At 45.4% G+C, this 57,434-nt stretch carries 59 protein-coding genes and 1 pseudogene (2 of these 60 cut by a window edge); 39 read left to right on the top strand and 21 right to left on the bottom strand.

Translation table 11 applies throughout. The features are described from left to right. Positions 1-264 carry the final stretch of an ATP-dependent nuclease gene (locus AUL54_RS09620; protein ID WP_060963720.1) on the top strand. Its footprint begins 1,503 nt before the window's first position, so the window shows 264 of its 1,767 coding nt (coding positions 1,504-1,767); its start codon lies beyond the left edge, outside the window; the stop codon is at positions 262-264. Continuing rightward, a complete protein-coding gene (locus tag AUL54_RS09615; RefSeq protein ID WP_060963719.1) occupies positions 261-1,601 on the top strand; it encodes a UvrD-helicase domain-containing protein in 1,341 nt (446 codons plus the stop codon). Before AUL54_RS09620 ends, AUL54_RS09615 begins: the two co-directional genes overlap by 4 nt. A gap of 126 nt (positions 1,602-1,727) precedes the next feature. Here the strand turns inward: AUL54_RS09615 and AUL54_RS09610 are convergent, their stop codons facing one another. Continuing rightward, positions 1,728-2,594, bottom strand: a complete 867-nt coding sequence (locus tag AUL54_RS09610; protein WP_060963718.1) for a hypothetical protein — start codon at positions 2,592-2,594, stop codon at positions 1,728-1,730. A gap of 133 nt (positions 2,595-2,727) precedes the next feature. Here AUL54_RS09610 and AUL54_RS09605 point away from each other — a divergent pair, with 133 nt between their 5' ends. Continuing rightward, positions 2,728-3,894, top strand: a complete 1,167-nt coding sequence (locus tag AUL54_RS09605; protein ID WP_060963717.1) for a DUF4885 family protein — start codon at positions 2,728-2,730, stop codon at positions 3,892-3,894. A 51-nt stretch (positions 3,895-3,945) separates the two neighbouring features. Here AUL54_RS09605 and AUL54_RS09600 read toward each other — a convergent pair whose 3' ends face one another. The 3 genes from AUL54_RS09600 to AUL54_RS09590 all read right to left on the bottom strand — a co-directional run bounded on the left by AUL54_RS09600 (position 3,946) and on the right by AUL54_RS09590 (position 5,967). Further along, positions 3,946-4,788: an aldo/keto reductase gene (locus AUL54_RS09600; RefSeq protein ID WP_060963716.1), complete on the bottom strand. Its 843-nt coding sequence runs from the start codon at positions 4,786-4,788 to the stop codon at positions 3,946-3,948. A gap of 112 nt (positions 4,789-4,900) precedes the next feature. Continuing rightward, positions 4,901-5,593, bottom strand: a complete 693-nt coding sequence (locus AUL54_RS09595) for an LrgB family protein (RefSeq protein ID WP_016936909.1) — start codon at positions 5,591-5,593, stop codon at positions 4,901-4,903. Then, positions 5,563-5,967 carry a CidA/LrgA family holin-like protein gene (locus tag AUL54_RS09590; protein ID WP_060963715.1) on the bottom strand — a complete coding sequence of 135 codons (405 nt, stop codon included), beginning with the start codon at positions 5,965-5,967 and terminating at the stop codon, positions 5,563-5,565. The genes AUL54_RS09595 and AUL54_RS09590 overlap by 31 nt, the downstream gene beginning before the upstream one ends. A gap of 194 nt (positions 5,968-6,161) precedes the next feature. On the opposite strand from AUL54_RS09590, the gene AUL54_RS09585 reads away from it, so the two are divergent. The 12 genes from AUL54_RS09585 (at position 6,162) to AUL54_RS09530 (ending at position 16,310) form a co-directional block, all read left to right on the top strand. Beyond that, positions 6,162-6,593: a MarR family winged helix-turn-helix transcriptional regulator gene (locus AUL54_RS09585; protein ID WP_016936907.1), complete on the top strand. Its 432-nt coding sequence runs from the start codon at positions 6,162-6,164 to the stop codon at positions 6,591-6,593. Between the two features lie 422 nt (positions 6,594-7,015). Further along, positions 7,016-8,401, top strand: a complete 1,386-nt coding sequence (locus AUL54_RS09580; RefSeq protein ID WP_016936906.1) for an amino acid permease — start codon at positions 7,016-7,018, stop codon at positions 8,399-8,401. A gap of 92 nt (positions 8,402-8,493) precedes the next feature. Beyond that, complete coding sequence (locus AUL54_RS09575; protein ID WP_060963714.1) at positions 8,494-9,207, top strand: YjjG family noncanonical pyrimidine nucleotidase; 714 nt, start codon at positions 8,494-8,496, stop codon at positions 9,205-9,207. 10 nt (positions 9,208-9,217) lie between these two features. Continuing rightward, a complete protein-coding gene (locus AUL54_RS09570; RefSeq protein WP_060963713.1) occupies positions 9,218-10,348 on the top strand; it encodes a sensor histidine kinase in 1,131 nt (376 codons plus the stop codon). Between the two features lie 4 nt (positions 10,349-10,352). Further along, positions 10,353-10,997 carry a response regulator transcription factor gene (locus AUL54_RS09565; protein ID WP_060963712.1) on the top strand — a complete coding sequence of 215 codons (645 nt, stop codon included), beginning with the start codon at positions 10,353-10,355 and terminating at the stop codon, positions 10,995-10,997. 138 nt (positions 10,998-11,135) lie between these two features. Continuing rightward, the gene (locus tag AUL54_RS09560) at positions 11,136-12,083 is read left to right on the top strand and encodes an ABC transporter ATP-binding protein (RefSeq protein ID WP_060963711.1); all 948 of its coding nucleotides are present in this window, start codon (positions 11,136-11,138) and stop codon (positions 12,081-12,083) included. After that, positions 12,080-13,267 carry an ABC transporter permease gene (locus tag AUL54_RS09555; RefSeq protein WP_060963710.1) on the top strand — a complete coding sequence of 396 codons (1,188 nt, stop codon included), beginning with the start codon at positions 12,080-12,082 and terminating at the stop codon, positions 13,265-13,267. The genes AUL54_RS09560 and AUL54_RS09555 overlap by 4 nt, the downstream gene beginning before the upstream one ends. Beyond that, on the top strand, positions 13,264-14,406 hold the full coding sequence (locus AUL54_RS09550) for an ABC transporter permease (RefSeq protein ID WP_060963709.1): 1,143 nt from the start codon (positions 13,264-13,266) through the stop codon (positions 14,404-14,406). Before AUL54_RS09555 ends, AUL54_RS09550 begins: the two co-directional genes overlap by 4 nt. 13 nt (positions 14,407-14,419) lie before the next feature. Then, positions 14,420-14,599: a hypothetical protein gene (locus AUL54_RS09545; protein ID WP_060963708.1), complete on the top strand. Its 180-nt coding sequence runs from the start codon at positions 14,420-14,422 to the stop codon at positions 14,597-14,599. A 105-nt stretch (positions 14,600-14,704) separates the two neighbouring features. Continuing rightward, positions 14,705-15,181 carry a DUF4879 domain-containing protein gene (locus AUL54_RS09540; protein ID WP_060963707.1) on the top strand — a complete coding sequence of 159 codons (477 nt, stop codon included), beginning with the start codon at positions 14,705-14,707 and terminating at the stop codon, positions 15,179-15,181. 75 nt (positions 15,182-15,256) lie between these two features. Next, positions 15,257-15,505 (top strand): sigma-G-dependent sporulation-specific acid-soluble spore protein CsgA, encoded by a 249-nt coding sequence (locus AUL54_RS09535; protein WP_029575245.1) that lies wholly within the window; start codon positions 15,257-15,259, stop codon positions 15,503-15,505. A gap of 106 nt (positions 15,506-15,611) precedes the next feature. Further along, positions 15,612-16,310, top strand: a complete 699-nt coding sequence (locus AUL54_RS09530) for a YqeB family protein (protein WP_060963706.1) — start codon at positions 15,612-15,614, stop codon at positions 16,308-16,310. 43 nt (positions 16,311-16,353) lie between these two features. On the opposite strand, the gene AUL54_RS09525 is transcribed toward AUL54_RS09530, so the two are convergent. Beyond that, positions 16,354-16,614, bottom strand: a complete 261-nt coding sequence (locus AUL54_RS09525) for a hypothetical protein (RefSeq protein WP_016936895.1) — start codon at positions 16,612-16,614, stop codon at positions 16,354-16,356. Between the two features lie 185 nt (positions 16,615-16,799). On the opposite strand from AUL54_RS09525, the gene AUL54_RS09520 reads away from it, so the two are divergent. From AUL54_RS09520 to AUL54_RS09505, 4 genes are all read left to right on the top strand, one after another. Next, positions 16,800-18,419 (top strand): glutamate/serine transporter AimA, encoded by a 1,620-nt coding sequence (locus AUL54_RS09520; RefSeq protein WP_045926328.1) that lies wholly within the window; start codon positions 16,800-16,802, stop codon positions 18,417-18,419. A 424-nt stretch (positions 18,420-18,843) separates the two neighbouring features. Next, on the top strand, positions 18,844-19,584 hold the full coding sequence (locus AUL54_RS09515; protein WP_060963705.1) for a hypothetical protein: 741 nt from the start codon (positions 18,844-18,846) through the stop codon (positions 19,582-19,584). Between the two features lie 64 nt (positions 19,585-19,648). Continuing rightward, the gene (locus tag AUL54_RS09510) at positions 19,649-20,851 is read left to right on the top strand and encodes a hypothetical protein (RefSeq protein WP_060963704.1); all 1,203 of its coding nucleotides are present in this window, start codon (positions 19,649-19,651) and stop codon (positions 20,849-20,851) included. A 71-nt stretch (positions 20,852-20,922) separates the two neighbouring features. Then, positions 20,923-21,171, top strand: a complete 249-nt coding sequence (locus tag AUL54_RS09505) for a DUF2651 family protein (protein WP_060963703.1) — start codon at positions 20,923-20,925, stop codon at positions 21,169-21,171. 179 nt (positions 21,172-21,350) lie between these two features. On the opposite strand, the gene AUL54_RS09500 is transcribed toward AUL54_RS09505, so the two are convergent. Both AUL54_RS09500 and glpT read right to left on the bottom strand, forming a co-directional pair. Then, positions 21,351-22,238, bottom strand: a complete 888-nt coding sequence (locus AUL54_RS09500) for a glycerophosphodiester phosphodiesterase (protein ID WP_060963702.1) — start codon at positions 22,236-22,238, stop codon at positions 21,351-21,353. A 96-nt stretch (positions 22,239-22,334) separates the two neighbouring features. Then, positions 22,335-23,669 (bottom strand): glycerol-3-phosphate transporter, encoded by a 1,335-nt coding sequence (glpT, locus tag AUL54_RS09495; protein ID WP_016936892.1) that lies wholly within the window; start codon positions 23,667-23,669, stop codon positions 22,335-22,337. Positions 23,670-24,004: 335 nt separating this feature from the next. Between glpT and AUL54_RS09490 the strand changes: the two genes are divergently transcribed. Next, positions 24,005-24,247, top strand: coding sequence for a DUF2651 family protein (locus AUL54_RS09490; RefSeq protein ID WP_060963701.1), 243 nt, complete (start codon positions 24,005-24,007; stop codon positions 24,245-24,247). Positions 24,248-24,301: 54 nt separating this feature from the next. Here the strand turns inward: AUL54_RS09490 and hpaB are convergent, their stop codons facing one another. From hpaB to AUL54_RS09465, 6 genes and pseudogenes are all read right to left on the bottom strand, one after another. Then, positions 24,302-25,747, bottom strand: a complete 1,446-nt coding sequence (gene hpaB / locus AUL54_RS09485; RefSeq protein WP_060963700.1) for a 4-hydroxyphenylacetate 3-monooxygenase, oxygenase component — start codon at positions 25,745-25,747, stop codon at positions 24,302-24,304. Between the two features lie 149 nt (positions 25,748-25,896). Continuing rightward, positions 25,897-26,322, bottom strand: a complete 426-nt coding sequence (locus tag AUL54_RS09480) for a hypothetical protein (RefSeq protein WP_045926326.1) — start codon at positions 26,320-26,322, stop codon at positions 25,897-25,899. Positions 26,323-26,394: 72 nt separating this feature from the next. Next, positions 26,395-28,569: a glycoside hydrolase domain-containing protein gene (locus AUL54_RS09475; protein ID WP_060963699.1), complete on the bottom strand. Its 2,175-nt coding sequence runs from the start codon at positions 28,567-28,569 to the stop codon at positions 26,395-26,397. Between the two features lie 260 nt (positions 28,570-28,829). Continuing rightward, a pseudogene (locus AUL54_RS21715) lies at positions 28,830-29,105 on the bottom strand (AraC family ligand binding domain-containing protein); the annotation flags it as partial. 57 nt (positions 29,106-29,162) lie between these two features. Then, on the bottom strand, positions 29,163-29,546 hold the full coding sequence (locus AUL54_RS09470) for a hypothetical protein (protein ID WP_060963698.1): 384 nt from the start codon (positions 29,544-29,546) through the stop codon (positions 29,163-29,165). A gap of 13 nt (positions 29,547-29,559) precedes the next feature. After that, positions 29,560-31,596 carry a T7SS effector LXG polymorphic toxin gene (locus AUL54_RS09465; protein WP_060963697.1) on the bottom strand — a complete coding sequence of 679 codons (2,037 nt, stop codon included), beginning with the start codon at positions 31,594-31,596 and terminating at the stop codon, positions 29,560-29,562. A 191-nt stretch (positions 31,597-31,787) separates the two neighbouring features. Here AUL54_RS09465 and AUL54_RS09460 point away from each other — a divergent pair, with 191 nt between their 5' ends. From AUL54_RS09460 to trhO, 8 genes are all read left to right on the top strand, one after another. Continuing rightward, positions 31,788-32,258, top strand: a complete 471-nt coding sequence (locus AUL54_RS09460; protein WP_016936884.1) for a helix-turn-helix transcriptional regulator — start codon at positions 31,788-31,790, stop codon at positions 32,256-32,258. Between the two features lie 72 nt (positions 32,259-32,330). Further along, positions 32,331-33,398: an iron-containing alcohol dehydrogenase family protein gene (locus tag AUL54_RS09455; RefSeq protein WP_060963696.1), complete on the top strand. Its 1,068-nt coding sequence runs from the start codon at positions 32,331-32,333 to the stop codon at positions 33,396-33,398. A gap of 82 nt (positions 33,399-33,480) precedes the next feature. After that, entirely contained in the window at positions 33,481-34,635 is a 1,155-nt protein-coding gene (gene purT, locus AUL54_RS09450) for a phosphoribosylglycinamide formyltransferase 2 (RefSeq protein ID WP_060963695.1), read from the top strand. Between the two features lie 478 nt (positions 34,636-35,113). Then, on the top strand, positions 35,114-35,647 hold the full coding sequence (pssA, locus tag AUL54_RS09445) for a CDP-diacylglycerol--serine O-phosphatidyltransferase (RefSeq protein WP_060963694.1): 534 nt from the start codon (positions 35,114-35,116) through the stop codon (positions 35,645-35,647). Beyond that, entirely contained in the window at positions 35,638-36,126 is a 489-nt protein-coding gene (locus AUL54_RS09440) for a DedA family protein (protein WP_060963693.1), read from the top strand. Before pssA ends, AUL54_RS09440 begins: the two co-directional genes overlap by 10 nt. Continuing rightward, on the top strand, positions 36,119-36,934 hold the full coding sequence (locus tag AUL54_RS09435; RefSeq protein ID WP_060963692.1) for a phosphatidylserine decarboxylase: 816 nt from the start codon (positions 36,119-36,121) through the stop codon (positions 36,932-36,934). The genes AUL54_RS09440 and AUL54_RS09435 overlap by 8 nt, the downstream gene beginning before the upstream one ends. Positions 36,935-36,976: 42 nt before the next feature. After that, complete coding sequence (locus tag AUL54_RS09430) at positions 36,977-37,252, top strand: hypothetical protein (protein ID WP_060963691.1); 276 nt, start codon at positions 36,977-36,979, stop codon at positions 37,250-37,252. Between the two features lie 106 nt (positions 37,253-37,358). Beyond that, positions 37,359-38,327 (top strand): oxygen-dependent tRNA uridine(34) hydroxylase TrhO, encoded by a 969-nt coding sequence (gene trhO, locus AUL54_RS09425; RefSeq protein ID WP_060963690.1) that lies wholly within the window; start codon positions 37,359-37,361, stop codon positions 38,325-38,327. Between the two features lie 36 nt (positions 38,328-38,363). On the opposite strand, the gene gltP is transcribed toward trhO, so the two are convergent. Then, complete coding sequence (gene gltP / locus AUL54_RS09420; RefSeq protein ID WP_049627826.1) at positions 38,364-39,614, bottom strand: glutamate-aspartate/proton symporter GltP; 1,251 nt, start codon at positions 39,612-39,614, stop codon at positions 38,364-38,366. Between the two features lie 369 nt (positions 39,615-39,983). Here gltP and AUL54_RS09415 point away from each other — a divergent pair, with 369 nt between their 5' ends. Further along, positions 39,984-41,051 (top strand): branched-chain amino acid aminotransferase, encoded by a 1,068-nt coding sequence (locus AUL54_RS09415; RefSeq protein ID WP_016936875.1) that lies wholly within the window; start codon positions 39,984-39,986, stop codon positions 41,049-41,051. A 40-nt stretch (positions 41,052-41,091) separates the two neighbouring features. On the opposite strand, the gene AUL54_RS09410 is transcribed toward AUL54_RS09415, so the two are convergent. The 4 genes from AUL54_RS09410 to AUL54_RS09395 form a co-directional block, all read right to left on the bottom strand. Beyond that, a complete protein-coding gene (locus AUL54_RS09410) occupies positions 41,092-42,495 on the bottom strand; it encodes an amino acid permease (protein ID WP_162492440.1) in 1,404 nt (467 codons plus the stop codon). Positions 42,496-42,608: 113 nt separating this feature from the next. Beyond that, on the bottom strand, positions 42,609-43,556 hold the full coding sequence (gene mmuM, locus AUL54_RS09405; protein ID WP_060963688.1) for a homocysteine S-methyltransferase: 948 nt from the start codon (positions 43,554-43,556) through the stop codon (positions 42,609-42,611). 116 nt (positions 43,557-43,672) lie between these two features. Then, positions 43,673-45,109 (bottom strand): alanine/glycine:cation symporter family protein, encoded by a 1,437-nt coding sequence (locus AUL54_RS09400; protein ID WP_060963687.1) that lies wholly within the window; start codon positions 45,107-45,109, stop codon positions 43,673-43,675. 24 nt (positions 45,110-45,133) lie between these two features. Continuing rightward, positions 45,134-46,117, bottom strand: a complete 984-nt coding sequence (locus AUL54_RS09395) for a glutaminase (protein WP_060963686.1) — start codon at positions 46,115-46,117, stop codon at positions 45,134-45,136. Between the two features lie 244 nt (positions 46,118-46,361). Between AUL54_RS09395 and AUL54_RS09390 the strand changes: the two genes are divergently transcribed. Both AUL54_RS09390 and AUL54_RS09385 read left to right on the top strand, forming a co-directional pair. Next, positions 46,362-47,654, top strand: coding sequence for a two-component system sensor histidine kinase GlnK (locus AUL54_RS09390; RefSeq protein ID WP_060963685.1), 1,293 nt, complete (start codon positions 46,362-46,364; stop codon positions 47,652-47,654). Next, positions 47,654-48,601, top strand: coding sequence for a glutamine utilization two-component system response regulator GlnL (locus tag AUL54_RS09385; protein ID WP_060963684.1), 948 nt, complete (start codon positions 47,654-47,656; stop codon positions 48,599-48,601). Before AUL54_RS09390 ends, AUL54_RS09385 begins: the two co-directional genes overlap by 1 nt. 458 nt (positions 48,602-49,059) lie before the next feature. On the opposite strand, the gene AUL54_RS09380 is transcribed toward AUL54_RS09385, so the two are convergent. Continuing rightward, entirely contained in the window at positions 49,060-49,953 is an 894-nt protein-coding gene (locus tag AUL54_RS09380; protein WP_060963683.1) for a cation diffusion facilitator family transporter, read from the bottom strand. Positions 49,954-50,382: 429 nt separating this feature from the next. Between AUL54_RS09380 and AUL54_RS09375 the strand changes: the two genes are divergently transcribed. The 4 genes from AUL54_RS09375 (at position 50,383) to AUL54_RS09360 (ending at position 53,000) form a co-directional block, all read left to right on the top strand. After that, positions 50,383-51,003, top strand: a complete 621-nt coding sequence (locus AUL54_RS09375; RefSeq protein ID WP_060963682.1) for a nitroreductase family protein — start codon at positions 50,383-50,385, stop codon at positions 51,001-51,003. 24 nt (positions 51,004-51,027) lie between these two features. Further along, on the top strand, positions 51,028-51,966 hold the full coding sequence (locus AUL54_RS09370) for a ring-cleaving dioxygenase (RefSeq protein ID WP_060963681.1): 939 nt from the start codon (positions 51,028-51,030) through the stop codon (positions 51,964-51,966). Positions 51,967-52,098: 132 nt separating this feature from the next. Then, positions 52,099-52,488 carry a DoxX family protein gene (locus AUL54_RS09365; protein ID WP_007609195.1) on the top strand — a complete coding sequence of 130 codons (390 nt, stop codon included), beginning with the start codon at positions 52,099-52,101 and terminating at the stop codon, positions 52,486-52,488. 173 nt (positions 52,489-52,661) lie between these two features. After that, a complete protein-coding gene (locus tag AUL54_RS09360) occupies positions 52,662-53,000 on the top strand; it encodes a thioredoxin family protein (protein WP_060963680.1) in 339 nt (112 codons plus the stop codon). A 64-nt stretch (positions 53,001-53,064) separates the two neighbouring features. Here AUL54_RS09360 and AUL54_RS09355 read toward each other — a convergent pair whose 3' ends face one another. Then, complete coding sequence (locus AUL54_RS09355) at positions 53,065-53,448, bottom strand: DUF2512 family protein (RefSeq protein ID WP_016936861.1); 384 nt, start codon at positions 53,446-53,448, stop codon at positions 53,065-53,067. A gap of 151 nt (positions 53,449-53,599) precedes the next feature. Between AUL54_RS09355 and AUL54_RS09350 the strand changes: the two genes are divergently transcribed. The 4 genes from AUL54_RS09350 (at position 53,600) to tatC (ending at position 57,041) form a co-directional block, all read left to right on the top strand. After that, the gene (locus AUL54_RS09350; RefSeq protein WP_060965079.1) at positions 53,600-54,028 is read left to right on the top strand and encodes a cell wall hydrolase; all 429 of its coding nucleotides are present in this window, start codon (positions 53,600-53,602) and stop codon (positions 54,026-54,028) included. Positions 54,029-54,289: 261 nt separating this feature from the next. Further along, on the top strand, positions 54,290-56,041 hold the full coding sequence (locus tag AUL54_RS09345; protein WP_060963679.1) for an alkaline phosphatase D family protein: 1,752 nt from the start codon (positions 54,290-54,292) through the stop codon (positions 56,039-56,041). A 12-nt stretch (positions 56,042-56,053) separates the two neighbouring features. Further along, the gene (locus AUL54_RS09340) at positions 56,054-56,251 is read left to right on the top strand and encodes a twin-arginine translocase TatA/TatE family subunit (protein ID WP_003156681.1); all 198 of its coding nucleotides are present in this window, start codon (positions 56,054-56,056) and stop codon (positions 56,249-56,251) included. A gap of 61 nt (positions 56,252-56,312) precedes the next feature. Continuing rightward, positions 56,313-57,041, top strand: coding sequence for a twin-arginine translocase subunit TatC (gene tatC / locus AUL54_RS09335; RefSeq protein ID WP_060963678.1), 729 nt, complete (start codon positions 56,313-56,315; stop codon positions 57,039-57,041). Here the strand turns inward: tatC and pcp are convergent. After that, positions 57,038-57,434 carry the 3' portion of a pyroglutamyl-peptidase I gene (gene pcp, locus AUL54_RS09330; RefSeq protein ID WP_060963677.1) on the bottom strand. It continues 251 nt past the right edge of the window, so the window shows 397 of its 648 coding nt (coding positions 252-648); its start codon lies off the right edge, out of view; its stop codon occupies positions 57,038-57,040. The genes tatC and pcp overlap by 4 nt on opposite strands.

Here is a 57,434-nt window from a genome sequence, read left to right as displayed (position 1 = left end):
ACTACTGAGTATACTTTGGAGCCAGAATTTGTTAAAACTAATAAAAATTTCGAGAAATTAAAGAAGTACTTTTCTGAAGAATATGGTTGGAAAGATGATGAAATAAAATCTCCGGATGCTTTATCTGATAAATGGAGAACAGCTAAAACAGATATTATGTTAAATTTCTGCCAAGATTTTGGTATGGGACATCTCAAAGATATATCGTTGCCGAAGCATATTGAAAAAGTATTAAAATTTTTACAGAGTGGTGTAAAGGAATGAAGATAGTAGTTGCTGGTGCAGGGGCAGGAAAAACCACTACAATGGCTGAAGAAGTTCTAACAAGGTATGGAGAATTAAAAGACGGAAAAATAATATATGTCATTACCTATACTAACGCTGCTAGAGATCATATAAGAAATAAAATTACTGAGCAGCATGGTAGCATTCCTACTCAAATTAAAGTTAAAACAGCGCATGCTTTTCTGCTACAAGAAATTATTTTTCCTTTTCATCATTTGTTGTATGGACAATTGTATTCAGGGGTTTCAGCAATAAATTTGCCAGATAACCATACTTATAAAACGAAAAAGTTAAAAGAATTAAGGGAGAAAAATATTATACATGTTGAAGAAGTAACAAAAATAGCTCGATATGTTGTAAATGGTAAAAGTACTGATAGAAAAGTAGTGAAGGACAGGCGACTAAAAGTTATATCTATAATAAAAAAATATCTAGATTCAATTTTTATAGATGAAGCTCAAGATATGGACGCCGATTTATCTAGGATTATTAAGACATTTTATATTAATGAATTCTATTTATATATTGTTGGGGATCCTAAACAAGATTTAAGGGGGAGAAGCGAATTAAGACAATTAATTAGCAGTTATCCTCATTTTGTGAAGTACAAAAAAGAAAATTATAGATGCCCTAGATCACTTGTAAAACTTTCAAATAAGTATGTTCCAAAAGAAGAGAGCCAAGAATATCAAAAGGAGGAAGAAGGAAGTATCCATTATTTATTCGAAAAAGATATAAACATTTCCAACTTTTTTGATAATGAAACGTTTGAATATATTTATATATATCAAAAAAATGAAAGATTTATTACTAGTGATAAAGATAGAGACACACATAAGAATTTATTAGAATATGAATTGAAATGTTTATTTAAAAAAATAGATTGTGCAGAAAATCATGTAGAAAAAAGAGCTTTTGTTTTACTTAGATGGGTTCAAAAAAATATAATTGTCAAAAATAATTGGGGAATTGTAAATGGTATAAGTGATCTGTTGTCTCTAGAGTTATCTAGTCAAGATAAAGCACGAATGATTGCAGCTCTTGATTTAAATCGAGAAATACTTTTTAAAGAAGGGATAATTGTTGATTCAATTGATAAGGTAAAAGGTTTGGAAGGGGATCGTTGTTTATTTATATTAACAACTGAGTTAGCTGAATACTTTTTTCAAAATAAAACTAAACAAAATAAAATGGCTAATTATTTATATGTTGCCTTAACAAGGGCTAAGAAAGAATTGTTTATTTTAATTACTATGGAAGTAGAAGAGCGTTATGGACGGCAATGGATTGAAAATAAATTAAAAGCTTTATTGTAAAATACACATTTTTTATACCAAATAAACTTCTATGATCATTTAAATTTTAGTTAGTGAGGAATAAAAAAAGAGTATTGTAAAAAAACTTTTGTAGCAACATTGCGAGAACTATATGCTTTCTTCTCATTAATATTGTGATGTCACATCGTACTCATAATCTATCTTCAATTTCACATTTTTCATAGTCGATTTTGCTGTTGCAAGTGTGTTGTATTTAAAATTCCAGATGCTTGAGACTGAGAGGTTATCATCCAGTGTGATACCGTAATTTCCTTGAGTGGAGCTGTTTGCGAGTGCACGGTGCCATACTTTATTTTCTTCAGACATTATGCTGTGTTTTGTGTTTCCTTGACTTGGTATTTGAGTCGCGGTGGTGCTGATTCTTTTCACTATGGCGTCTTTTGGAATGCTTGTCTGTTTGGTTAAGTCGAGCCTGAGAACGGTTGAATCCGATCCGTTCGGACTGAGGCTTGTATTTCCTTTATTTTCAGCTGTGCCGCTGAATGCGAAGGTTTCGCTTCCGGCTTTGATTCGATCGTAAATGGAGAGTGTAAAGTATATATCGTCAGTGTATGAGCCGCGGGACACTTTCACGTAGAACGTCTCGTTATTTTCTTTCGCATCTGTAATGGCATAGATAAAAGGAAGCAGCGTATCAGGGTTTATCACTTCTGTGCCTTTACTGACCAGCACTTTATTTTTATTGTAAATTTCAATGCTCATTCCCTTGTATTCACTCCTTGTTGAGCTCCTGACATAGAGTCTTTCTCCCTTATTGGCAGTGAAAGTGAAGTACGATTCTTTTTCCCTTTCCGGCAATACGGCTGTATCAATATTTTTATATTTCCAGTAGCCTACTGGATTGGCAGTTTCAAATGAGTGATTTCCTGTAATAGTGCTTACTTGAAACGCAGAGGCTGAAGCTGAAGGTGCAAACAATACGCCTGATAATACGATTGCAGTGACAAATAGAATAGATATATACTTTTTCATGGAAAAATCCCCCTTTTTACTTCATCATATATAAAAACGACCATTATGTAAACATTTGTTATTTAAGGTTAAAATCAACTGGGAAACAGCCGATAAAAACACTAGAACATCATCTCAAGCGGAGGTTAAAAACATGCGCCTAAACGCTCGTTATATAAAAAATCAAATAATGGCTCAGCAAATGCTTCAGCAAAATTCTTCTAAAACAAATGTGAAAGATGCGGCAAAAAGGCCGGACAGCTTATTGATTCAATCAGGCGGGACCCGCGATCTGAGCCAGGTGAATTATTCAAGGAGCGGTGTCACTGAGAAAGGGAGCAGCCTGTCCCGTTTATATCAATCCGCAAATCAGAAAACGATTACGGATAATGGGAATGAGACAGTAATAGCCGCTGATAATCCGTATGAGTCTGAGAGTGATATTGCAAGCAGGATTCTTGATGAGAAATACAGCCGTATCAATGAAATCAATAAACGAAAATCAGATCCTTTACGTTTTATTAAGGACAAATACCAGCGTCCCGATTCACCTTATTTCAGGAGTGATTTAACAGAATCAGAGCGTCAGGCCGCTTATCATAATGAAACGGAATGGCTGTTTAAGGGGAAAGCCCAAAGCTATGATTTCCGTGATGCTGCGTTTCGGGGTGAAACACTCAATGGAGAAATTCAAGGAGAAAACGAAAAGGTGTTTCAGAGAGGGCAGGTCAATCAGCAAATCGGCGTGCTTTTTCATCGGAATCATATTCAGATTCCGGAGGATGCGAATCTTACATTTACGATATCACCGATTGATTATCTGTTAAAAGTGAGCGGGACTGACGATCAAGAGCTCACTCAGCAGATCGAAGCCGTCTTAAACTCCGGGGAAAACAGCAAAGAGCTGTTTGCGCACATCATTCGCAGCCGGAGTGATGACTCCTCGCAGTTTACGCCGGAAGCGTATGAGAAATATCAAGTCGTTCGGGAAATGTATGAGGTGACCGGCTATCATCTGAAAGACTTGCAGACTGTGGGCGGGAAGTTCGTCACAGAAGACGGACGCGACCTTTTAGAGATTTATAAGGAAGCGCTGCAGCACGATCCTTTACTGAAACATACAGCGGCAGAAGCGGCTGCCCATTACGGACAGGCGCTTACGAAGCTGGCGAGAACGGGTTATGATGCCATTCCTGATTTGGTGCTGTCCATTGATTACAAAGACGGATCTCTGCGTGATGCCGGCCAAAGCAGGCAATACGGATCTGGGGATACGGAGTGGCTTTCTGAATGGAAACGGGAGCTGGGTGTGCGTATATAAAATGAGAAAAAAGCTGACGAATGATGCCGTCAGCTTTCTTTATGCGTTTGCTTAAAACTCCTCATACTCCGCCGGGTCTTGGCCGTTTATGCGTCCGTCCGGGCGGGTAAGCGAGTCGATAATGCTCATGTCGTTTTCATCAAGGGAGAAATCAAAAACAGAGATGTTTTCAAGCTGGCGCTCGGGCGATGCTGATTTTGGAATCGGGATGGCGCCCAGCTGGATATGCCAGCGTAAAATGACTTGAGAAATGGTTTTATCGTATTTGTCCGCAATCTGTCCGAGTTTTTGATCGTTCAATACTTCACCGGCGCGGGCTAACGGACTCCATGATTCTGTCACGATGCCCTGTTCTTCATGCCATTGCCGCTGTTGCTGCTGATTAAAGGCGGGATGCAGTTCAATTTGGTTGATGCCTGGCTTTACGCCGGTTTCACGTTCGAGCCGTTCGATATGCTCAGGCAGGAAATTGCAGACGCCGATGGAGCGGATCAGGCCCCATTTTTTCGCATCGATCAGTGCCTGCCATGCTTCTTTGTAGCGGTCTTGTTTCGGATTCGGCCAATGGACGAGATACAGGTCATAGTAATCCAGACCGGCGCGGTATAAAGATTCTTGAATGGTTTGTACAGCTTTGTCATATTCATGGTAGCGTCCCGGAAGCTTGGACGTCACGTATAGCTGCTCTCTCGGAACAGAGCTTCTCTTGATGGCTTCTCCGACCGCCCCTTCATTTTCATAGTTATAAGCGGTGTCAATCAGACGATAGCCGATATCAATGGCGCTGGTAACGGCATGAACGCCGTTGTTTCCATGAAGAGCGTATGTACCGAAGCCGATCGCGGGAATGCTTGTCCCATCCAGCAGTTTCTTTTGCGGAATTGCTGCAGTCATCTTAAATCCCTCCTTGTTTTCTACTTTACCATTCTTTTTACAAATGAAACATCAATATTGGAAGAAAATGAGATAATCTGCATATAAAAAAGCTGACGGAGAACCGCCAGCTTTAAATTTGAAACATCCATGCTACGACAGGTCCGAAGACCGACCCTAACACGGCGCAGAGCGTCATGGAGACAGAACTCATGGAGACCGTTAATTCTCCGTATTCCATTGCTTTTGAGGTGCCGAGCGCATGGGAGGCGCTCCCGAATGCAATTCCTTTCCCGAGTGAGCTGCGGATGCGGATCCACTTGAGAAGCAGCGGCCCTAAGATGACGCCGGAAAACCCTGCGATCATGACGAACACGACTGTCATGGAAGGAACACCGCCGATACCGGACGCGATCTGAATGGCGACGGGAGTCGTGATTGATTTTGGGATGATAGACAAAATCAAACTCCGGCTGATGCCGAACAGCTCTGCAAATAACAGGCCGCTGACCATTCCGGAGAATAAACCGGCCAATACGCCGCCGATAATCGGAAACATATACTTGATCAACATCCGGCGCTGCTTATAAAGCGGGTATGCCAAAGCCACCACGGCGGGGCCGAGCAGTGAATTGATCCATTGTCCGCCGACCATATACTCTTTATACGGAATATGAAAAACAAGCAGCACGGCAATAATGAAAATCGTAGTCGTCAACACAGGTATGAGAAAGGGATATGGAAAGCGTACATATAATTTCACCATGGCCAGATAGGCGGCGGCCGTGAACAAAATTATAAGGATTGCGATACATGCTTGCTGCACTTCTTTTTCTCCTTTCTCTGATTGGCTTTATGCTCTAACAGCTGGCTCGCGTACCCTGCGGCGATCATTGTGACGATGGTGCTCAGCACGACGATTAAAAACAGGGCCGCCCCGCTGGCGGAAAACAGTGACGGATAATTGATGACGCCCGTCATGGCCGGAATGAATAGCAGCGGAAGAAAAGACAGCAAAAATCCAGCTCCGTCTTCAATCATTTTGGCGGGAATGATCTTAACCGATAAACATATGATGAGCAGGATTAAACCGATGATACTGCCGGGAATGGGCAGGTGGAAGAGCTGCTGAACGGCTCCCCCGATAAAGGAAAATGCGAATAAAATAATGATTTGCAGTATGATGCGTATGATTTTCACAACGATGCTGTTCTTTGGAGAAGAGCAGCTTCCCCCTTTCTTGTTGCTTCGATAAGTTTCTTTACTTTCGGCACATATATTTGTACTATACAAATATATGTATGCAAAATCTTTCTATATGTTTTCTGAGTAAATGTGCATATGTTTGTATTATACAACTAATATTGCTGTTGTCAATGTAAGGAGTGAGGCGTTTGTCAAAACAAGATCCGATTGAATTAATTGAATATGAGCTCACCACTTTTATCAGGAGGGCTGTTTATCTTGATAACTCCGACCGCAAAATCGGACATCTGGAAAGAGCTGCGTATTTGTTATTACGGCAGCTTGATGAATTCGGGCCGGCGCGTGTGAAGGAATTGGCCGAATCCTTTAAACTGGATATATCTACGTTGTCTCGACAGGCCGCGGCCTTGGAAACGAAGGAGCTGATCCAGCGCTTCTCCGATCCTTCTGACGGGCGGGTCAGTCTGTTTGCGATTACGAAGCTTGGCAAACAGAGGCTAAAAGCTGATAAAAAGATGCGTCTTGAGCGGTATCATCGCATGCTTGACGATTGGTCCGGCGAGGAGAAAGAAATGTTCGGCAGGCTTTTGCTGCGGCTGAATGAGGCATTTATCGATTAGTGAATGATTTTTGCCGGGGTAAGCAGGATGATGGCGTATGAGAGGGAGAATGATAGAGAGTAAGGCTTTACGCCATTCTGCTTAGCAACATTTATAGAATAGGGGGTGGAACTTTTTCTCCCGGGAAATACTGTTTCTCGGAAGCTGTGGTAATTATTATCTCAATATTCTTAATTTAATAAAAATGAAAGCGCTTTATTTTGAGTCTCTCGGTCTAGGGTGCAGGGTGTTTACCTGAAAAAAACAATTGTGTTTTCCACGAAAATTTATTATGATGGAATAAGGAAATTGGAGACTATATAACAATAGGAAGATAGAATATTTCTAATATTGCGGGAAATGAAGATTGAGTTAGGTTCAACAGGTGCACCTTCTGCTTCATTATTTCACATATATCAGAGCTGTTAAGAGGAGGAAGCGAAGTGGCAAACAAGGAATTAAAGAGAGGCTTAGGCGCGCGTCATATCCAGATGATTGCGCTGGGCGGCACGATCGGTGTCGGTTTATTCATGGGGTCATCCAGCACGATTGGATGGACAGGGCCGTCTGTTCTGCTGGCTTATGCGATCTCGGGTATCTTTATCTTTTTTATCATGCGTGCGATGGGCGAAATGCTTTATGTAGAGCCGAGTACAGGGTCGTTTGCGACATTCGGCCATAAGTATATACATCCGTTAGCCGGCTATATGACGGCGTGGAGCAACTGGTTTCAATGGGTGATCGTCGGGATGTCTGAAATTATTGCCGTCGGTTCGTATATGAAATATTGGTTTCCTGATCTGCCGGCATGGATTCCCGGCCTTATCGCCATGGCCATTCTCGGTGCGGCGAATTTGATTTCGGTAAAATCTTTCGGTGAGTTTGAATTTTGGTTTGCCATGATCAAAATCGTCACCATTATTCTGATGATTGTTGCGGGTATCGGCATTATTTTCTTCGGTTTCGGCAACGGGGGTCATGCGATCGGATTATCTAATTTATGGTCGCACGGCGGTTTCTTTACAAATGGTTTTTCCGGATTTTTCTTTGCTTTGTCTTTGGTTGTTGCGGCCTATCAAGGGGTTGAGCTGATCGGAATTACGGCAGGAGAAGCGAAAGATCCGCAAAAAACGCTGCGAAGCGCGATTCAGAGCATTATCTGGCGGATTTTGATTTTCTACATCGGTGCGATTTTCGTAATCGTGACTGTGTATCCGTGGAATGAGCTTCACTCCCTCGGCAGTCCGTTTGTTTCGACATTTGCGAAAGTCGGGATTACGGCGGCGGCCGGTTTGATTAACTTTGTTGTGATTACCGCTGCGATGTCCGGCTGCAACAGCGGGATTTTCAGTGCGGGACGCATGCTTTATACATTGGGCGTGAACGGACAGGCGCCGAAATTCTTTAAGAAAGTTTCATCGAGCGGTGTGCCGATATTCGGTACGCTTGCGGTATTAATCGGCCTTGTGATCGGTGTCGTGCTGAACTACATCGCGCCTCCGAAAATATTTGTCTATGTCTACAGCGCGAGTGTGCTGCCGGGAATGATTCCGTGGTTTGTTATCTTAATCAGCCATCTCGGTTTCAGACGGGCGAAGGGCGCTGAGCTTGATCAGCACCCGTTTAAAATGCCTTTTGCGCCGTTTACCAACTATTTGACGATTGCTTTCTTAATCATGGTATTGGCCGGCATGTGGTTTAACAAAGAGACGCGGATATCTTTGGTCGTCGGGGTGATTTTTATGGCGATTGTGACGATCAGCTATTATGCGTTCGGCATCGGCAAGCGCATGTCTGATGAAGACTCGAAAATAGAAGACGCTGTATAATTCAAAAAGACACCTCTCTTAAAGGGGTGTCTTTTTCGGCTTGTCAACGAGTGGTATACTGGTTAAAAAAAGCAGAACCGGGGGAAACATCGATGAGTCACTACCGTACGTTATTATTTGATATAGACAATACGCTGCTGGATTTTACCGCTTCAGAAACCGATGCTCTTCAAAAATTGTTTCAAGGTTCAAAGCTGGAACTGACGGCAGAGGTGGAAGCCCGTTATAAAGCGTTAAATCAAGGGTTGTGGAAGGCGTTTGAAGAGGGGGACATGACCCGCGATGAAGTGGTGAATACACGGTTTGCCCTTTTGTTTAAAGAATACGGCCTCGAAGCGGACGGCGTGCTGATGAATAAGGCGTACCGCCGATACTTAGAAGAAGGACACCAGATGATAGACGGGGCTTATGAGCTGATTGAAAAGCTGAGTCCTTTATTTGATTTATACATCGTGACGAACGGTGTATCAAGATCACAATATAAGCGGCTGGGTGATTCCGGTCTTTATCCGTTTTTTAAAGATGTGTTTGTATCTGAGGATACGGGTTTTCAAAAGCCGATGAAGGAATACTTTGATTATGTATTTGCGAGAATTCCCGGTTTTGCTGCCGAGCGCGGGCTTATTATCGGCGATTCACTGAGCGCGGACATAAAAGGCGGTCAGATGGCGGGAATTGATACATGCTGGTTTAATCCCGGAAAGAAAATAAATGAGTCCGGGGTCATTCCGACGCATGAAATTCATTCGCTTGAGGAGCTGTATGATCTGCTGAACGTGGAGCGAAAAGCCGCCGCCCATCTGTAAGGAGAATACGATGAAGATTGCACATACGAAGTTACTGATCAGGGGCTTTGCGTTACTATCAATTTTTCATGCGATTCTTCAGCTTCCTCCCGGCCGGGGGGAGCTGAAGGTTTTTTTGTCTGTACTCGTGATGCTGCTGACGGCGAATGACTGTCTGCGGCCGATATATATGAAGAGACGGTCCGCCATCTATCACGGATCTTTTCTCCTGAGCAGCGTCATGGCGGGAGTTCTGCTGTACAATGTCTATTGTACGGGGACACAGGCAATAATGGTGCTTTTATTGGTGGAGGTGCTTATTACTGATAAGCAGATTTCGGCTGTTTTGTTAACGATGAACGCCGCCGCATTTGCCGCCGCTTTATACGCCTCCGGAGCGGGTGTCAGTGATATCGTGCTCCCTTACTTCATCATGTTTGCGGTGATTTATTTATACCGGAAGAATCTGCAGGAGAAGTCAAAGGTTGAATCGCTGAATCGAGAGCTGAAGACGGCCAACGCCACACTGAAGGAATACTCAGAACGCATTGAAGAACTGGCGGTTACGAAAGAAAGAACAAGAATTGCGCAGGAGCTGCATGATTCTTTAGGTCATTATCTCGCTGCTCTGAAAATGAATTTAGAATTTGCCGGGAAGACAGCCGGGCATCAGCCGGAAAAAGTAAAGCAGATCATTCATAAGGCGCATGATCTTACGAAAGAATCGATTTTAAAGCTTCGCCAGGCCGTGATGCTGCTGCAGGGCTCTTTGCCGGGGCAGGGATTTGAACAAGCGCTCCGTGACATTTTCAGCCATTTTCAAGAGGCGGGAGGGATACGCTTCGAGCTGGAGATGGACGGGGCCATAGAAGCGGCGCAGCCTGATGTGAAGCACTGTCTTTATCAAACCGTCCAGGAAACGATTACGAACGCGGTGAAGCACGGACATGCGTCATATGTTTCTGTCCGGATGAAAAAGGACCTGAACATGATATTGGCGCATATTCATAATAACGGCTCAGCGTGCAGAACGATCATAAAATCAAATGGTCTGAAAGGAATTGAAAAAAGAGCGGCCGCGCTTGGCGGAGAAGCTGTTTTCTCTTCCGGAAATGAAACGGGTTTTGACGTGAAAATAAGGATACCGTGCAAGGAGGAATGATCTAGTGAATGTCATGATCGCAGACGACCAGTCCATTGTCAGGGAGGGGCTCAAAATGATTCTGAGCCTTCACGAAGGAATTCAAGTATCGGGAGAAGCTTCTTCCGGCGAAGAAGTTCTGCAGCTGCTTCCGCAAACCGAAACCGATGTGATTTTGATGGATATCAGAATGCCCGGCATGGACGGAATCGAAGCGACAAAAGCGGTAAAAGCCAGCTATCCGTCCGTAAAAGTCATCATTCTCACAACGTTTGAGGATGATCACTATATTTTTGCCGGGCTGAAAAGCGGGGCTGACGGCTATATCTTGAAAGATGCTGATTCAGAAGAAATCATTGCCTCTCTTCAGGCCGTTTATGAAGGGAATATGATGCTGAATCCCAAGGTTACAGTTCAAGTCGTAAAAGCGCTGAATCATATCGGCATCCCGGCCGTTCAGGAGGAGCCGCAGCCAAAGCTGACGGAGATTCTCACGCCGAGAGAGCTTGATGTCGCAAAGCACATTATGGAAGGCAAAAGCAATAAACGCATTGCCGCAGACTTATTCCTGACTGAAGGCACTGTGAAAAACTATGTATCCAGAATCCTCGATAAACTCGAAGTGACAAACAGGACTGAGCTTACATTATATTTACAAAAAATGATATAACCCCGCTTCACCCCCTCTCTCTTTTCATCACCAAACATATGACGAAAGTAATACCCATATCGAGTACGAAAGTGAATAGAAAACAAGGATCGCCAAGAGTAGAATAAGTGCAGACATGACACAAGGAGTGCTGCACGAATGCTTGAATTAACCGATTTGACAAAGAAGTACGGCGATTTTACCGCTGTCAATCATATATCGCTGCGCGTCGAAAAAGGAGAGATATTCGGCCTGCTGGGACCAAACGGCGCCGGTAAATCAACAACGGTGTCAATGATCAGCACCGTGCTCTCACCGACGGACGGAACCATTTGCATTAATGGAATGTCATTACAAAAACAGCCTGCGGCCATAAAAAAAGTGATGGGTATCGTCCCGCAGGAAATAGCCTTGTATCAAGCGCTAAGCGCAAAGGATAATTTGGCTTTTTTCGGGAGCCTGTACGGACTTTCCGGTAAGGAGCTCGATAAGCGGGTCGATGAAGTGCTGGACATCATCGAATTAAAGGAACAGCGAAACCAAAGGGTGTCTGAATTTTCAGGCGGTATGAAGAGACGGGTGAATATCGGTGCTGCTCTGATGAACGAACCGAAACTATTCATTTTAGATGAACCGACCGTCGGAATTGATCCGCAATCCAGACGCCATATTCTTGAAACCGTTAAGACGTTAAATCAAGAAAAAGGAATGACCGTCATCTACACGAGCCATTACATGGAAGAGGTCGAATATCTATGTGAAAGAGCGGCGATCATGGACCGCGGCTCAATCATTGCCTGCGGAACGAAAGACGAATTGAAACAGTCAGCGGGAGCCTCTGACACCCTGATTGTGAATGCAGAGGGTCTGAATGATGATGCCGTACAAAAAATCCGCCGCATTCCCGGTGTTTCCGAAGCCGCCGTCAGCCATCAGACCATTTCGATGCTCGTTTCCGCGGCAGAGCGGAATATCCTTGATATTGCGGATGATATCAGAAGAACCGGTATCACCATTAAGGGCATTCATTTCGAGGAAGCCAATCTGGAAAGCATTTTCCTCCGGCTTACCGGCAAAACGCTGCGGGATTCACAGGGGGCGTCATGAAAACACTGCTCAGGCTGATTTTATTAGATTTTCGGTTAATGGCCGGAGAAAAGTCTTTCTATATAAAACTGATTCTATTTCCGGCGCTGATGATTTTTATTTTAGGAACGGTTTTTCACGGCGATTCGAAAGCGAAGTCATTTAAAATCGCGTTTTATAATGCGGATCACGCGGAGAGTGCTTTGGGAGAGATATTAAAGAATGATGTTCTGAAACAAAATGATCTCATCCGTGTAAAAGACATAAGCGGTTATCAAGCGGGGAAACAGCTTGTCGAAAGCGGCAAAGTCTCGGTTTTTGTATACGTGCCGAAAGGCTTTGCAAAAGCGGCGGAACACAATGAAAAAACAAGTATCAAAGTGATTTCAGACCAACAAGGCTCTGTAAACGGAGACATTGTTGAGATGATGGCCGATTCGTTTGTCACCAGAGTAAAGATGGAAAGCAGCGAAGAAAAAACGGTGCTGAAACAGTCGGGACATCTGTCAAAGGAGGAAGTCGGCAGCATAATGAGCGGAATTTCCGCTGAGCGCGGACAGGCTGTGGCCATTCCGAAACAGTCGGCCGGCCATCATGCGGCTCCGATTGATGCGATGCAGTATTATTCAATCGCGATGGTCGTCATGTTCTCTATCATGACCGCTTTTGCGCTCATTCACGGCATAGTGGAAGAAAGGCAGCAGCACACATTCTTCAGAATCAAATCAATGCCTGTATTACATATCCAGTACGTGGCTGGAAAGCTTTTGGGGATCATGTTTGCCATCCTTATACAAATGGCTGCCGTCATCATCGCAAGCAGCATCTTGTACCATGTGAAATGGGGCAATTTGTTTGAAATATTGCTGGTGACGATCGTTTATTCATTTGCGATCGGCAGTATCGTGCTTCTTTGGGGGTTTACTGCAAAAAACCACGAGACCGTCTCAAGCATGGCGGCTCCAATTCTGTATGGCTTCAGTTTTTTAGGCGGAAGTTTTATCGCAAAAGACAGCCTGCCTGCCGGTTTGAAAATCGTGCAGGAGCTGATACCGAACGGCAAAGCGATCAACAGCTACGTAAGTGTCACGCAGCATGCCGGCTTGAGCGGTATTTCGGCGGATTTGGCAGAGCTCTCCGCCATCGGCGCCGTGTTTTTATGTCTGACCATATGGGTGTTTAAGCGGAAGGAGGCTGTTTCATGACGCAGCTGTTATTCATGATCAGACATCAGCTGAAACTGATGTTGCAGAATCGGGTTGCGATCTTTGCGACCATTTCCGTCCCGCTCCTTCTGACTTATCTCTTTTCCTTTTCTGCCGATGACAGTCAGCAGAAGGAAGTCTATGTGGCTGATAAGGATCAGAGCGTCTTTTCAGCACAATTGATGAACATGATTCAGACAGCCGGCCATGTAAAAGTCACGAAGGTCACGGAGGACGTTTTAAAAACAAAGGTCAATCATCAGGATATTTCCTTCGGATTGCTGATCGGATCTCATTTCGAAGAGACATTATTTTCCGGAGATGAATTGAACGTTTCATTTATTGAGAATGAAGAAAAGGGTGATGCTGTTTTGACAGAGCAGCTGATTGCGCAGCAGGCGGGCACGCTGAAAAAGATCGTCCGCGATGCGGCAGTGATGTCCCGCACGCTGCACACTGACGCTAAGCAGGCGGCGGCTGACCTGTTGAAGGATATCCAAAGCCATTCTGCCGTAACCGTTGACCGCCAGCACATTTATGCAGGCGGACAAGCGGCTGACAGGCTTATCGGATTTCTAGTGATGTTTATCTGGTTCGTTGCGGTTCAAAGCTTGCGATCATTTATAGACGAAAAAGAAAATCATACATATGCCAGATTGCTGAGCACGCCCGTGTCCTATACGGCATATGCAATCTCTAAATTTGCGGCGGCGTATCTTGTCGGACTTCTCCATATTATAGTGATTCTCGGTGCCGGAACATTCATGCTGCATATCCGTTTTGCCGATCACGTTCTTGCTGCGGGAGCAATGCTTGCGGCCTGTGTATTTGCGCTGACTGCTGTAACGATGGCGGTGATCCCGTTTATGAAGAGCCAAAAGCAATTCACATCGCTTGCTTCTGTTTTTATCGCTGTCACGGGTTTATTGGGAGGGGCTTTCTTCACTTTAGATGCGGCTCCGGAGTATATGCGGACGCTGTCGTTGCTTACCCCTGAAAAATGGGTGATCGGCGCATTTCAAAACAATGGCGGAGACAGCGCACAGATTGCCCCCTTGAGCCTGTTTCTTGCCGCCGGCGCAGCGGCACTGGCCTTATCACTCTATTTGATAAACCGCAATATGAAAAAACACAGTTAGGAGGATGGCTGCTTTGTATATGGCAGAAATCATCGGAATGATAGAATTACTCGCTGGAGCCGCAATGAACGTATGGATCGGCTGGCTCGGAAAAACCTTTTTCGGTAAAGATGACAGAAGTTCGAGAGTCGTGTTAAGAATCTGCGGCATCTTTCTGATCATCAATGGTGTTTCCAGAGCGTTTCATATCTAGTTCACAAAGTTTTCCAGACTCTTTTTTGGAATGTAATCTTTTTCCTTTGGAATCATGTAAAATAGAATAGAGTTCTATGAAAATATGACAAGAGGAGGAAGAAACATGAAAAAGAGAATCGTGATATTATTCGCCGCGGCCGCCGCTGTTTTGTTGCTTGTGAGCGGGTTGTGGATGCCGTCAGCGTCTGCGGCGCCCGCTCCTGCTTTAACACAAATCCGTATTATCGGTGTGACGTCTGACGGACAGAATTATCAATGGGAAAATATCGGACCGAACCAAATCAGCGCATCAAAACCGATGAAGGGCACAACCGGGTATTTAGCTGTATATTTCCAAGGGTATCCGAACAATAACACGATTCAGGCGTTTAACAACGGAACGAATATTACAAATCTCACGGCAAAAGCGCTGGAAGATGAATATACGAAAAACGGCAATATCATTACAGGCTACATTAAATATTACAGCGTTCCTCTTTCTTATGTCAGTTCAGGAACGTTCTCTTTCTCCGCAACGGGGCTGAATGGGCCGTACACACCGTTAAGCAGCGGATTTTTCTCCATTCAGGTACAGAGTTAAAACAGCCGCGCTTTCATGTATAGTTTTTCTCTCTTTCCGGGAAGCTATTCCTAAAGAAAAGGGAGGGCTTACATGATGGACACGACACTCGGGTATTTGCGCGAGTCGCTTTCGAACCACTTGGAGCATGATGTTTGCCGCGGGATTTATAAAAAGCTGCAGGTGAAGCATTATGCAAATGAGGGCGAGTTCGTGAAGGATCTTAATGATCTGGAAATGGATGCGCTGAATCAGGTGCTTGAGAAGGAGATCAAATATGCTGAGAACGAGCAGGATGAAAAGCGGACAATGGAATTGAATGAAGTGTATGAACTGCTGTTTTAAAAAGCCTCCCGCTGACGGAGGCTTTTTTTGTGCCGGAAACAGTTTACGGTATCATCCAAACCTTTGTATAATGGATTGCTGTAACAAATACAAATGGAGGAGAAAAATGAACGAAACAAAAAAACAGACGGTTCTTGAGTTGTCATCGGCTGAGAAAGCTTTGGTTTTCCTTGTGCCGCCATTATTGGGTCTGGTCATCGGCTGGTTTCTGCCGGTCATTGCGAAATGGGCCGTTACATTGGATTGGCTGCCTTTTCACGGGGTGCTAGAAATCATCGCATCTTTTCACGGATGGAAGGCTGCGGCAACAACCGCCGTTATCGGCTTAATTGGGGGAGTGTGGCTGACGCGGGCAGCTTTTAAAGAAAGTCTTGTGGCAGTCGTAACGGACAGTGAGGTGTCCTTAACCATATATAATGAAGAAAGCGTGTTTTCGAAAGACAGCATTTCCGGTGTGTTTACGGATGGGAAGTATCTTGTCTTATTAGGCACTGAAGGGCAGGAGCTTTTTCGGGAAAAGCTTGAGCCGGCGGCTGAAAAAGCGGCTGATGCGTTTCGCAGGCATGGGTATGTCTGGCTGGGGACGGAAGATCCTTTTAAAGAAGAATACAAACGGTGGGTGCCGGACATGCCGGATTTGGAGCCTGGGGCAAACGCTCTCTTAAAAGCGAGGGAAAAGGCGCTGAAGCAGGATGAAACCGAAGATGCGAAAGAACTGAAAGCGGAAATATCCAAACTGGGCATTACCGTGCGGGATCAAGGGCCGCGCCAATATTGGCGGATCTATAAAAAGCCGTCTGCATAAAAAAGCTGCCGCCGTTTATACGGCCGGGCAGCATGGGAACAGATTATTTCTTCTTGTCATCGTAGTATTGAACCGGATACATGGAGCCTTCGGATACCATTTTGTTATCTTCAATATCTTCGGGATGCGGGTTGCCTGCTTTGTGGACGGGAAATGATTCAATATCGTGCTTCCCTGAAAGCGATGTTTTCATATTGCGGATAAAGTCCTTCACCTTTTGGCGGTTTGATTTATCTTTGAGCAGGTAGGAAGTCACTCCGACAGTCGACACGGCAAGTCCTGAAATGAGCAGTTTTTGTTTCATGATAAAAACTCCTTTCTATTTCTGGCTTGCAGTAGTTATTCCCGCTTGACGGCTGTTTAAACATCAAAGGGTAATTTTTGGATTCCTGCTTTAATGCGATAAAGATTGACAAAACTATTTTCAGAATAATATTATAAATATATGATAGCGCTGGAGTCATATTTTAATTGAAAGGTGTTAACTTTATGAATCAATTACATCGCAGAATGGGAACGTTTGCACTCATGATGGTCGGACTTGGGTCAATGATTGGCTCTGGCTGGTTATTCGGGGCATGGCGGGCGGCTCAGATTGCGGGACCTGCCGCAATTATTTCCTGGATTATCGGTATGATCGTTATTCTGTTTATCGCACTTTCTTACAGTGAATTAGGTTCAATGTTCCCGGAAGCCGGGGGAATGGTAAAATATACTCAATATTCTCACGGATCATTTATTGGATTTATCGCAGGATGGGCAAACTGGATTGCGATTGTTTCCGTTATTCCTGTGGAAGCGGTCGCGTCCGTTCAATATATGAGCTCATGGCCGTGGGAGTGGGCGAAATGGACAGGCAATCTCGTTCACAACGGCACACTTACGGGAGAGGGTCTCGGCTTTGCGTCCGTATTGCTGATTATTTACTTTTTACTGAATTATTGGACAGTTAACTTATTTTCAAAAGCGAATTCATTGATTACTATCTTTAAAATCATTATTCCGGGGCTGACAATCGGAGCGCTGCTGTTTACCGGTTTTCACGGCGGAAATTTCACATCCGGGTCAAGCATTGCGCCGAATGGCTGGGCGAGCGTGCTGACGGCAGTGGCGACATCAGGTATCGTCTTTGCGTTTAACGGGTTTCAAAGCCCGATTAACATGGCCGGAGAAGCAAAAAATCCCGGTAAATCGATTCCGATTGCGGTTGTCGGTTCGCTGTTGGTCGCAACCGTCATTTACGTCCTGCTGCAAATCGCGTTTATCGGTGCGGTTGAACCTTCTATGATCGTTCACGGCTGGAGTCACCTGAACTTTAACTCTCCATTTGCCGATTTGGCGATCGCCTTGAATATCAACTGGCTTGTCATTATTCTTTATGCGGATGCGTTCGTATCTCCGTCAGGAACCGGTATCACTTATACCGCTACGACGTCCCGCATGATTTACGGCATGGAAAAAAATAAATATATGCCGAGCATTTTCGGAAAGCTTCATCCGCTGTACGGCGTGCCGCGCCAAGCGATGATTTTTAACCTGATCGTATCGTTTATCTTTCTGTTTTTATTCAGAGGATGGGGCGTGCTTGCTGAAATCATTTCCGTTGCGACACTGATTTCTTATATCACGGGTCCTGTGACGGTGATGACGCTGCGGCGGACGGCGGCGGATTTGTACAGGCCTCTCCGTCTGAAAGGCCTCAGCGTGGTTGCTCCGCTCGGCTTCGTGTTCGCGTCTCTCGTGCTGTATTGGGCGCGCTGGCCGCTAACGGGGCAGGTGCTGTTTATCATTTTGATCGGCCTGCCGATTTACTTTTACTACCAAGCGAAAGCGAAGTGGAAAGGATTCCGCAGAAACTTTAAAGGCGGCGTCTGGATGGTTGTCTATCTGCTCAGCATGATGACCATTTCATGGCTCGGAAGTGAAAAATTCGGCGGTCTGAACATCATTCCGTACGGCTGGGATATGGGGCTGATCGCAATCGTTGCCCTTGTCTTCTATGCGTGGGCGCTGAAGAGCGGATTCAAGACTGAGTATTTGAAAGACGCCAAAGCAATCAACGATCAACTAAAAGGCGGACAGGCCGAAGCTGCTGCCGGAAAAGAATAATGATTGATACAACCCTTGCGGACATTTCCCGCAAGGGTTTTTTGATCGCGTAAAAAAACATGGACTCGGCGTCATCTCCGAACCCATGCTGGCTCGATACAGACGTGACGATGAATGAGCAAGCCTAACGACAGAACAAGCAAGGCCAGTATTCTTTTTTCCTCATAATTTCTCCGTCTTATCAATAACTGTCTTCCATACTAAACAATGAATGTAAAGATATGTTGGGCAACTATCAACTATTAATCTTTTATATTTCTTTCTTCTCCGTAACTTTATCCGTTTTCCTTTACTCCAAGTCAAAGTTTTTAAGACAAAGCAAATTATTAACCGCAGAGAAAATACAGTACGTAAGTTGTGTTTACAATAATTGTATAATAAATTAAAATATAGGAGAATAAACAAATAGTTGGAGGTAATAAGTATGGAAATGCGAAAATTTTTTGCAACATTATGCATCGTTACTCCCTTAGTGTTTGGAGGTTTTACGAGTGTTAAGGCTGTAGACTCGTATAATTCAGAAACAGTAAACTACATATTGAAAATGAATCCGAATCTGTCGAAAAAAGAATTAATTGAATCTGTTAATGATCTAGTTAAACAAGATAATAAAACATCTAATGAGATCTTAGAGGAAATTAAAACTGAATTAAAGAAGCAAGAAAAGCTAGATAAAGAAGAAGATAAAAGTAATAGAATGAGCACAATGGGCAAGAATAGCGGGCCGAAAATTATAGGATCAAGCTCTAAAGGTAATGTTTACTATACACCTGCATCTACTTTTGGGCTTCCTCATGGACATGTCGGTATGTACTATAAGGGAAATCAAATTGTCGAATCGGTCCCTAAAAAAGGTGTTCGTGCAATAGCTTCCTCGAAACGTAAGGTCGAAAAAAATGCTGTAATTCAAAATGTGAAAGTTTCTAGTTCTAAAAAAAATAATTCAGTAAATTGGGGTTACAGCAGGGTTGGGAAGGATGGTTATTCATATAATTTTGCAACAAATAGAAAATCGAGTCATTATGGTGATAAAAACTGTTCAAAACTATTATGGTCAGCTTTTAAGCTAAAGGCTGGTATAGATATGGATAAAGATAAAGGTCTGGGTGTCTATCCAAGAGACATCAGAGATTCCAATTATACAAAAACTATTAAAACATTTTGATGAATTATTTTCACTCCCTAAGTTTATTTAGGGAGTCATATTATTTTAAGGAGTGAGATTATATTTGAACAAAATTAAGTGGTTAATTATAATTGCTGTCATACTATTAATAGGTACATTTATATGTATCGGAGCTTTTAAATATACTAATACAGTTTCTAATGTTAAACAAACTAAAACAGAAAAGGAAAAGAATTTCTTGAATGATAAAATTGCAGCTGTATATTATTCAGCTACAATAGATTACCCTAAAGATGGAAGTTATACTGTATATATTGATGAAAAAGGAGCAGCAACAGCTGTGAAAGGAGATGCTATTGAAGTTGGAACTATTGCACAAGATGAAAAAAACATAGTTAGACAGGACAAAAAAGAAGTTTATATGATAGGCGATAGCTTTAAGAAATTCCCGATGCAACATCAAGTACATACAAGTTATGGGCAGTCATCGGGTCATTTAATAAAAGGGAATATATTTTATTTTTTGAATAATCAAGAAGTCGGTAAAAACCATTATAATAGCTTAATCAGATGGGGTAACAGCAATGGATTTCATGAAAAAATTATTCCGGGTTTCTATACAAGTACCGGTAATGACGGTGAATATATTTACGTGATAAATGAAGATTCTTCAGTCAAAACACCGACTTTCCAGGATGTTAAAATAGATAAAGATAAAGTTACAGTAGGGAAAGGAACAACAATTCCTATATTAAATGAAGAAGATTGGAGTGTTTATTCACAGATAATAGTTAAAAAGAGTTCAGCCTTTTTTATACTATATAACCAAACGGATAAATCAAGTAAGGTACAATTCAAAGTAGCAGAAATAGATTTAAAGCATAATAAGTTCAAAGGGGCATATTCTTTAGGCAGTTATCATATCCCTGATGAAATTTCTCAACTGGCAATTCCTCTTTCCACTAATAACTTTTTTGTGAAAAATGACACTTTATATCATTTGGCAGCTAATTCAATACTTTATACTTTTGATCTGAAAAGTATGAAGCCGAAGAAAAAACTTCCATTACATAGATCGACAAAATTTGAAAACCAAGCAAAATTCACTTATTTTGATGAGTCTAAAATTTTCTTGTTAGAACTAAATAAGGATGGGAAATATGTGATTAATTCTTACTCTTATAAAAGTGGAGAAAAATTAAAATCTACTCCTATCAGAGGACTTGAAAAAATTATTAACAATACCCATGTTTCTGAATATGACTTCTTTATGATTAAGAAAAACAAAGATGTGTGGAATGGCTAGGTCATGAGGTAAATTGGTACACTTAGGGGAAACTAAGTTACCAACAATCAAATTAGAAAAGGAGAATAATAATGGATGAGCTAGATCTTGCTTTTGGTATCTTACCACTTTCCATTATCGTTTTATCGATTATATTCACTTATATTTTCAAAAAAGTGTATATAATGCCGATTGTCAGTATAGTTGTTTCAGTCATATTAATGTTCACTGTTTTTAATCTATCCTTCTGGGGATGGGTGGTTGTCTATGGTTTAGTATCACTTGTATTATCGTCTATTACTAATAGTATAAGAAAGAAAATAGATAATAGAAATAAATAATTATATTCCTTTGTTTAAAAAGGTATCACAAGTAATTCATCATTACAGTGATACCTTTTTACAATTAAGATGAGTTTCAGCCTTTTAATAATATGCTCCGCCCGCTACATAACCCATGATGGCGTTTGCTTTATCGGGCAAAACATGGATTCGGCATCATCTCCGAACCCATGCTGGCTTTATGATTTGTATTCTTTTTTGACCTTTTGGAATATATCCGCATAGTTGGTGAACACACCGGTTACGCCCCAATCCAGCAGGCGGCGCATGTCCGCTTCGGTGTTCACGGTATAAGGGTGGAGCAGAAGGCCGTGGCTGCGTATGTTCCGGACGTTTTGAGCGTTCAGCGCTTTGTAATCCGGTCCGATTCCGACGGCATAGGTTTTGATGTCCGCTAAATCAGCGTCAGTCATTGACGTCATCTGATCCGCTTCAAGCAATTGGACGGCGGGAAGTTTCGGATCGAGCTTTTTGATTTTCAAAAGGCTGTCCCTGCTGAAAGACTGAATGATCACTTGTCCAAGTTTCGCATGCTTACCTGCCAATTTGTATTTTTTCAGTGAAGCGATCAGTTTTTCTTCCATACCCGGATACGTTTCAGGCGCCTTCGTTTCAATATAATAATTTGCATGTCTGCCGAATCGTTTTAATACGTCATCAAGTGTGGGAACGTGAAGTCCGGCGTATTGCGGTTTAGCTTTTTCCGGATAGGCTTTATTGAACCAAGAGCCAGCGTCGAGCTTTTGAATCTCGGCTGATGTATGATCCTTCACCCAGCCGTGTCCGTTTGTGGTGCGGTCCAGTTTTTCATCATGCATGACGATCAGCTTGCCGTCTTTTGTCATTTGTAAATCCAATTCAATATAGTCTGCCTTCATTTTTTGCGCAGTTTCATAAGAAAGGATCGTGTGCTCCGGGACATACCCCGAAGCACCGCGATGGGCAATGGTTAACATTCTGTCAGGAGACAAAAGGTTTCCTTTTCCCACCGCCGATACAGGCGTGACGATGAATGACAATAAACCGAATGAAAGCAATACCAAAGCAAGCAACTTATGTTTCCGCATGTTTTCTTCCCCCTTAAAAAATCAATATCTGTCTCTAGCGTAGAAAATCGTTGTAAATTCTGTACTGCAAAAATATTAATCTTTTATGTTGTTTTCTTATACATGCTCCGCCCGCTTGCCGGTATTCCACGTCATAGCCAAGAAGACGATGGACAGCGCGCATGAGGTGACAAGCATAATAAAGCCTCCGTTCCAGTCAAAGCGGTCTACAACATAACCCATGATGGCGTTGGCAAAAGCCGAGCCTCCGATGTAGCCGAAAAACCCGGTTAAGCCGGCTGCCGTTCCCGCCGCTTTTTTAGGCGCGAGGTCAATGGCCTGAAGCCCGATCAGCATGACAGGTCCATAGATTAAGAACCCGATGCTGATCAGCGCGATATTGTCGATGAGCGGATGACCGGCAGGGTTAAGCCAGTAGACCAATACAGCGATAAATACGCCGGCCATGAACAGTACGCCAGCTGGCGCGCGGCGGCTTTTGAAAAACCGGTCGCTGATCCAGCCGCACAAAATCGTGCCCGGAATTCCCGCGTATTCGTAAAGGAAATAAGACCATCTGGAGTCTTCAGGAGAGAATCCTTTCGCTTCCGTCAAATAAGTCGGCGCCCAGTCAACGACTCCGTACCGCACGAAATAAACAAACACATTGGCAAATGCGATATACCACAGAAATTTATTATTCAGCACGTATTTAAAAAGAATTTCTTTGGTCGTCATTTCTTTTTCCTGGTCTTTAAACGCATGTTTCGGATAGTCATTCCGGTATTCTTCAATCGGCGGCAGCCCGCAGGATTGCGGCGTGTCACGAACGAGAAGAACGATGACAAATGAAATGACAATGGCGATAATAGCCGGAAAGAAAAACACGCTTTTCCAAGTAACAAACATGGCGATGCCGAGAGTCACGAGGGGGGCGAGAATACCTCCGCCGATGTTATGGGCGACATTCCATATCGACATTTTCGTGCCGCGTTCACTGATGGAAAACCAATGAGCCATCGTCCGTCCGCAAGGCGGCCAGCCCATCCCTTGAAACCACCCGTTAATAAACATAAAAATAAACATAATCGTCACGCTTGACGTGACCCATGGCATGGAAACAAATAAAATGTTTACGACACCTGACAAAAACAGACCCGTTGCAAGGAAATATCTCGGGTTGCAGCGGTCAGACACCATCCCCATAATAAATTTGCTGAAGCCGTAAGCGATTGATACGGCCGCTAGCACCAAGCCAAGTTCCCCTTTTGAAAACCCTTGCTCCTGAAAGTAAGGAATAGCGAAGGCAAAGTTTTTGCGGAGCAAATAATACCCGGCATACCCGATGAAAATTCCCAAAAATACTTGCAGCCTGAGCCGTTTATAGGCCGCATCCGTCTTTGAATCATCCAATCTCTCAATATGCGGAGCCGGCTTGAACAACTGAAACATCATATCCTCCCCTTTGCTGAACGTCTATCATGATGTATGTAAGACCCCTTCCCTTGAAAATGATAAAAAGAACCAGAAATCACCCTTGTGAAAGGGCGGGGTTTCCTGGTTCTCCTCATCTCCATCCAAAAATCATTAACTTGTGTATGATAGCGCTTTCTTAAATTATCACAGTCTGGCATAAATGTAAACGCTTTAAGAAAAGTTTTCATTTTTTTGAATAAATAACCGAAGGGAATATCAGCGTGAGCGCGAAAGGATTTGAAGTACTTGTTTTTGTACTCAGGCATAAGATGTGGTAGGCCGATTTAAGAAAAGGGAAAGGAGTGCCTCTGTTGATTGATGAATTGGATTTTGCGTTCGGTGTTCTGCCGCTTTGTATCATCATCTTGTCAGTGGCCGGAACATATCTGTTTAAAAACGCGTTTATTATGCCGGCTGCCGCTTTGGCCGTTTGCCTTATATGCACTTTTACCGTATTGAATTTCTCGTTTATCGGATGGGCCTTTGTGTACACCCTTGTCTCTTTCGCGCTATCGCATATTACGATGGTGGTGATCAGTCAAAATAAAAAATAGGATCGGCGGCAGCCGATCCAGCTATGATAAGCAGAGATGAGGCTCTGCTTTGTTTTATTTATGAATGTTCAGGAAGTCCTTGATGACAGCGGTCTGTTCTTCTTTCGGATAGCTTGTGTACAGATGGCTGGCCAAGCGGACGGGGTCACCGAAGAAGTACCGCTCATATTGTGTCTGTCTTGTTCCGAAAGGGCTCATGGTCAAATCCCATGCCAGACGGAACACTTTCACCCGATCCTCGGCATTCAATTCAGTTGCCTGTAAATATTGGTCAAGGTCTCCTCTGATGTCTGAATGAAACGCTTTTTCAGTCGGCAAAGTCACCATTCCGCTTGCCCCGATCAGCTGAATGATCTCTGTGAAGCGCGGGTAGATGTCAGGGAAAATCGCGCTGACCACACGAAGCGGAGTGACACTCGGCCGCATATATCCCCATTCATCTGTTTCGGCATCATTCTCCGACTTTTCCAAAAGGGCTTTCATCGTTTCCAGACCGGTGATGATTTCAGCCATCTTAGCCTGAATATGCTGAAACTCGCTGACATCTATCGCATCGACAAGCGTTTGGGCAAGACCCAGGAGAAACTCCGTCTTTACAATTTGTCTCGTGATGACTTGATGAAATGCGAAAGCGTTAAAAGAGCTTTTCATATTGAAGTCATAAGCCGCCTCGTAATTATCATAAAAAAATACGCGTTCCCAAGGGACTAAAACGTTATCGAATACAACGATGGAATCCATTTCTTCATATCTTGAGCTGAGCGGATAATCAAATGATGATTTTCCCAGTACGAAAGATTCCCTGCAGATGAATTTTACGCCCTTTGTATTGGAAGGAATGGAAAAAGCGAACGCTTCATCTGATTCAAAATACATCTTAGGCAGGGAAACCACGAGCACTTCATCCGTCAGGCCGCCTTGTGTGGCCAAAATCCGGGCGCCGTGAATGACGAGGCCTTTTTCATTTTTTTCGACCACTTTTGCGGAGATCGGTGTTGGTGATACGTTTACGTCCATTTGTGAACGATTCACCTGAGGGGTGATAAACGTGTGCGTAAAAGAAAGATCCTGTGTGACAGCGCGTTCGTACAGCGCCTGAACATGTTCCGGAAAACAATGCTCCCGGTCTTTCAAAAGCGCGGCAGAGGCGGCGAAGCTCATCAGCACGGTATTCATGTAATCCGGGCTTCGTCCCATCATTCCGTGCGTGTGCCTGGCCCAATGCTCGAACATCTTTCTTCTTCTTTTGACGTCTTCTTTCGTTTTCGGCTGCAGGTATGAAAGCCCGGCCCGTTCTTTTTTACCGGGGAGACTGTATGTCATCTCGTCTTTCATGCCCGGTTTCGTTTGCAAATCATAAAGAGAGCGCTTCGTTTCCAGAAGGCCCTTAAATGCGGGATGTTCAGAAATAAGTCCCTCGATCTTTTCGCCGTCAAGCCAAATCTCATTTTTAAGCTGGTTCAATCGGTCAATATACATTTTGCCATTAATGATACCCATCATGTAGCCCTTCTTTCTTTACAGATCCACTACCACATTATATTGAGAATGAAATTGGGTGTTCCGGTTATTTCCAGTGGGGAAGAGCCTTTTTTGGCAAGGGGATGAAAGGATTGCATAATAAAAAACCCCTTAAGCGGAGGGGTTTTTTAACTGATCATGTCTTTGTATCTTTGTTCGAGGACGAAGTCTATCATTCCGGTAATACGGGTGTTTTCAGATTTTTGTCTGAAACGGTCAGACACTTGGATTTTCCTTGAAAACGGAAATACGGCAAAAATCCAAACAAGGCCGGCCAGACCAAAAACCATTTGCAGCGCCATTTCAATCAAATCATTAAAATGAGTGCTGAAAAAAAAGATATATAACGTGATGAAAGTGACTGTGCATACAATCTTGACTGTATGGTTGAAGGTGAGCTGCGGTTCAGTGAAACACATCTTCATTTGATTGAGTGTGAGCGAATCTTGTGTCGTTAAATATGTAAGCAGTTCTTTGTCATTTTGACTTCGCGGAAGCAAATCGCTTTCTATTTTTTGAACGGTTTCCTTGTATGTCTGCATGTCAATCTTCATATGAATCCTCCTTAAAAAATAACTCCAAGAATACTCATTGAGCATTCCCGGAGCAAGGAGCTGCCTGTTCAATTATAGAAATAGTGATAAAACCGTGCTGAACAAGGCTGCAGCTCCCCCTAATTCAGGCGCTAAAACGACTAAAGCACCGATACCTACAATAACAATAATTCCTGCGCCTGCAATGGCCATGGTATTCACGACAGAATCCCAATCCGGAGAGTAAACCTCTTCGGAATCCGGCAGCCTGAAGCTCTTTTGTTTTATTTTAAATGTAATGGTCGTTGTTAGTCCAGTTGTAGCACTGTCACCGACCGGAATATCAGGTGTATAGATTTTAAATTGGATATTCAGCGATCCCGCAGCCGGATTGACGTATACTTCTAAATAACCGTTGCGGACTGACAAGCTCAGACTGTTAAGCAGGTTTTGATAGGAATCAATTTGTGATGCTGTAAAAGAGACTTGTGAATCTCCCATCAGACCGGTAATATAAGCTCCCGGTTTGCCATTTGTAATGGTAACTGTGTTGGGAGAACCTTCACTCGGCACTGTTGCCAAAAGTGAAGTTGATAATAGAATATCCATTTCAGGTGATGCATAAATGGTTTCAGTCTTGTCGAATTCAAACATGGCATTCGCAAGATTCGGTACATTTTCTAAAGCGGGAATGGTTGTTAAAATGTCCGTCAGTGTACGCAGTCTTGCGTCATACACAGGATCAGAAGGCGGATGGACGCTGCTTACACCTGAGTCTTTTCCGGAGTAACCGTCTTTGTCAATGGCGACTTTTCCCGCTCCGCTTCCGATCGTTCCTTCATAAAATTGATCAAAAGCCCAGTTTTTCGGCATCGGGTATCCGAGGTTGCCGCTGAATCCGGTCGACATGTTAGCTGTAAAGCTATATTTGGTCAGACCTGCTTCTGCCGTCCGGATACAAATGTTTCTCGGTCCGTATACCCCGATTTCATATTTCGGCGCAGTTGAAAACGCCTGCATTTTCATAAAAGCTGACTTGATTTCTTGAAAGTAAGGGATGATTTTATCTGTGACTTCATAATCATACGCATCGAAATCGACGGCAAAGTAGATGGTCGTGCCTGACGGAAAACCTAATCTTCGGGCGGCTGATGCAGCGCTGTAAGCATCTCTCGTTCCTTGATCTTTTACAAAATAAGAAGATTCATAGCCGCCGTCCTGATAAATCGGAAAAACGCTTAAGCCGGCATCGAAAATAGTGGAAAGCTCTTTTGACGTCAAGGCCTTCGATGTCAGTCCGCTGCTTGTCCGCACATTCCCGGTCAAATATCTTCCCACGATTTTATAGCCATTCTCACGCAAAGTTTCAGCCGTATCTGCCGTTATAATTGCAGCAGTGTCACAAGCCGAAGCAGCCCGCGTTGTGTCGCCTGAGCTTGATAATAAAGCTTTAATCGTCGGCATGTCCGCATAACCTGTTTGCGGCAGGCACATAAACTCTTGGAAAGCTTTCACTGCCGATACAACGCTGACGCCGTATTTTCCGTCGAATTCACCGGGGTCAAATGATTTCCCATTACAGTAAAGCGCGTATTGAACAATCAAAACAAAGCCTGTCCGTGAATCGCCGGGAGTCAAGGTAGGACATAAGCTGGTCGTTCCGTTCCCGAAAAATCCATTGGCGACGCTTGTGCTCATGCCTTCTTCTTTTTGGAGGGCATAAATGAGAGCCTTGTTTGTATCGCGGGCATATAAGCCGTCACAAGGCATCAAGCCGATGTAGTCATTGTAATCCCGGTTCAGGTTCTGCTGGATTTGGCGGATTCTTTTGTCTCCTCCCGCTACTAACCGAAAAGCGCTCATATCCAGCAAGGCTTTCATAATGAGTGCCGTGACGATGCCGTCTTGGTTAGTGAGCCCGGCCGCTTTTTGAAACTCTTTTACAGCACTTTCGGTATTTTCATAGAAAACGCCAGAAAATCCGCCCGGGTTAAATCCTTTACACCAAAGCGCCCCTTGCAGAATGTAATTCATGTTTGTCGGCTTAGAATCGGGAGCCTGCTTTTTCAACGGTTTAAACAATCTTTGTGTTGTCGGTCCGAAGTTATCGGCAGGTTCAGAAATACCAAGCTCGATTTGAAGCGCCCGTGTCAGACCGTAAATGGTATCCCAGCCCGTTTTTCCGTTTTCCGGCACTTTGTTGTACCCGTGTCTGCCTTTGTACGTCTCATTCAGCCATTGCTGTGTTTCCAGGACCATTTCGTCCATTGCAATCCCTCCATTACGTGTAGTGTGCGTTCATTTATAGATGGCAAACGTATGACAGCTTGTCTGCGCCTCTGAAACTTCGGAACGTCAGGGCGGGCATAGGAGACATTTTCAAAAAAGGCAGTAAGCGATCCTGCATCAATCGGAATCGCTTACTTTATTTACACGTTTTCAGTTATTGTTTCGGTGTCAGGCCCACCTGCTATAACATATGCTGAGTGAAGTTCAGCATATTGTTTGCCTCGTCATTTCCTTCATCGTTCTTTCATTTTTTCCGGTATTACATTAATGCACTGATAATCCAGCGTCCGCCCCGTCAATTTGCTCACAGCAATGCGTGTCCCTAGGCTTAATAAGCAAAAGATCACCGAGGCTGATGATAAACTTCTAACCTTGGCAAAACAGCAGGCGCTGACTCTTTTCAAAAAAACGATGACTTAATGGTTATGAAAATGATTCGGTTTTGCCTAATACCTTTAAAGCGATATACCTTAATATTAAGGCTTTAAACATAGTGAGCGTGTTTCGTTTTGCATCGGGCGCCTTCTGTCGAATGGTGGTTGATGTGATACGTGTAACATGAGGGATATTTTTTAAAACTTAATATCAATTTTTTCCTCGAAAACTTCTACTTGATCCTTAGGAATCCATTTATCATAATAATATTTATCAGTTTGCTCTAATCCTAATTCTTGAGCAATTATTGAATCTGAAGTCCCTATATAATATTGATCGGTCGTTTCTTTGGAAATATTCACAACCTTTCCATCTAATTTTCCCTTGGTCCTTATACTATAACAATTGGTTATTTCATGAGGAGTCACTATTTTACTAAAAACTTTTGAATTAAATCTATCTATAAAACCTTCTTTAATTGATAAAGGATTGTCCGTTAAGATTAATAGATTACCATCCATATCTTCTGTCATTTCGTATTCTTCGCCTTTGAAAATGCAGTAATTTCCGTTTTTTATCAATTTAATCACCTTTTTAATTGGATAATTTAATAAATTTTTTCCCGTCAAATATACCTACTAATTGTTCTTGCCCATTTATTACTTTGTATAGCTCAGATCCCGCTTTCGGTTTCATTCTCCTAGTAAACACCCACTCGGGAATGATTTTTCCATTTCTGGCTCCAGTAAATCCATTTTGTGTACAAGGAGGACCATCATTATTGCTTCCTCCGAATTGCTTGCCGTATGGAATTTCAATTTCTTCAGGATTAGAAGTTTTAAAGCGTATCATAGCGTAGGAATCTCCGCCTTCAGGATAAGGTCTTGTCCCGTCAGGAAAAGCATAATCTAAACGTGAAGACTCAACTACATCATCATACATCCGTATATTTGCTACATCCTCTGCCTTAGCAACATAACCGCCGATTTCTGTGTACTTCCCAGATAAATAGTTTTCAACATCTTGTATCGGAATTGTTTTTTGTAACAATGTATCTTTGTTAATCAGAGGCACGGCATCGCGTATCTCTTTCATTACTTTTATTTCTGTACTTGATAATTCAGATACTGGTTTTAACCGTAATTCATGAAAGTTCTCAAGATCAAGGCCATGCTTCTCTAAATGTTTTGATATATTATCGCTAAAACCAGTTAACTCTTTTGTTTGCTCAAAACTAAAGTTCCCTTTTTTAATTTTAGTTTCCTTGTCCGTTTGGATAACTCTTTTGACAGTATCGCCGCGATCAATCCTCACAACATTTTCCTGCTTCACATCAATCGCAGGCTTCCAGGGTTGAGAAATCGAGCTTTTTCCTTTTGCGTAAATTCCAGCTGCTGCTTTTTTCTGATCCGCAATAAACGTCTTCGCTTCCTTCGTCACAAATCTCCCGGCCCTTGTCACCCCGGTGACTTCTCCGGCGCCTTTTGCTCCTAAGAGGGAGACAGCAGCGTAAGCGATATAGTGGGTGCGGCTGTAGGTGTCACCGTGAATGATGTTTTCATTCCATGAAGTTTTGAAGGATTGAACCATATAATCGAATGTTTCCGGTGCATTGTAAATGGCGCCGATGAGTTCTTGTCCGGCTTTGGCCTGTTCTATTGTTCCCGCGTGTCCTTGTGCTCTTTGCAGCCAGATTGCGAAATCGTAAGCGCCGATGACGGCGTCTTTTCCTGCATCCCATATCCCCAGCGTAATGCCTTTTGCCCCGTCGACGAGCATTTGTCCGGCTTGGCGCATGGCTTTTAGCTGGACGAGGCTTGAGTAATATTGTAATTGTTCGGCGCTCATGTTGTCAGCCCCGAGTTTTTCTGCAATGTTTACATATTCATCCGGGTCAGAAATGCTGTCCAGTTTTTTCTGTAAAAAGGCGGTTTCTTCCTGCTGTTTCATTTTGATGTATTGATGGGCTTGTTTTTGTATGCTGTCTTTTCTTTTATATACGTCAGTATCGTGAAATGCTTTGGCGTTAAAAGATTGCGGACCGCCTGCTTTACTTGTTAAGTCGGCCAGCGTCCGGAAGAAGGCTTCAACTTCGTGTTCAAGCGCTTCAGATTGAGCGTACTCGTGAACCAGTTTTGCGTCGAGTTTATGTAAGTGTTCTGCCGTTTGCCGTTTTTTGTGATCGGCGGCATCAAGTTTGCCGGTAACCGAAGATTTGTCAAACGGTGATAAGGACAAAATGTCGTCAATTGATCCTAAAATTCGGCTGATCTCATCGTGCTGGCCATCAATGATATGGTAAGCTCTTTGCCCGGCATGCTTAAGCTCACTATCAAGGAACGATTCTTCCAGCAAGTCATGCCGGCCGAAGCCCGCCTGTTCTATTTCTCTTGGGATGCTTTTGAAAAAAGTAATTTTCATGTCGCAGAGATCAAGCCAAAGCTCTGTTCCGGCGGCCTGTTCAGTATAGAAGGCTTTAATGGCGTCCGCGCCTTTCCCTGACATGGCGTCCGTATTTGCAATGCCGTGAAACTGCTGTTTTAAAGCAATCATGTCATCCTTCGTTTTTTGATAAGCTTTCAGACGGCTGTTTGCTGATTGAATGAGGGTATTGGTTTCGAGTAATTTCATCTACAGTGTCCTTTCGCCTGATTTTCTCCGACCGTATTTTACCATGAAGATGCCAATTTCTGTTCGTGAATTGAGAAAAAGAGGAAAAGGGTACTTTTTTACCGATTCTTTTGATTCATTTAAACATGTGCCGATATAAAAATGGCGTCACGCGGTGTAAAATGGCTATATTGATAAATATGGAGGTTGAGATGGATCAAGATTATATGACTGAGCTTGTCTCGGTCCAGCTGAAGAAAATCCGGTCGGAGAGAGGCTATACGCAAGAGAAAATGGCGGATGTGATCGGTCTTTCCAAAAAGGCGCTGGTGCAGATTGAGAAAGGGCGGGCGCTTGCGGAATGGCCGCATGTTGTGGCGGTTTGCGCGCTTTTCAGATCAAGTGAAACACTGCAATCCGTATTAGGAGATGATCCGCTGGAGGTCATTGAAGCGGTTGCCCATCGCACAATTGACAGGCCGAAGGGGAAGACGATGGGCGGCAAGGTGTGGTGGAAAACCATCGAGAAAAAAGGTGAGTTCCGCTTGCAGCAGCATTTGATTTCCCACCATTACCGCATCCTGGATTCTTATGATGATCTGTGGTTCAGCAGTTTTGAAAAGGCAGAGGCTTTGGAGCGGCTTGATGAGCTGTTTTTGGAGGCGGAGGAAGCGAAGCGCTGACGCACCTCCGGTTGATGTATTTTCTGACAAGTGAGAAAATATATATAAATTCCAGCCAGAGGAGAGATTCGAATGAAGCCTGAAGATATCGTGCGAAGCGGCCCGAATCAATATATATGTAAGGAAGGAATCGCAAAAGAGCTTCCGGGGCTGCTGGAGACATTCAGAAAACCCGTGATTGTGACCGGAATTAAATCCTATCAGGCGTTCTCCGATTACGGCGGCGGTTCTTTCTGGGATGTGATTCAGCATAAAGGATACTGTTCACCTGAGGCGGTGCGTAAGGTCTGTGAGCAGGCGGAAGATGCGGATGTGATCATCGGTATCGGAGGCGGCACGATGTTGGATTTGGCAAAAGCGGCGGCAGACCGGCTTGATATTGAGGCTGTGATGGTTCCTTCCATCGCGGGAACGTGTGCGGCAAGTACGCCGTTAAGTGTCATATATGATGAGAGCGGCAATTTTATCAGAGTGGATTATCATAAGCGTTCAAGCTACTTGACGATTGTTGATCCGCTGTTTTTGCTTTCCTCTCCCATTGAATATATGAAAAGCGGGATCGGTGATACGCTGGCGAAATGGTATGAGGCCGAAGCGGTCATCAGAAATACGGGGACGGCGCCGCTGATGGCTCAGGCGGGGCTGAGACAGGCGGAATATATCCGTGATCTGTTATTGCGTTACAGTGAATCAGCCGTCGGAAGCATGGAGAAAGGCGAGCTGTCAGTACCGTTCATCCAGACGGCGGAAACGATTATTATGCTCGCGGGAACGGTCGGCGGCTATGGGGGCCGTTTGTGCAGGATGGCAGGGGCGCATGCGGTGCACAACGGACTCAGCTTTATTCAGGAGACACATCAGGTGCTGCACGGCCAGAAGGTTGCTTACGGCATATTGGTGCAGCTTGCGCTTGAGAATCGGAGACATGAGATTGAAGAGCTGCTTCCGTTTTACCGCCGGCTCGGATTTCCCGTCAGTCTCCAAGATCTCGGCATCGGTGACATGCATGAGGAAGCCAAGCGCCGCATCTCTTCTCACGCCTGCCGGGCGGAAGAATCGTTATGCTTAATGGGGCAATATGGCGAGAAGGACGTATCAGCGGCGATTGAATCGCTCGAATCAGCGCAAAAGACAGGATAGAGCTTGGTTATCTGTCTTGTCTTTATTTTTTGAATATTTCCGTTATAATGAGGGAGGTATAGAAAGGGAGGGGCCAAAGGACATGTATCAGGCGAAAAAGATGTTGTTATTGGGATCAGGCGAGCTGGGGAAAGAAGTCGTCATTGAAGCGCAGCGGCTCGGGGTTGTCACTGTAGCCGTTGACAGCTATGAGCATGCCCCTGCCATGCAGACCGCGCACAAAAGCTATGTCATCGATATGCTCGATAAAGCGCAGGTCAGAGAGGTCATTGAAAAAGAAAAACCGGACTTGATCGTACCGGAAGTGGAAGCCATTGCGACGGATGAGCTGCTGAAGCTTGAGGAAGAAGGCTTTCACGTCATCCCGAATGCGCGTGCGGCGAAGCTGACGATGGACCGTGAAGGCATCAGACGGCTTGCGGCGGAGAAGCTGCACCTTCCGACTGCCGGCTATGAATTTGCGAATACATATGAAGAATTTAAAGAAGCGGCGGAAACAATCGGCTTTCCGTGCGTGGTGAAGCCGCTGATGAGCTCTTCCGGAAAAGGGCAAAGCGTGTGCCGCTCGGCTTCCGGGCTGGAAAGCTGCTGGAATATGGCGATGGAAGGCGGCCGGGTGAAAAACGGCCGGGTCATCGTTGAGGAATTCATTCCGTTTGAATCCGAAATCACTCTTTTGACAGTGCGCGCGGCGAACGGTACATCCTTTTGCGCACCGATCGGACATGAACAAAAAGACGGTGACTATATTGAATCGTGGCAGCCTCATCATATGACAGAACAGCAGATTGAAGAGGCGAAACACATTGCGAAAAGCATCACGGACGAGCTCGGCGGATACGGTTTGTTCGGAGTTGAGCTTTTCCTTACTGAAGATAAGGTATATTTCAGCGAAGTGTCTCCCCGTCCGCATGATACGGGGCTCGTCACACTTGTGACGCAAAATTTGTCAGAGTTCGCGCTGCATGTCCGTGCGATAATGGGGTTCCCGATTCCGGAAATCACACAGCTGTCGCCGGGGGCAAGCCGTCCGCTGAAGGCGCCCAAAGAGCTTGCTGATTACGCGGTTGAAGGTGTGGAGAAGGCGTTGGCGGTAAAAAGCACTCAGGTCCGCATATTCGGAAAACCCGTCACGAAAGCCGGACGCCGTATGGCGGTTGCGCTTTCTGCAGCCGAGACGGCTGAAGAGGCGAGAGAAAGAGCGGCCGAAGCACTCAGTTATTTATCTGTTACATAAACCTATCTTAAGAGGCGTTTTTACCGTAATGGTAAGGCGCCTTTTTTGTGTGGGCAGACTATATACTGGAAAACGGGGTTGTGAGATAATGTATGAGGCCGTTTTGTGCCGGCTTTTCAATTCATGAAACTTTTTATGTCCGCAATCGTTATATGTCATGTTCTCATTTAACGGAGAAGGAAATAACTATACATCATACGGCTTTTCATTCGTGAAGCGCGGACAGACCGTATCATCAGCATGTAATATTTAAACAGGGTCATCCGGAATAGAGATAACCCCGATTGCTTACCTTAATATGAACGGCGAAAAAACAAAAATCACCAGATTAGATTGTTCAAATAACACCAAATGCTGTATAATAAAAGAATTTGAATGATAGCATTGAAAGAATTTCATTTTATGTTTCCGTAAAATGGAGTCTTTATGCATACGCAGTCCGATTTGATATGGTTTTAATTGGAGGTTTGTGTAAACTGTGAATTATATACCTAGTATGATTACAATTGGAAATTTTATTTGCGGGCTTCTATCGATTCATTCCCTTTTGTATCATAATATTCACTCCGCGGTGATCTTTATTTTCACCGGGATGTTTCTTGATTTTTTTGACGGTTTGGCCGCCCGTAAGCTGAACGCGGTATCGGAGATGGGAAGGGAGCTTGACTCTTTTGCAGATCTCGTGACGTTCGGCGTAGCGCCGTCCATGCTCGCTTACAGTGTTTCACTATATACGATTCCGTTCGTCGGAATTTTAATCGCGCTTTCCTACAGCATCTGTGGGATGATCCGGCTCTCGAGATTTAATATCGGACAAAGCAAGCTGCCGACGTTTATCGGGATGCCGATTCCGTTTGCGGGGATGTGTCTTGTCATTTTGAGCTTCATCAATAACGCTTTTCTTCTGGGGGCGGGAACGATAGCGCTCAGTTATTTAATGGTCAGCAATCTTAAATTTCCCCACTTTAAAAAACAGGCGCCTGAAAACCTGGAGAGCAGAAGATGGAATTAGTTCAGCAATTAATTTCCGATTACGGATATATCGCGATTTTTCTCATGCTGACACTCGGTATTATCGGATTGCCTATTCCGGATGAAGTCATGATGACGTTTGTGGGCTACTTCGCCCATATAAAAGTGCTGAATTACGAGCTCTCTATTCTGATCAGCTTTATCGGAGCTCTCGTGGGGATGATTATCAGCTACTTCATCGGCAGAAAAGCCGGCCGGCCGTTTATTAATAAGTTCGGAAAATGGGTCGGCCTGAAGGAAAAGAGGATGGAGAAAGTAGACAGGTGGATGAAAAAGTACGGGCCGTACACCATTATTTTAGGTTATTTCATCCCAGGCATCAGACACGTGACCTGCTACTTTTCCGGAATCGGCAGAATGGAATTCAAAACCTACTTATGCTTCGCCGCCATCGGAGCGTTTTTATGGTGTTTTATTTTTATTACTATAGGAAAATTCATAGGAGTAATCAATGTTTAATACTGCCGCTAAAGTTCTTTATCGTTCATTGATTGAACTGACTAATAATCCATTGACGTCCCATCTCATTAAAAACTTCTGTGAATCGAAACTGAGCAAGCCGATGATTCCGCTGTTTTCCAAACACTATCGCATCAACTGGAATGAAACGGAACGCACAGCCTCTGACTTTGATTCACTGGCATCATTTTTCATTCGTGATATTAATTTGAATCTCCGCCCCGTGGCAACAGAGAAGAACGCCATCGTCAGTCCTGTTGACGGCGTCGTTCAGACGGTAGGCATGATTAATCCGAATCAAACCTTCATGGTAAAAGGGAAGGATTATTCGTTCGCTGAACTGACGGGGTTTAAAAACGCCGATCACAAATACAACGGCGGCCGTTTTGCCGTGCTTTATCTGAGCCCGAGACATTACCACCGCTTCCATTCCCCCATCAGCTGCACGTATCAGAAGCTGGCCGAGCTGGGGAAACGCTCGTATCCTGTCAATACGATGGGATTGAAGTACGGGAAAGACGTGCTCTCAAAAAATTACCGTTATGTGTACGAGCTCACCCGTGGTGACCAGCAGATGCTCATGATTCCGGTAGGTGCGATGAATATTAATTCCATCGTTCAGACAAACACCGGAAACAGGCTTGAAACGGGTGAAGAGCTGGGCTATTTTTCATTTGGATCGACCGTTATTTTAGTATTCGAGAAGGATATGTTTACCCCTTCGGATAACCTCATTGAAGGCCGGGAATTACAGGTCGGCCAGATCATCGGTTATGCGGAGTCACAGGAGGAGGCGTCCGCTTTATAAAAGCTGCTCCTCTTTTTTATATGGTGTAAGGAAGTGAACAATATGGAAGAAAAGGATTTGGCAAAGCTGATAGAGCAATACCGGCTTACAGGCAGTCAGCAAGCTCTGGAAGCCGTGCGGGGTGCCTGCTGGCCGGTCATCGAATCGCTCATCTCGGAACTGGGTGAAGACAGCGCCGATGTCCTGCGGGAAAAAGGCCGTGACCGTTTTCCGTTTATCATCGGCAAGTATCAGACTGCCGCCGGCCTTTCGCTTGAAACCTTTTTGCGCAATACGTATCGGTTTTATTTTCAGCAGATAATAAAAGGAGAAGCGTGACTGGAAGAAAGAGTCCGGACGGAAATGTTCATCTTTCGCCCGTTTTCCTGTATGATATAGTATAGTGTGCGTGATCATTAATATAATTGAACAGGGTGTATAAATCATGGAAAAACAATATAGAGTTTTACTTTATTATAAATATGTAAAGATTGATGAGCCTGAGGAATTCACGGCTCAGCATTTGAAGTTTTGTAAGGAGCTCGGTCTGTTAGGCCGTATTTTGATTTCTGAGGAAGGCATTAACGGTACGGTGTCCGGAACGGTTGAACAGACGGATCAATACATGAATGCGCTGAAAGCTGATCCGCGTTTTGCCGACATGCCGATCAAAATTGATGAGACTGACGGACATGCGTTCCGCAAAATGTTTGTCCGCCATAAAAAAGAGCTGGTGACGCTTCGTCTCGAAGATGATGTTGATCCGAATACCACGACGGGCAAACACTTGAAACCGAAAGACTTTTATGAGCAAATGCAGAATCCTGACACGATCGTGATTGACGCCAGAAACGACTATGAGTATGACCTCGGTCATTTCCGCGGAGCGGTCAGACCTGATATTGAGGCGTTCCGTGAGCTGCCGGACTGGATTGAAGAGCACAAAGACATGCTCGAAGGCAAAAAAATCCTCACGTACTGCACAGGCGGCGTACGCTGTGAGAAATTTTCCGGCTGGCTGCTGAAGCAGGGCTTTGAAGACGTGTCCCAGCTTGACGGCGGTATCGTCACTTATGGTAAAGATCCTGAAGTCCAAGGCAAACTGTGGGACGGACAGTGCTACGTATTTGACGAAAGAATCAGTGTACCGGTCAACCGCGTAGAGCATGTCATTATCGGAAAAGATTATTTCACGGGCGAGCCGTGCGAGCGTTATGTGAACTGCGCAAATCCGGCATGTAATAAAAAAATGATCTGCACACCTGAGAATGAATACAAATACATGCGCAGCTGCAGTCACGAATGCCGTACAAACGAACGCAACATGTATGTGAAAGAGCACGAAATGACTCAGGAAGAAATCAATGAACGCCTTGCTTTGATTGAAAAAGAAGATCATGCGGCGATTGATTAATAGAAAAGACCACCAATAAGGTGGTCTTTTTTGTGTTTACATACTTTCTGTCCGGGCGGTCTGGTCCGCCGTGACGGGCCCTTTATATGTGAAGGCTTTTTCCCATTTGGATACGACGATGCAGGCGACCGCATGGCCGGGCACGTTGACGCCGGTTCTCGCCATGTCCATGACGCGGTCGACACCGGCAATGATGGCGACGCCTTCCGCGGGGAGACCGACGGCATTCGCTGTCGCCAGAAGCACGACGAGTGAGCCTGACGGGACGGCGGCAATGCCTTTGCTTGTCATGACGAGCACAAGCATCATCAGAAGCTGCTGAGAAAGCGGCATCTCCACATGAAAAGCCTGCGCCAGAAAAATACATGACACCGATAAATAGAGGCTGGAGCCGTCACAATTCAGCGATAAGCCTGACGGAACCACAAAGGAGACGACCCGCTTTGGGCAGCCGTATTTCTCCATCCGATCCATCAGCTGAGGCAGAATGGTTTCTGTGCTGGTCGTGGAAAAAGCGATCAAAAACAGATCCCAAATCATTTTCAGCACTTCAAAGTACTTGATTTTAAAGATAAGCCCGACAATCGGAAACAGAACGAAGAGTATCAAAAACAGCCCGAGAAACACAGTGCCGATCAGCTTCAGCATCGGGAGCAAAAGCGCGATTCCGAATTGTCCGACTGAGGCGGCCATAAGGGCAAGAACGCCGATCGGAGCGGTGACCATCACCATTTGCGTCAGCTTGAACATAATATTTGCCGTTGATTCAAAGAAATTCATGACAGGTGCGGAGGCTTTGCCGATGCCGGCTGCGGCAACACCGAATAGGATCGCGAAAAAGATGACGGCGAGAAGATCGTTTTTCGCCATAACGTCAATGATATTAACGGGGATAATATCAAGAAGCATTTGTTTCAGGTCGACTACTTTTTCCGTATAGCCGGAAAGCTCGTGAATGTCTTTTTTAGCAAGGTGAGAGAGGTTAAGGCCGACTCCCGGCTTCAGCACGTTTGCCAATAGGAGGCCGAGCCCCAGAACAAGTGTCGTAATGACTTCAAACCAAATAATCGTTTTGATGCCGAGACTGCCCATCTTTTTCATACTGCCGCTGCCGGCGGCTCCGATGACAATGGTCGAGAACACGATCGGCACGACAATCATTTTAATCAGGCGGATAAATCCGTCTCCCACGGGCCGCAGCGCCATCCCGAAATCCGGGAAGAAATGGCCGATCAGTGCTCCGATGGCTAAGGCGATCAAAATCTGAAATGCGATAAATTTTTTCAAGCGAATCCCCCTTTTACTTGCGCATTTCTTACGTAATTCGTGAAGCAGGCGGCAACCACCTTCCTCTCCGCCATAAATTTGTCACAAAATTGACTTTGCGAAAGAGAGGATTTCTTTACATTATGTAAGCGCAATCATTTAATATGACAGAAAGTCCTCATTGAAAAAAATGAAGGAGAATAAAATAAAGTTAGATTTTCGCTTGAAAATATCAAAAATTGTGATAATTATCCTCTTATAAGTGGTATATTTAATATGATACGGTCAACTGCATCCTCATATATCTGTGCATACACGATTCAGGCAGAGAAAACAGGCAGCTTATAAAAGACTGAAAATTTAAACAATTACAAGAAAGGTGTGCTTTTGTTGAATCAACTGATTGAAAGACGTAAGGTCACAGCTAGAAAAGAAAAACCGGATTCCGCTTCATTGGGATTTGGCAAGTACTTCACTGATTACATGTTTGTCTTGGATTACGAAGAAGAAAGAGGCTGGCATGATCCGAGAATCACACCATATGAACCGGTTCATCTTGATCCGTCCGCATCCGTTTTCCATTACGGGCAGGCCGTATTTGAAGGGCTGAAGGCTTACAGATCAGAAGACGGACGGGCATTGATGTTCCGTCCTGACCAAAATATAAAGCGGCTGAATAAATCGTTGCGGCGGATGAGCATGCCGCCTCTCGATGAGAAGCTTGCGCTGGAAGCATTGGTACAATTGGTGGAGCTGGAGCAGGAATGGATTCCGAAAGAAAAAGGAACTTCTTTATATATCCGTCCGTTTGTAATTGCGACCGAGCCTTCTTTAGGCGTCCGGCCTTCCAAGCGGTATAAATTCATGGTTGTCCTGACGCCGGTCGGTTCGTATTACGGCGATCAGCTGAAACCGATCCGTATTTATGTCGAGGATGAGTATGTGCGCGCCGTCACCGGCGGAGTGGGCGATGTCAAAACGTCCGGAAACTATGCGGCCAGCTTACAGGCTCAGCGGAAAGCCGAAGAGCTGGGTTATGATCAGGTGCTTTGGCTCGACGGAGTGGAAAAGAAATATGCCGAAGAGGTAGGCAGTATGAATATCTTTTTCATTATAAACGGAGAGGCTGTAACGCCGGCGCTAAACGGAAGCATTCTCGGGGGCATCACCCGCGCATCTGTGATAGAGCTGTTAAAAAGCTGGGGCATCCGTGTCAGGGAAGAACGAGTTGCCATTGATGACATCTATCATGCCGCGATGAGAGGCGAGGTGTCAGAAGTATTCGGTACGGGAACTGCAGCTGTCATCTCACCGGTCGGCGAGCTGCACATTCACGGAGAAACAATTGAGCTGAATAACGGTTTGATCGGTGAAGTGTCAGAAAGGCTCTATGAAACGATTACCGGCATCCAGGTCGGGAAGGTGCCGGATTCGTTCAGATGGGTGGTTGAAGTATAAACAAAAAAAGAACCCTTGCGCGGCAGGGTTCTTTTTTTGTTTATTGAGATTTTGCGGCTTGAACACGGGTGCGGCTGTTCCGGTTTTTTAAGTAATAAACGCTGTAACAGACGGCCATAAAGGCAGTTCCGCAATAAAGGGCGATGGCCTGGTTCGGATCAAAAGCAATGCCGATACAGGAGGCAAGGCACAGGATAAAGGCCGCTATCGGCACGGCCGGATATCCCGGTGTCCTGTATTTCAAGTCTGAAAGCTGATGGCCTTCTTTAAGAAACCGCCTTCTGAACAAAAATTGCGATGCGGCAATGCTCATCCACACCGCCACTACCGCAAACCCTGAGACAGAGACGAGAACAAGATACACTGTATCCGCTGCAAACACGCTTGACAGCAGTGACAGAATGCCGCCGATCATACTGAAAATCAGGGCGTTAAAAGGAATGCCTTTAGACGTCAGCCTGGCAAAGGCGGGGTGAAGCTCACCTTCTTTAGACAGGGACCACAGCATTCGTGATGATGCGTACAGCCCTGAATTCGCCGCAGACAGAAGCGCCGTCAAAATGACAAAATTCATCAGATCGGCCGCATACGGCACGCCGATTCTGTCGAATACCGTAACGAACGGGCTTTCAATCACACCCGCTTCTTGGATGGAGATCATGCCCGACAGCACAAAAATCGTTCCGATAAAGAAAAGCGCCAGCCGCCAGACTGTAGTCTTAATGGCGCGCGGAACGGTTTTTTCCGGATCAGCGCTTTCCCCGGCGGCAATTCCGATCAATTCCGTCCCTGAAAAGGCGAAGTTTACTGACAGCATCGTCATCAGTATCGGAAAAAAACCATTTGGAAAAAGACTGCCGCCATCCGTAAAGTTCGACAGCATAGGTGCGGCTTCACCGCTTTTCATCGGGACGATGCCGAACATCGCCGCTCCGCCCAATAAAATAAACAGCAGGATGGCTAAGACTTTAATGCTTGAGAACCAAAACTCCGATTCAGCAAAAAATTTCACGGAGAAGGCGTTTAATAAAAAGATGAAAAGAGCGAATACGGCACTCCACATCCAAACCGAAGTATGCGGGAACCAGCGCTGCATGAAGAGCCCGGCCGCCGTGAATTCAGAGCCCAGCGCCACCGCCCACGTCAGCCAGTACAGCCATGCGACCGTAAAACCCGTCGCCGGCCCGATATAGGTTTTCGCATAGGTGTGGAAGGAACCCGTGACCGGCATGGCCACTGACAGTTCACCGAGGCAAAGCATGACAAGATAGACGATGCCCGCGCCCAAAAGGTATGCAAAAATGGTACCCGCCGGACCCGCCTGATGAATGGTATACCCCGAGCTTAAAAACAGCCCCGTTCCGATTACACCTCCGAGTGAGAGCATAAAGAGGTGCCTGCTTTTCATACTTCTCTGAAAATTCGTCTCGTTCTTGTTGTTCATTGTTTTCCAACTTTCTGCGAGAGCCGCTCTAATAAAAAATCTCATGCCGGCGAACGGCACGAGATTCCGGCGAACCGGCTTTTTGAATAGAATATACAAACTATTCCGATTAGTCAAGTTGTTTTTAAGGTTTTGGCCCAAGCGGCAATGGCCTGAATATCCGCGGGCTTCGTCCGGCAGCAGCCTCCGATCAGGCTTGCGCCGTTTTCGTACCAGCTTTGCGCGCTCTTTCCGAAATGTTTTGCGCACGCTTCGCCTTGCCAGGTTTTTGTTTCCGGGTCATATTGTTCGCCTGAGTTCGGATAGACGATAATCGGCTTGGACGCTGCCCGTTTGATTTCTTCTATCAGCGGCGGAATATGTTCGATCGGTGTGCAGTTGATGCCGATCGCCGCGATTTGATTGCAGGAGCCGAGCAGGACCGCGCATTCGGAAATAGGTGTGCCTTCGCTGATATGCCGTCCGTCTTTGGCGCTGAAGCTCATCCACGCATAAGTGCCGGGGAATTCCTCCAGCAGCCTTACGATCGCTTTTGCCTCTGACAGGCACGGAATGGTCTCGCACGCCAAAAGATCGGCGCCGGATTCTATAAGGGCTTTCATCCGGGGGCGGTGAAAGCTGATCAGTTCATCCTCCGTCAGTCCGTAATGCCCGCGATATTCAGAGCCGTCGGCAAGGCTCGCGCCGTAAGGTCCGATAGAAGCGGCGATCAAAGGTTTGGGACGGTCTGAACGGTTTTCTTCATGCGCCCAAAATTCATCGCGAGCTTGGACGGCGAGCTCAACTGATGTCTGTATCAGGCGGATCGCATCGGTTTCTGAGATGCCGCGTGCCGCAAATCCTTCAATCGTGGATTGATAGCTGGCAGTGATCGCGCAATCAGCGCCGGCGGCAAAATATTCGGCATGCACCTGTTTGATCAGTTCGGGTTTCTCCAAAAGAATTTTGGCCGACCACAGATCGTCATGTAAATCACAGCCCATCCGTTCAAGCTCGGTTGCCATTGCTCCGTCTATGATCATAACCGGGTATTCATCTAATATGTGTGTAATGGGGTTCATAGGCGCTCCTCTCTGACTTTCTTGAAAATATATGAAAAGGGTAATGGACGCTTTCCTCTTTGTCAATGAACCGGCAGAAAAAAAGATGTTCAGGACGCTGCCCGAACACCTTTTGTTTAGGAAATATGTTTGCCTTTCGCACTTTTCGCGATGTCTGAATACTCCCAGCAGTCGATCCCGTCATCATCAGGGAGCACATCTCTGTAAAAGACGGGGTCCTTTCCGGCTTTCTTTTGCCGGGCATAATCGCTCAAAGCGGCAAACGCTTTTTTCGACAGAAGGAAGATCGCAATTAAATTCACGACCACCATTAAGCCCATGAACAAGTCAGCCATATCCCACACAAGCTGGACTTTGGAAATGCATCCGAACAGAACCATTCCGAGTACACAGATGCGGTAAATGAACAGCCATTTTTTGTTCTGGCTTAAAAATCCGATATTGGTTTCTCCGTAATAATAGTTGCCCATCAGAGCGCTGAAGCCGAACAAAAGCATTAAGACGGCAAGGAAACCTGATGCCCACGCGCCGACATGGTCGCTCAAGGCAGCCTGAGAAAGCGCGATGCCGCTCAGTCCCGGCTGGTGATAAGCGTCTGAAAATAAAATGATTAGTGCCGTGCTTGTACAAATGACGAGCGTATCCGTCAGGACGCCGAAGGCCTGAATGAGCCCCTGTTTCACCGGATGGCTCGTCGTAGCTGTCGCCGCCGCGTTCGGAGCGCTTCCCATTCCTGCTTCATTTGAGAAAATTCCGCGTCTCACACCTTGCATCAAAGCCGCACCTAAAGCGCCGCCCGCTGCCTGATCAATACCGAACGCATTTTTTACGATAAGCGACAGAACACCGGGCAATTGGGTGATGTTCGTCAAAATGACAAAGAAAGCGACGCCGATATATAAAACGGCTAAGACGACTACGATGTATTCCGCCATTTTCGCAATTCGTTTGACGCCTCCGAAAATCACGCAGCCGAAAACCAAGATTAAAATAATGCCCAATGTAAGCCGGCTGGTGCCGAATGCGTTTTGAAAGGCGACGCTGATCGTATTGGACTGAACGGAATTAAAGACGACTCCGAATGACAGCGTGATTAAAACGGCGAACAGCGCGCCCATCCAGCGTTTCTTCAGGCCTTTTTCCATGTAATAGGCCGGGCCGCCGCGGAATCCGTTTTGATCTTTTACTTTATAAATTTGGGCCAGCGTGCTTTCAACAAAGCTTGAAGCCGAACCGATGACTGCGATAATCCACATCCAGAAAATAGCGCCCGGGCCGCCGAGCGCGATCGCAATGGCAATTCCGGTAATATTCCCGGTTCCGACACGCGCCGCCATGCTGATGCAAAATGCCTGAAACGGGGAAATGCTGTTTTTTGACCGGGCGGCCGCGCCTTCTTTCAAAACCCGGATCATTTCCCTCAGCATGCGGACTTGCAGACCCTTTGATCTGAACGTAAAAAACAGTCCCAGAGAAAGAAGCAGTACGATTAACAGTTTTGACCATAAAAAATCATTTGCCGAGCCGATTACATTTTCAAGGAATTCCTGCATCCAATCACCTCTTGGTTCGTTTGATTAAAAAATACTGAGCTCCCACTCCTGTGCGATATGTTTCAGCAGCATGCCGCCGGTCAGGCTGTTTCCGTATTCATCAATGGCCGGACCGTAAATGCCGATGCCGCAGCCGTTATGAAAAGGCTGTTCTCTTCTGGCGCTTGGGGGAACCAATGCCATAATGCCGCCGGATACCCCGCTTTTGGCCGGGACGCCGACGAAAGCCGCATATTTTCCTGACGCATTGTACATCCCGCACGTCAGCATCAGGGCTTTGGCGAGTTTTGCGACATCTTTCGGAATGACCTGTTCCCTGCGGATGGGATGGTAGCCGTCATGCGCAAGAATCAATCCGATTAAAGCGATGTCCTCGGTTGTCCCCTCCATGGCGCATTGCTTTAAATACACTTCAAGCGTTTCTTCCACATCCGCCTCGAGAAAGTTCGTTTCTTTTAAATAGTAGGCGAGCGCTCTGTTCCGGTGTGCGGTCTGCCATTCAGAGCGGAAGACCTCCTCGTGTATGTGAGGCCGTTTTCCTATCAATTTTTCAAAAACGGAAAAGAGATATTCCAATTTATCATGCGCCGTTTCACCGGGAAGAAGCGAGGCGACGGTAATGGCGCCGGCATTGATCATCGGATTGAAGGGCTTCCCGGGTTTATGGATTTCAAGCCGGATGATAGAATTAAACGCATCACCTGTCGGCTCCACGTCCACACGATCGAGCACATAAGGAATGCCCCTGGACATGCATGCGGCAATAAAGCTGATGACTTTTGAGATGCTCTGCAATGTGAACGGCACATTCCATTCACCGGCATGAATCATTGAGCCACCCGGCTCTAATATGCAAATGCCCAGCTGAGAGTCGTTGATTTCTCCGAGGGCGGGGATATAATTTGCGCTTTTTCCATTGACGGAAAACGGTCGGTAATGTTCGACCCAATCTTGTAAAAGTGAAGCCAGTTCCTCTTTTTCAAGGCGCTCTCTGACCATATCTTTCATAACATTCCTCCTCTATTACAAGCCTGTCCGCAAGCGGAAACCGGTCTTGGAAAACGTTTTCAAATATAGCGTGTTCCATGTTAATGTATAATGACATCTACAGAATCATATAAAATACGACAAAATCATTCTTAAAATAAGCCGATAGATTTATAAATCTGCAGGAGCGTCCCGCCATACGGGTCTAAAGAAATTTGCGGACTCACTCGGTCTTATTCAAAATAGATAGAAGAAGGAAGTGATTGTGATCAGGCTCGACTATTTACTAAAAAAAGACGGCTATCTTTTCGCACTTATGCTGATCACCGTGCCGCTGGCGGGGGAACTGAAATTTTACCCCCTGAATGAGGTGTACCGGATCAGTTTCGGCGCCCCGGCTTTTTTCTTTTTTTTGCTGCTGCTGCGGCATGTGCCGGCAGTATTGTCAGGGCTGTTGACAGGTGCAGCCGTTGTGGCATTCCGGATCGGCCTGGCGTGCTGGGGAGGAGAGCATGCCGGCTTTACGGAGGCTTTTTTCAGCCAATATCCCAGTTTCTTTTTTTACTTTACATATGCCTGCTTGTTTTATGTACTGAGGGTCAGGTTCTTTCGGGATCGGCCGCTCATGATCGGATTCCTCGGCTTTCTCATTGAAATCGCTTCCGACACCGTTGAAATGGCGGTTCAGTTTTCAGGAGGCCGGCTGATTATGATGCCGGGCAAACTGGCGGATATTGCGGTCATCGCCGTTTCTCACACATTTATTGTGCTGAGCTTTTTCAACGTGATGAAGCTGCACGAATCCCAGGTCAGGGAAAAGCAAACGAGAAAGCAGCATGAGCACATGCTGATGATTGTGTCTAACTTATACGAAGAAACGATTCATTTGAAAAAAACGCTGAAAACGACGGAGCATGTGACGAAAGAATCCTATCAGCTGTATCGGGAAATGAGCGGGAACGATCGGGAGCTCGGCAGCCGAATGCTGCGCCTTGCGGGAGAAATCCATGAAGTGAAAAAAGACAATCAGCGGATATTCGCCGGCCTGTCGAAGCTGATTTCAAATGAGAGATTCCGGGATTACATGGATGCCGCCGCTCTGATCGGAATCGTCATCCGAATCAATGAAAAATACGCCGAATCTTTAGGCAAGGATATTCAGTTCCGGAGCGTGATTGAAGGAGATCATCCCGATTATCACGTCTTTACCGTCCTGTCGATCTTGAATAACCTGACCGCCAATGCCGTAGAGGCCATGGGGGACAGAGGTGAGATCCGCCTCACGCTGCGCAGGGCGGAGGGGGAGATGGCTGAATTTCAGGCGGAAGATGACGGTCCCGGCATTTCGGAAAAAATCGGAGAGGTAATCTATGATCCCGGATTTACGTCCAAATACGATGAATTCGGCACCCCTTCAACGGGCATCGGGCTTTCATACGTGAAGGAAATCGTAACCGAACTTGAAGGCGGCATTTCCTTTCACAACAAGCCAAAAGGCGTCATATTTACGATTCAGCTGCCGGTGAGGCATTTAATTGCAGAAAGGGTGAGTTCATAATGCGCTTTTTTATAGCTGATGATGACCGGGCGATCCGTTCCATTTTGAGACAGATCATTGAAGACGAGGACTTAGGCGAAGTCGTCGGCGAGGCGGAGGACGGAAGCCAGATTGAAGGGCATTATCTCCATTTTAAACAAGTCGATATTTTATTAATTGACCTGCTGATGCCGGGGCGGGACGGGATTGAGACGATACGGCATCTTCAGGATTCGTACACCGGAAAAACGGTGATGATATCCCAGGTGGAAGCGAAGGAAATGGTGGGAGAAGCCTATTCTCTCGGTATTGAATATTTTATCCATAAACCGATCAACAAAATTGAAATCATCACCGTGCTCCGAAAAGTGAAAGAGCGGATCGAACTGGAAACCTCGATCGGCGACATCCAAAATTCGCTAAGACGGCTTGTTCAGCGCAATGAACCGCAGCAAAGCCGCTCTTTTAAATCCTGCGAAAAATCCGTGAAAGAGACCGGGAAATTTCTGTTATCAGAACTAGGGATTGTGGGAGAAAGCGGCGCGCACGACCTGATGGCCGTGCTGCATTTTTTATTTGAGGATGAGCAGGCGCAAAAAAGCGTCCCGTCACTGAAGCGTGTGTTTACAAACGTCGCGCTGCGGAAACTGGGACCCGCGGCGTCGGAAGCAGACGTCAGCAGGGAGACAAAAGCCTCCGAACAGCGGATCAGAAGAGCGATTATTCATTCGTTAAACCATTTCGCCTCATTGGGCACAACTGATTTTTCAAACCCCAAATTTGAATATTACGCCTCGAAATTCTTTGATTTCCCTGCCGTCAGCAAGAGAATGAAAGAAATGCAGGCGAAAGAAACCGTGCCGCTTTCTCCGGTTAAAGTGAATATGAAAAAATTTATTCACGTCTTCTATTTGGAGGCGAAAGATTTACGCGAAGGATCGAAGTTTGTCAGCGGAGGGAGCAGGTAAGCCGATAAATGAGGTTTACTTATATAAGGTCTTTGTGTAAAATAATGTTAACTAAGAAGGTACGGAGGGATCCTGATGGCTGATCAAATTCCGGTTTTCGCACTAATGAAATAGTGTCAAAGTCTCTGCCTTGAGTGCGGAGGAAACCGGGATTGTCTGCCTGAATAAAGGAACCTGACAGTAATAGTGAGGGGGCGGCGATTATGCCGCCCTCTTTTTGGCGTCTTCACATATCTCTTTCTCCTCCGCCTCAGGCGAAGCTCTGTGTCAGTAAATAAGGGAAATGGGGAAACAAGATGAAAACAAAGGGAAATAGAATCCGTTCTGAACATCGCAAAGGAAAATGGCTTACGGTTAAAATATGAAGGGGCGGACATAAATGAAACGGGAATATATAAAGAAACAGCACAAAACAAAAAAGCTTGTAGAGAAACATCATTTCTCTACAAGCTGCTTTTTCATTCTTCAAAATAAGGATTCACATGGATGAGCACTTCTTCAACATCTGAAAAGTGTCTTTTGATGTCATTTCGGATTTCGCGGGCAATATCGTGTCCCTGCTTAATCGTCAAATCATGATCCAAAGATAACCGGACATCAAGCAATTTATAGTGGCCGTGTTCTCTCGCTCGGATTTTATCGAGCCGTTTGACTTGAGGACAATGCAAAATAACCGCTTTATATTCCTCTATCAGTTCGGGATCAACACTTTTTTCCATGAGAACGTCAACAGACGGCCTGATTAATTCCATTGAAATCTTAAAAATGAGGTACGCCACGATGACACTGGCAATTGCATCGGCGTACAACAGATAGGACCACCCGCGGGCGTTCCCGATAATCGCCAATAGGACGCCGATAAAAGCGGCAAGAGAGGCAACGATATCGCCTTTATGATCGTATGCAATCGCTATAATCGCTTTACTGTTCCATTTTTCTCCTTGTTTGATCGAATAACGATATAAGATCTGCTTAGCCGCATAGGATATCAGAGCCGCAAACAATGCGCTGTATTGCGGGATGCTTGGACCTTCAACAAAGGACGAAATCGCTTCTATTAGAATATACACGGAAACGAGCACTAATATTATTCCTACAATCGCTTCGCTGATGACCTCAGCTTTGCCATGCCCGAAAGGATGGTCTTGATCGGGCGGCTTATTAGAAATGCCGATGACGGCCAGGACAGCAATCGAGGCCACGACATCTGCTGCAGAGTGTATACCGTCGGCAAAAACGGCTTCACTATCGCCTATCAGTCCAAAAAAGATCTTTCCTGCCATTAAGATCAGATTGGCTATCAATGCAATCAAAGCAACTTTTTTGCTTATTTGTTCTCTTTCACTTGTCATTTTGTCCTCCTATAAAACTGCGCAAAAAAAGAGGAGCGCTTTTGATTCGCTCTCCGTATCCTTTCTTGTGTAATCACTTTGCTTATCATACCAATTCAGTTTCGAGTGGGTCTATAGCAAGGTTTTTTCCTGTTTACTAATAAATAAGGTGACAGAAAAAAAGTTGGAGCAGGGCTAAACAGTACACAGACAAAATGGCGCTGAATTTAAAAATGAACTGTTGACATTTAAGTATTTATCCTTTATTATTATCTTGAATTCAAGATATTTTAATTCGAGATAATTTAATTAGAGTGCAGGATAAGAACCAGACGATCTTTTGAATCACGAAAAGATCAGTGAAGAGAACGTTTCATTTTTTGATTATATGCTATTTGATTTTTTATACGATAATATCTCGAATTCGAGATAAAAGGGAGTGCGAGAGAAATGGCTGAATTTGTACAGCTAGTGAATGAAAGAAGATCTGCAAGCAACTTTCTTCCGGATCATCCAATCACAAGAGATGAACTCAATGAAATGTTTGAATTGGTTGCGTTGACTCCATCAGCTTTTAATTTGCAGCACACAAAATATGTGACGGTTCTTGACCCGGATGTAAAAGAAAAGCTGAAGCAGGCCGCAAACGGACAATATAAAGTGTTTAGCTCATCAGCGGTTCTTTTGGTTTTAGGGGATAAGCAGGCATATCAGCAAGCGGCTGACATCTATGAAGGATTGAAGATGCTGGGGGTATTAAATAAACAAGAGTATGATCATATGGTTCAAGACACCGTTTCGTTTTATGAAAACAGGGGAGAACCATTTAAGAGAGATGAGGCGATAAGAAATGCTTCACTTTCTGCGATGATGTTTATGCTGAGTGCTAAGGAAAAAGGCTGGGACACCTGTCCGATGATAGGGTTTGATGCTGAAGCCGTGAAACAGATTTTGAATATAGATGATCAATTTGAGGTCGTCATGATGATTACAATCGGGAAAGAAAAAACAGAAAGCAGAAGGCCGCGCGGCTACCGAAAGCCTGTGAATGAGTTTGTGGAGTATATTTAACTATTTGTAAAGGAGCGGATAAAAATGGCTAAAAAAACGATGGGAATCCATCATATTACAGCAATTGTCGGTCACCCTCAAGAGAATGCTGATTTCTACGCTGGAGTGCTGGGGCTGCGATTGGTCAAGCAAACGGTCAATTTTGATGATCCGGGTACGTATCACCTTTATTTTGGGGATGAAGGCGGGAAGCCGGGAACAATCATCACCTTCTTTCCGTGGGCGGGAGCCCGCCAAGGCATCATTGGAGACGGACAGGTCGGCGTGACATCTTACGTCGTGCCGAAGGGTGCCATGGCGTTTTGGGAAAAGAGACTTGAAAAGTTCAACATTCCATACACCAAAATCGAGCGTTTTGGAGAACAATATATAGAGTTTGATGATCCGCACGGTCTGCATTTAGAAATCGTGGAAAGAGAAGCAGGGGAAGCCAATACGTGGACTTTCGGAGATGTAACCCCGGATGTTGCCATTAAAGGCTTTGGCGGTGCGACCCTGTTATCAGCACAGCCTGAAAAAACAGGTGAATTGCTAGAAAACATCATGGGGCTTGAGCGAGTCGGTAAAGAAGGAGACTTCGTTCGTTATCGTTCTGCCGGTGATATCGGAAATGTGATTGACCTTAAGTTAACGCCTATCGGCCGCGGACAAATGGGTGTCGGCACGGTCCATCACATCGCTTGGCGGGCTCAGGATGACGAAGATCAATTAGATTGGCAAAGATTCATTGCTGCGCACGGATATGGTGTAACTCCTGTTCAGGATAGAAACTATTTTAATGCGGTTTACTTCAGAGAACATGGGGAAATCTTATTTGAGATCGCCACTGATCCGCCGGGCTTTGCCCATGATGAGTCCCAAGAAACAATGGGCGGAAAACTGATGCTCCCTGAGCAGTATGAACCGCACCGGGCACAAATTGAACAAGGGCTGCTGCCGTTTGAAGTGAGAGAATTAGATTGATTTATAGATGAACGTGAAGCATGAAAAAAAATAAAAAGACATACATTTAACAGATGTTTGCTGGAAGCGGCTGTTGGTAAACAAGCTGCCTTGCAGCACATCCTATAATATGAAACATAAGGAGAGATAAAAATGGAAGATGCAGGACTATTACTTATTCGAATCATGATTGGTGTGGTGTTTCTGTTTTACGGATCACAAAAATTATTCGGCTGGTTTGGCGGATACGGAATTAAAGGAACCGGACAATGGTTCGAGTCAATTGGAGTTAAACCAGGCAATGCCGCGGCCGCTTTATCAGGTCTCGGGGAACTCGCAAGCGGAATTTTATTTATTTTAGGTGTATTCCTCCCGCTCGGAGCTGCTATTATAACGATTATTATGTTAGGTGCTATCGTAAAAGTTCATGGAGCGAAAGGGTTTGCGAACGGTGCCGGCGGTTTTGAATATAACTTGGTGCTGATTGCAGTCTCCATCGGAGTTGCACTCATCGGTTCAGGAGCTTACGCTTTGCATTTTTAATATAAGGATCTAAGAACAGTTACTGAAAAGCGGTAACTGTTCTTTTATGTTTCAAGCACAACGTTCAGGTGCTCTGAATAGCAAAAAAGCGGATATGTTCAATATAAATGTGTATAGTGAATGATATGCATATTGAAAGTCATGAAAGACGAGTCAATTGAAGGAGGAATTTGATGAAAGAGATGGCAGAATTACATTCATTAGATTCTATCGAGAATTTTATTAAACAGCATCAATTCAGTTTTATTTACATTTCAAGACCCGCCTGTACAGTATGTCACGCTGTTCTGCCGCAGCTCAGAAAAGTATTGGATCAGTTTCCGAATATCAAATTGGGGCATATCAATGCTGACGAGGCAGAAGAGGTGGCCGGCAGATTTTCAGTCTTCACTGTCCCCGTGCTTCTTTTGTTCATTGATGGGACTGAGTTTCTGAGAGAAGCCCGCTTTGTTCATTTTGAACAGCTTGAAGAAAGGCTGAAAAGGGTTTATCAGTTATATCAAGATGTATAAAGCGTTTATACCTTTACCAATAAAAAGCCCCCTTTAAGGGGGCTTTTATCCGGCCTTTTTTGCGTTATTCGGACCGGGGCTCTAAAAAACGGGACCCGCCCAAGTCTTTTCTCATCAGATAAATATGGAAAAAATATTCTCCGACCGCGATGATGATGGCGGAAATAAGAGCGGCAAACGCCAGTCTTCCTCCTGAAATGCCCATGGACAGCGGCATTCCCATCAGCCAGACAACAAGAAACGCGATTCCGAAATCAGCGGATGCCGCCGTGATATTATTCCATCTCGGAAGCACGTACAGGTCGCCCGTAAAGTAGGAAACGGCTCCCAACACAATGGTCATCAGCAGCACGTCGCCGAATGTAAAGCGAAAACCTAAGCCGAGTACCAGATACAGAATAATGATGGTCATGATGCCTTTAATGGCAAGCGCTTTAATGTGTTCCATGCGAATTCCTCCTTATGGAAATCATGTTAGTATGTTTCCTCATCACGTGAAATATAAACCTTTTTTTGTGAACATTTGTTTTCTGGCTTTTGGCTGTCATCACTGGGCCGAGGCTGAATATGATGAAGGGAGAAAAACGGGAGGTGTCATGATGGCAGTCGTAAAAGCGTCGAGCGCCGATGTCGATCTAATGGCAAGGCTGCTCAGGGCGGAAGCGGAAGGCGAAGGGAAGCAGGGAATGCTTTTGGTCGGCAATGTGGGAATCAATCGGGTGCGGGCGAATTGTTCTGATTTTAAAGGCCTGCGCACCATCAGGCAGATGGTGTTTCAGCCGCACGCGTTTGAAGCGGTGACTCATGGATATTTTTACCAAAGGCCGCGCGAATCTGAGCGGAGGCTTGCCCGCCGGAATATTAACGGAGAACGGTTTTGGCCGGCTAAATTCAGCCTGTGGTATTTTAAGCCGCCGGGAAACTGCCCGCCGACATGGTACAATCAGCCGTTTGTCGGCAGATTCAAATCCCACTGCTTCTATCAGCCGACAGGGGAAACGTGCGAAAACGTGTACAATACATTTTAATCCCGGAGCACCGTTCTCAGAATGAACGGTGTTTTTTAATTTCTTATGAAGAAAAATAGGAACAAAGTGCGCTTGACGGATGAAAAGCCAAACAGAAACGGAGGGGGTTTTCTCCCGGACGGGAAAGATTTGTCGAAATAATGTGAAAAATGTCTCCCGCCGTTCACTTTCCGCCCTTACAAATCCTTCACACTTCTTCATAACGGTTTAACATTTCTTTTCTATAATGGGGGCGATCAATGAGACGAAAGGGGAACTGACATGACACATGACGGCCGTTTAGATGAATGGATCAAGGAATTGGAGAACAAAAGCTTTCAAAACAATACGTTTGACCGCCGCGCATTTATACAGGGCGCCGGGAAAATCGCAGGCCTTTCCCTCGGGCTGGCGATCGCGCAATCCATCGGCGCGTTTGAAGTGAATGCCGCTCCGAAGTTTTCAAACTATCCGTTCACCCTCGGCGTGGCCTCCGGTGATCCGCTGTCTGACAGCGTCATTCTCTGGACACGCCTTGCCCCGGACCCGCTGAATGGGGGAGGAATGCCGAATCAGGCTGTTCCGGTTAAATGGGAAATCGCCACTGATGAACATTTCCGCCATGTCGTTAACCGCGGAACGGAAATGGCCAAACCGAATCTCGGACATTCCGTCCATGTTGAAGCGGACGGGCTTAAACCCAATAAAGTGTACTATTATCGGTTTAAAAGCGGGCATGAGCTCAGCCCTGTCGGCCGGACGAAAACGCTGCCCGCTGCCGGTGCTGACGTATCCGCCATGACGTTTGCGTTTGCCTCTTGCCAGCAGTATGAACACGGCTATTATACGGCGTATAAACATATGGCGAAGGAAAAGCTTGATCTCGTATTCCATCTCGGAGATTACATTTATGAATACGGGCCGAACGAATATGTGGCAAAGACGGGGAATGTCAGGACGCACAGCAGCGCCGAAGTGTACACACTGTCAGATTATCGCAACCGTCACGCCCAATACCGCTCTGATGCCAATCTGAAAGCCGCCCACGCCGCATTTCCGTGGGTCGTGACTTGGGACGATCATGAGGTGGAGAACAATTATGCCAATGTCATTCCTGAAAAAGGCCAATCGGTTGAAGCGTTTGTGCTCAGAAGGGCTGCGGCTTATCAGGCTTATTATGAACACATGCCGCTCAGACGCATGTCGCTTCCGAACGGCCCTGATATGCGGCTGTACAGGCAATTTTCTTATGGCAATTTAGCATCGTTCAATGTGCTTGATACAAGACAGTACAGAGATGATCAGGCCAACGGCGACGGGAATAAACCGCCTTCTGATGAGTGGAGAGATCCGAAGCGCACATTGATGGGGACAGAGCAGGAGCAATGGCTCTTCGACAACTTAGCCGCTTCAAAAGCGAAGTGGAATGTGCTGGCCCAGCAAATCTTTTTCGCGCAATGGAATTTCGGAACAACCGACAATCCGATATTCAGCATGGATTCATGGGACGGCTACCCGGCGCAGCGGGAGCGGGTCATCAATTTTATAAAAAGCAAAAACCTGAACAATGTCATCGTGCTGACGGGTGATGTTCATGCAAGCTGGGCGTCAAACCTGCATACCGATTTTAATCAAACGAATTCAAAGATCTTCGGAGCCGAATTCGTCGGGACTTCCATCACATCGGGAGGAAACGGGGCGGATAAACGGGCTGATACGGATCAAATCTTAAAACAAAACCCGCACATTAAGTTTTTTAACGATTACCGCGGTTATGTCCGCTGTACGGTGACGCCTGCCCAATGGAGAGCGGATTACAGAGTGGTGCCGTATGTGACGGAGCCGGGGGCTGAGGTATCCACGCGGGCTTCATTCATTTATCAAAAAGACCAGACGGGGATTCGGAAGGTCTCTCAAGCGGCGGTTGCAGGCGGCTTAAAGCAGTCAAATGAGGTGGAAGAGGATCGTTTCTTCGCCCATAACAGTGCGCATGAAAAGCAAATGAGACAGAAACGGGCCAAAATTTCACAATAAGGGGGCATACTTATGTTTTCAAATATCGGCATTCCCGGGTTAATCTTGATTTTTGTCATCGCTCTGATCATTTTCGGGCCTTCAAAGCTTCCGGAAATCGGCCGTGCCGCCGGCCGCACGCTGCTTGAATTTAAAAGCGCCGCAAAAACACTGGTCTCAAATGAAGAGCCGGACAAGCAGACGGCTGAGAAAGACAAAACGGCAGGCTGAATCCTGACACGGGGGCAGAGATCCGTTTCTGCCCCTTCTTTGATATAAGGAGGATGTACGATTGGATAAAAAAGAAACCCACTTGATCGGGCATTTAGAGGAAGTCCGGCAGCGTCTCATTAAAACCGTTATCGCCTTTCTCGTGTTTTTTATCGGCGCATGCTGGTTTGTGCAGGATATTTATGACTGGCTGATCAAGGATTTGCATGGAAGGCTGGCTGTTTTAGGGCCGAGCGAGATTTTATGGGTGTATATGATGATTGCGGGAATATGCGCCATTACGGCAACGATTCCGGTTGCGGCCTTTCAGCTCTGGCGTTTTACGGCGCCGGCTTTGACCCCGTTTGAACGCCGCGCCGCTTTGCTTTACATTCCGGGGCTCTCAGTTTTGTTTATTATCGGAATTTCCTTCGGGTATTTTGTGCTGTTTCCGATTGTGCTCGGATTTTTAACACAATTATCCGCCGGCCATTTTGACATGGTATTTACGGCGGACAAGTATTTTTCTTTTATGCTTAACATGACATTGCCGTTCGGGTTTTTGTTTGAAATGCCTCTGGCTGTCATGTTTCTGACGCGGCTCGGGATCGTGAACCCATCCCGGCTGGCAAAGGCGAGGAAGCTTTCGTATTTCGTGCTGATCGTCGTCTCGGTGCTGATTACGCCGCCGGATTTTATGTCTGACTTTCTCGTCATGATTCCGCTGCTCGTCCTCTATGAAATCAGTGTGACGCTGTCCCGCATCGTTTACCGAAAGAAGAAATGGGCAGAGACGGCGTCAGCCGCTTAGTGAAGCTCGCCTCCGCCGGTTTCAATATCGTCCTCATGCGCCGCGGCGGTCACCGCGGCGATTTTGAGCGCTTTTGTGATGTGATCCAGGCTGAGGCTCGGCGCGGACTTCTGCAAGGTTTGTTCCGGAATGTACGGGATGTGAATAAATCCGCCGCGGATGTGCGGATGATGGCGGCTGATTTCATCCATCAGTCCGTAAAAGAGATGATTGCATACAAACGTCCCCGCCGTGTAGGATACAGCCGCGGGAATGCCTTCCTTTTTTATTTCTTCAACGATCCGTTTGATCGGAAGGCCGGTCCAGTAGGCCGCGGGACCGCCTTGAGAAATGTCTTCCCCGACAGGCTGATTCCCTTCGTTATCCGGTATGCGCGCCTCATTCAGGTTGATC

Origin of the sequence: Bacillus sp. SDLI1, assembly GCF_001553895.1 — a bacterium.
In the GTDB taxonomy this organism is placed as follows: domain Bacteria; phylum Bacillota; class Bacilli; order Bacillales; family Bacillaceae; genus Bacillus; species Bacillus siamensis.
Note: the sequence above shows the minus strand (reverse complement) of the source record. Positions and strands in the feature narration are given on the sequence as shown.

Excerpts from the sequence above, each read along its gene's own strand:
- glpT (WP_016936892.1), bottom strand. The coding sequence starts at position 23,669 with ATGTTTCAGTTGTTCAAGCCGGCTCCGCATATTGAGAGATTGGATGAT.
- AUL54_RS09350 (WP_060965079.1), top strand. The coding sequence starts at position 53,600 with ATGGCAGTCGTAAAAGCGTCGAGCGCCGATGTCGATCTAATGGCAAGG.
- AUL54_RS09475 (WP_060963699.1), bottom strand. The coding sequence starts at position 28,569 with ATGGACGAAATGGTCCTGGAAACACAGCAATGGCTGAATGAGACGTAC.
- AUL54_RS09540 (WP_060963707.1), top strand. The coding sequence starts at position 14,705 with ATGAAAAAGAGAATCGTGATATTATTCGCCGCGGCCGCCGCTGTTTTG.
- AUL54_RS09345 (WP_060963679.1), top strand. The coding sequence starts at position 54,290 with ATGACACATGACGGCCGTTTAGATGAATGGATCAAGGAATTGGAGAAC.
- AUL54_RS09375 (WP_060963682.1), top strand. The coding sequence starts at position 50,383 with ATGGCTGAATTTGTACAGCTAGTGAATGAAAGAAGATCTGCAAGCAAC.
- AUL54_RS09465 (WP_060963697.1), bottom strand. The coding sequence starts at position 31,596 with ATGAAATTACTCGAAACCAATACCCTCATTCAATCAGCAAACAGCCGT.
- AUL54_RS09440 (WP_060963693.1), top strand. The coding sequence starts at position 35,638 with ATGGAATTAGTTCAGCAATTAATTTCCGATTACGGATATATCGCGATT.
- AUL54_RS09340 (WP_003156681.1), top strand. The coding sequence starts at position 56,054 with ATGTTTTCAAATATCGGCATTCCCGGGTTAATCTTGATTTTTGTCATC.
- AUL54_RS09500 (WP_060963702.1), bottom strand. The coding sequence starts at position 22,238 with ATGCGGAAACATAAGTTGCTTGCTTTGGTATTGCTTTCATTCGGTTTA.
- AUL54_RS09600 (WP_060963716.1), bottom strand. The coding sequence starts at position 4,788 with ATGACTGCAGCAATTCCGCAAAAGAAACTGCTGGATGGGACAAGCATT.
- purT (WP_060963695.1), top strand. The coding sequence starts at position 33,481 with ATGTATCAGGCGAAAAAGATGTTGTTATTGGGATCAGGCGAGCTGGGG.
- AUL54_RS09520 (WP_045926328.1), top strand. The coding sequence starts at position 16,800 with ATGAATCAATTACATCGCAGAATGGGAACGTTTGCACTCATGATGGTC.
- AUL54_RS09355 (WP_016936861.1), bottom strand. The coding sequence starts at position 53,448 with ATGGAACACATTAAAGCGCTTGCCATTAAAGGCATCATGACCATCATT.
- AUL54_RS09455 (WP_060963696.1), top strand. The coding sequence starts at position 32,331 with ATGAAGCCTGAAGATATCGTGCGAAGCGGCCCGAATCAATATATATGT.
- AUL54_RS09515 (WP_060963705.1), top strand. The coding sequence starts at position 18,844 with ATGGAAATGCGAAAATTTTTTGCAACATTATGCATCGTTACTCCCTTA.
- trhO (WP_060963690.1), top strand. The coding sequence starts at position 37,359 with ATGGAAAAACAATATAGAGTTTTACTTTATTATAAATATGTAAAGATT.
- AUL54_RS09400 (WP_060963687.1), bottom strand. The coding sequence starts at position 45,109 with ATGCAGGAATTCCTTGAAAATGTAATCGGCTCGGCAAATGATTTTTTA.
- AUL54_RS09570 (WP_060963713.1), top strand. The coding sequence starts at position 9,218 with ATGAAGATTGCACATACGAAGTTACTGATCAGGGGCTTTGCGTTACTA.
- AUL54_RS09395 (WP_060963686.1), bottom strand. The coding sequence starts at position 46,117 with ATGAAAGATATGGTCAGAGAGCGCCTTGAAAAAGAGGAACTGGCTTCA.
- hpaB (WP_060963700.1), bottom strand. The coding sequence starts at position 25,747 with ATGGGTATCATTAATGGCAAAATGTATATTGACCGATTGAACCAGCTT.
- AUL54_RS09480 (WP_045926326.1), bottom strand. The coding sequence starts at position 26,322 with ATGAAGATTGACATGCAGACATACAAGGAAACCGTTCAAAAAATAGAA.
- AUL54_RS09530 (WP_060963706.1), top strand. The coding sequence starts at position 15,612 with ATGAACGAAACAAAAAAACAGACGGTTCTTGAGTTGTCATCGGCTGAG.
- AUL54_RS09610 (WP_060963718.1), bottom strand. The coding sequence starts at position 2,594 with ATGAAAAAGTATATATCTATTCTATTTGTCACTGCAATCGTATTATCA.
- AUL54_RS09385 (WP_060963684.1), top strand. The coding sequence starts at position 47,654 with ATGCGCTTTTTTATAGCTGATGATGACCGGGCGATCCGTTCCATTTTG.
- AUL54_RS09505 (WP_060963703.1), top strand. The coding sequence starts at position 20,923 with ATGGATGAGCTAGATCTTGCTTTTGGTATCTTACCACTTTCCATTATC.
- AUL54_RS09410 (WP_162492440.1), bottom strand. The coding sequence starts at position 42,495 with ATGAACAACAAGAACGAGACGAATTTTCAGAGAAGTATGAAAAGCAGG.
- AUL54_RS09370 (WP_060963681.1), top strand. The coding sequence starts at position 51,028 with ATGGCTAAAAAAACGATGGGAATCCATCATATTACAGCAATTGTCGGT.
- AUL54_RS09430 (WP_060963691.1), top strand. The coding sequence starts at position 36,977 with ATGGAAGAAAAGGATTTGGCAAAGCTGATAGAGCAATACCGGCTTACA.
- AUL54_RS09380 (WP_060963683.1), bottom strand. The coding sequence starts at position 49,953 with ATGACAAGTGAAAGAGAACAAATAAGCAAAAAAGTTGCTTTGATTGCA.
- AUL54_RS09555 (WP_060963710.1), top strand. The coding sequence starts at position 12,080 with ATGAAAACACTGCTCAGGCTGATTTTATTAGATTTTCGGTTAATGGCC.
- AUL54_RS09615 (WP_060963719.1), top strand. The coding sequence starts at position 261 with ATGAAGATAGTAGTTGCTGGTGCAGGGGCAGGAAAAACCACTACAATG.
- AUL54_RS09365 (WP_007609195.1), top strand. The coding sequence starts at position 52,099 with ATGGAAGATGCAGGACTATTACTTATTCGAATCATGATTGGTGTGGTG.
- AUL54_RS09575 (WP_060963714.1), top strand. The coding sequence starts at position 8,494 with ATGAGTCACTACCGTACGTTATTATTTGATATAGACAATACGCTGCTG.
- AUL54_RS09550 (WP_060963709.1), top strand. The coding sequence starts at position 13,264 with ATGACGCAGCTGTTATTCATGATCAGACATCAGCTGAAACTGATGTTG.
- AUL54_RS09560 (WP_060963711.1), top strand. The coding sequence starts at position 11,136 with ATGCTTGAATTAACCGATTTGACAAAGAAGTACGGCGATTTTACCGCT.
- AUL54_RS09525 (WP_016936895.1), bottom strand. The coding sequence starts at position 16,614 with ATGAAACAAAAACTGCTCATTTCAGGACTTGCCGTGTCGACTGTCGGA.
- AUL54_RS09360 (WP_060963680.1), top strand. The coding sequence starts at position 52,662 with ATGAAAGAGATGGCAGAATTACATTCATTAGATTCTATCGAGAATTTT.
- mmuM (WP_060963688.1), bottom strand. The coding sequence starts at position 43,556 with ATGAACCCCATTACACACATATTAGATGAATACCCGGTTATGATCATA.
- AUL54_RS09605 (WP_060963717.1), top strand. The coding sequence starts at position 2,728 with ATGCGCCTAAACGCTCGTTATATAAAAAATCAAATAATGGCTCAGCAA.
- AUL54_RS09460 (WP_016936884.1), top strand. The coding sequence starts at position 31,788 with ATGGATCAAGATTATATGACTGAGCTTGTCTCGGTCCAGCTGAAGAAA.
- AUL54_RS09435 (WP_060963692.1), top strand. The coding sequence starts at position 36,119 with ATGTTTAATACTGCCGCTAAAGTTCTTTATCGTTCATTGATTGAACTG.
- AUL54_RS09535 (WP_029575245.1), top strand. The coding sequence starts at position 15,257 with ATGGACACGACACTCGGGTATTTGCGCGAGTCGCTTTCGAACCACTTG.